Here is a 57,671-nt window from a genome sequence, read left to right as displayed (position 1 = left end):
CCGGCGCTCGTGATCACTCCGCCTGTCACCGACAGTCCTCGCAGCGTGCCCTGCCCGGTGCCGTGTTCCAGGGACTCCTCACGCACCCGGGTCATGAGGAAGATGGTGTAGTCGATGCCGAGCGCGACGAGGAAGACGAACGCGTAGAGCGGTACCGAGGGATCCGACTGCGGCTGCCCGATGAACTGGAAGATCACCGCGCTCAGCCCCAACGCCGTGCCGAAGCTGAGCACCGTGGTGGCCAGCAGCACGACCGGAGCGACGAGCGAGCGCAGCAGGAGTGCGAGCATGATCGTGATGACGACAAGGACGATCGGGATGATCACCGCCCGGTCGCGCACCGAGGTGTCGTTGGTGTCGAGGTCGACCGCGGTGCTGCCGCCGACGAGCGCATCTGAGGACTCGAGGCCCTCGCGCATATCGCGGATCGTCTGTTCGGCCTCGAGCGAGTCAGCGGGGTCGGACAGGGTGACGGAGAACATCAGCTGCCCGTCGATCTCGGTCGGCTCGGCGGCATCTGAACCGCGAGGGCCTTCGGCGGAGACCTCACCGGTCTCGTCGACGGGGATCGTCCCGGCCGGCGAGTCCTGGGCGACGAGGGCGAGACTGTCGACGCCCTCGGTGCCGGCGATGGCGGCGGCCACTTCGGCGCGCTCATCCGCCTCGGCGAGGACGTAGGCCGGGGTGCCCGACCCGCCGGAGAAGTGACGGTCGATGACCTCCTGGCCGTCGCGGGCCTGGGAGGATCCGAGGACGAACTCGTTCTGCGGAACCCCTTGTGCGTCGAGGAGGAGCAGACCCCCGCAGCCGAGGATGAGCACGACGGTGACCCCGGCGGCCATCCGTTTCGGAGCGCCCGCAACGGTGCGGCCCATGCGCGCCCAGATCCCGGTCGCCTCGGCGCCGGTGAGGATCGGATGAGCCGACCCGAACTTCGGGGCCCTGGGCCAGAACGCCACCCGGCCGGCGGCGATGAGGAGGGCGGGCAGGAACGTCAGCGAGGTCAGGACCGCGCAGACGATGCCGACGGCGGCGACGGGCCCGAGCGCCGAGTTCGATCCCAGGTCGGAGAGCAGCAGGCAGAGCAGGCCGACGATGACGGTGCCCCCGGAGGCCGCGATCGGCTCACACACTCCGCGCACGGCGCGGACGGCGGCGTGGAACGGCAGCCGATTGTCACTCAGCTCTTCGCGGTAGCGGGCGATGCAGAGCAGCGAGTAGTCCGTGGCGGCGCCGATGACGAGGATGAAGAGAATGCCCTGCACCTGCCCGTTGAGAGTGACGAGGTCGGCACGGGCGAGGGCGACGTTGATGAGCACCGCGGCGCACAGCGCCGTCATCGAACTGAGGAGCACGAGGATCGGCAGCAGGGGAGAGCGGTAGACGATGATGAGGATGACGAAGACGACGGCGAGAGCGACGAGGAGGAGGATCCCGTCGATCCCACCGAACGCCTCCTGCAGGTCGGCGGTGAACCCCGCCGGTCCGGACACCCACACGCCGAGGTCGTCGGGCAGGATGTCGGCGGACTCGGCTTCCAGTGCGGTCACGGCATCACCGATCTCCGCATCTGCGGGCACCGCGACGACGAGCTGGGCGGCGTCCCCGTCGTCGGCGGGAATGACGGGGGAGGTGGAGGCGCCGTCAATGACGTTCTCGGCACGCTCGCCGAGGCGCTCGAGGGCTGTCAGGTCATCGTCGGTGAGGCCGCCGGTGCGTTCGGCGATGACGATCGCGGGGATGGCGTCGGACCCGGTGAAGGTGGTGATTTCGGCCTGCACCCGGGTCGATTCGGCGCTGTCGGGGAGGAAGCTCGAACGTTCGTCGGAAGCGACGTCGCTGATGTCGCCGAAGCTCATGCCGCCGACACCGAAGACGGCGAGCCAGATGAGAATGAGGACGGTGGGGATGAGGATCCGGAGGGCCCGTGGCGGTCGCGCGGCAGGTTCGAACATGCCGCCAGTATTTCACTAAGTTAACTAAATTGCCAAGCGTTTGTCGTGTCCGATCCGCCGCCGGTGCGAGCTGACGCCCGCGCGAACCGCGCCCATGCTGAACCGGGGACGGGCGAAGCGCCCGGCCACCCGCTGCCCCTGTGTGGGGAGAGGGCGACCGGACGCTTGTCGTCGAGGCGTGGGCGACGCGGGTCGTCAGCGTGAGACCAGGACGCGGTCAGGTCTCACTGACCGCGGTACTTGGCCTCGATGGCCTGGCCGACCTCGTCGTCGATGTTCTTCCAGTAGGCGAACACGTTGGAGAGCACCGGCTCTTCGACGTCGGCTCGCAGCATGTCGACGACCGTGTCGACGAGGTCGGCACGCTCCTGCTCGGTGTAGACCTCGCGGACAAGGGTATGAGCCTGTCCGAAGTCATCGTCGTCGCGGTGGAGCGTGTAAGCGCTGCGGACGAGTTCGCCATCGGCCTCCCAGCCGTTGTCGACGACGCCCTGCGTGTCCTGATACGCGCGACCATACGAGTTGGGGGCGTACACGGGGGCAGCGCCGGTGTGGTGATACTGCATGTGCCCTTCCTTGTCGTAGTTGTTCGTCTTCACGACGGGTGCGTTGACCGGCAGCTGGTTGAAGTTCGTGCCGATCCGGTTGCGCTGGGCATCCGGATAGGAGAAGACGCGACTGAGCAGCATCTTGTCCGGTGAGACACCAGTGCCCGGCACCGAGTTCGACGGGCTGAAGGCCGCCTGCTCGATCTGCGCGAAGTGGTTGATCGGGTTCTGGTTGAGGGTGAAGCGACCGACCTCGTGGAGCGGGTAGTCCTTCTTCGACCAGATCTTCGTGAGATCGAACGGGTTGAAGCGGTAGTCCTTCGCCTCGGCGTAGGGCATGATCTGGACGGAGAGCGTCCACGACGGGAAGTCCCCGCGCTCGATGGATTCGAAGAGGTCGCGGCGGTGGATGTCGGCATCCTCGCCCGCGAGCTTCGCGGCTTCCTCGTTGCTCATGTTCTCCACGCCCTGGTCGGTGTGGAAGTGGTACTGGACCCAGAAGCGCTCGCCGGCCTCGTTGACCCACATGTACGTATGCGAGGAGTAGCCGTTCATGTTCCGCCAGGTCTTGGGCAGACCGCGCGGTCCCATGAGGTAGGCAACCTGGTGGGCCGACTCCGGGGAGAGCGACCAGAAGTCCCACTGCATGTTCGGGCTGCGCAGACCTGAATCGGGCAGGCGCTTCTGAGAGTGGATGAAGTCGGGGAACTTCATCGGGTCGCGGACGAAGAAGACCGGCGTGTTGTTGCCGACCATGTCGAAATTGCCGTCCTCGGTGTAGAACTTCAGGGAGAAGCCCCGGACGTCGCGCCACGAGTCGGGGGAACCGAGCTCACCGGCGACGGTGGAGAAGCGGGCGAGCATCGGAGTCGTCGTACCCGGCTGGAGGAACGCCGCCTTCGTGTACTGCGAGACATCCTGGGTGACGACGAACTCGCCGAAGGCACCGGAACCCTTCGCGTGCGGGCTGCGCTCGGGGACGCGTTCGCGGTCGAAGCGGGCGAGTTTCTCGACCAACGCCACGTCATGGAGCAGCAGGGGCCCGTCGGGCCCCACGCTCAGCGAGTGGGCATCCGACTGCCGCTCGGCACCCTCCTCCGTGGTGGACGGCTTCTTCGGATCGAACCAGGCATCGACTTGTTCTTCAGGCGTGGGCATATCTGCTCTCCATTCACATCGCTGTTGACGAGGACCGATCGACGCGTGAAGAGACTTCACGCAGCCATCTCTGACTCCACTCTAGGACCGGGTCGGCTCACCGGCCAACACGGATCGAGGGGACTCTCAGTCTGGGCAGCGAACCGGCACTGGCCGCGTGATACCTGGTCGACTGCGAGGATTTAGGCAACACGTGTCTTGTCGAAATGCGACGGTTTCGGCAGTGAGCGGGTTCGCCGCGTCGCAGACCCGGCCTCCGGCGTCAGGCGAGCCCGCCCAGCCACAGCCCCAATCCTGCCGCGGCGGTCGCGACCACGAGCGTGCCGAGGGCGCTGACGGCGCTGATCACCCACGTGCGCTCCTGGAGGAGGCGCACCGTTTCGAAGCTCGCCGTCGAGAAGGTCGTATACCCGCCGAGGAAGCCGGTGCCGATGACGAGGAACCATGCAGTGGGCAGGAGCTGCCCGGCCGCGAGCCCGGTGAGGTACCCGAGGACGAGTGACCCGGAGACATTGATCGCGATCGTCCCCCACGGCGTCGACCCGCGCAGACGCGCCTTGATCAGCCCGTCGAGAACCATCCGCGCCACCGCGCCGAGCCCACCGGCCACGGCGATCGTCGCGAACACGAGCGCCGTCATCGTGATCCTCCCTCGTCCCAGTTCGCCGAGGCGGTGCCGGGTCGTCCGGCGGAATCGTCGGCCGTCGTCTCCACCGCAGCAGGGTTGGGCCGGTGCGTGAGCGAGCCGATCGCGATGCCCGCCCACGTCGCAAGCCCGCCGAGGACCACCGTGCCCAGTCCGTAGGCGAGCCCGGTCCTCACCCCGCCGTCGCCGAGGAGGCCCGCGGTGTCCGCGGCCAGCGCGCTGTACGTCGTGAACCCGCCCATGAAGCCGGTGCCGAGAAGGATCCGCAGCATCCGGCGCCGCCCCTCATCCGGACCGCGGCGGGCGAGGGCATCGAGGAGCAGCCCGAGGAGGAACGCGCCGACGAGGTTGATTGCGACGATCGCGATCGGCATCCCGCCTGCTGCGGGGAGGAGCCGGCTGAGCCCCTCGCGGGCGGCGGTGCCGAGCGTACCGCCGATGAACGCAAGACCGAGGTGGGAGGCGCGGAGGTGCACGGGCCGGCTCATGCGCGCCCCGCGGTCCGCAGCGGCACGACGACGAGCGGGCGCTGCTGATGCTGGGCGAGCTGGATGGCGACCGAGTCTTCGAAGAACTCTTGGAGCGACCCTCGCAGCCCCGCCGACGACGATGCGCGCCCGCGGGGTACGGGAGTCGGGGGCTGGATGCGGGGTGGTGTCGGGTGCGGGACTCACGGATGTCCTACCTTTCGGGCATGCTGGTGCCGGTCAAGGTAGGGACTGTTGTCGGGCACCCCGGGTGAGGGTGCGGGTCCGAGGTTGGGTACGGCGAGCCCCACCGCCGTGACGCGCATGCGCCACTGCCATTGTGGCACACGCGCATGGGGCGGTGGGGCTCGGTTCGTGCGGCGGCTCGGACGGAAATGCCGTGGCCCGGGTTCCTGCGGTCAGCCCTCGCGGATCGTCATCGAGGTGATGAGGTGGCCATCGGTGATGAACGTGAAGGCGGAGCGACCGTTGGCGTGGTTCGAGCGCCAGTCGCCGATGACGGTGACGGCATTGCCGTCGACGCTGACCTCTTCGGGGGTGAGGGTGGGTTCGGAGCCGATGAACTCGGTGTCACTCCACGCTTTGATCTCGTCGCGGCCGGTGAAGGTCCGGCCCCAGTCGTCGACGGTGGCATCAGGGGCGAGAGCGTCGAGGAAGCCCTGGCCGTCGTGGGCATTGACGATCTCGATGAAGTCGGAGACGGGGTGGGGGATGGGCTGGTCGGTCATCATCTCTCCTCGGTTGTGTCGGTGCCGCGGTGTCGGTGTGCGGTCGGGATGCCTGTGATGGGTCGGTTCTCAGCGTAGGGGTGCGCAGGGTCGGTGGGAAAGGAACGCGCCCTTCTCTGTTCGCGCCGGTCTGCCGACTCAGCGGGTCGTGTAGCCGCCGTTGGCGAAGATCGTCTGCCCGGTGATCCACCAACCGTCGGTGGCGAGGAAGCGGACGATGGGGGCGATGTCCTCGATCTGCGTGAGCTGGCCGCCCATCGCCTGGGACTTGTGGAACTCGACGCGCTCGGGGGTCTCCTGCCCGTAGAAGAACGGGGTGTCCATCGGGCCGGGGGCGACCGCCGTGACCGAGATGCCGCGATCGGCAAACTCCTTCGCCGCGGCTCGAGTGAAGTGCTCGACAGGGCTCTTGCCGCCGGCGTAGGTCGAGTAGCCGTCGGTGAAGGCACCGAGCAACGCGGTGACAATCGTGATGATCGCACCGTCATCGACAAGGTGCCTGCCCGCCTCTTTGATGAAGAAGTATGCGGCCTTCGCGTTGATGTCGAACATGGAATCGTACTCGGCCTCGGTCGTCTCCACGATCGGCTTGCGCAGCACCTTCCCGACCGTGTTGACCGCGACGGCGATGGGACCCAGCGCCGAGGCGGCATCGGCGAACAGGGCCGCGACCGCCTCCGGGTGGGTGAGGTCACCGGTGAGGAGGACGCCCTTGGTGCCGGTGGCTTCGACGGCTGCGAGAGTCTCCTCGGCCTCGGGTCGGGAGGACTCGGAGTTGAAGTGGATGGCGACGTTGGCGCCCGCCTCGGCGGCCTGGCGGGCGATGAGTCCACCAAGATTCTTGCCGCCCCCGGCGATGAGGACGTTCCTGCCATTGAGGGTGCGTGCGGTCATGACTGCTCCTTGCATTTCGGTGATCGGTGTGGTGCTGCTCTTCGGTTGTGCAGTGCCGATTATGTACCAGCGATACATAAAGCTATTGCAACAGTACACGATAAGATCGCGATGTGACAGAGGAGACTTCATCCGATACGCGGACCCGGCTGCTCAACGCCGCCGCGGACCTCATCGCGGCGGCGCCCGGCGAGGATTTCTCGCTGCGCGCGGTCTGTGACGCCGTCGGAGTGAAGATGCCGACGCTCTACCATTTCTTCGGCAGCAAACAGGGACTCATCGAGGCCGTCATCGACCGCGGCTTCGAGATGTATCTTGCGACGAAGTCCGCTTCCGAGCCCGCTGCCGCTGATCCCATTCAGGCGCTGCGGCAGGGCTGGGACGCCCATGTCGCCTTCGGTCTGGACAATCCCGGGTTCTACACCCTCATGTACGGCAAGGTCCGGCCCGGCTATTCACCCGAGGCACAGTCGAAGCCGAGTGAAATGCTCCGCGCGCTGGCGAAGCGGGCCGAGGACGAGGGTCGCCTCGTCGTCGGGTACGAGCAGGCCGCAGCACATGTCCTTGCGACGAACATCGGCGTGACCCTGCGTCTGATCATCCTCGGCCGCGACGACCCGAAGCTCTCCGCCGACGTGCGCGAAGGCGTGCTCGCGGCGATCACCGGTACGGGACCAGGTCCGCGCGACGACGAGACGGCTGATTGCCGACTCGGGCACACGGTCATCGAACGGGCGGCTGCACACCCCGAGATCCTCGGCGAGACCGAGACTCAGCTGCTCATCCAATGGATCGGCCGCCTCGGCGCGGGATGAGCACCGGGAATGCGGGATGATTCCCGGGGATCCGAAACGATTCCCGGGGTCCGAAAGTCAGGGCACCCTGTGCTCAGCGTCCTCGCGGCGAGTGTAATGTGGGTCACCAGGGCTGTTGCACGATCTCGCGGCGATGGCAGCACACCCTGCCGTGAGAGCAGGCCGCGGTGACGGTGACCGTCACGTCGAATCGATTGTGGGGGCCGTATGAACGACGCAGACGAGTCGGTCGAGACGATTCCGGTCGCCGAAGTGCCGCGCACCGTTCTCGTGCTCGGTGCCACCGGGTACATCGGCGGCCGCCTCGTCCCCCGCCTCCTCCAGGCCGGGCATTCGGTGCGCGTCGGGGTTCGTTCACCTCAGAAGCTCAAGGCCGTCCCATGGACCGATGACGTGGAGATCGTCACCGTCGATCTCGACGACGGAACCGGCCTCTCCGAGGCGGTCGCCGGGATCGATGTCATCGAATACCTCGTCCATTCGATGGGGTCCGGCCGGGACTTCGAGACGAAGGAAGCCGAAGCCGCCCGCCGCCTCGCCGATGCGGCTGCTGCGGCCCACGTCGACCGCATCGTCTACCTCGGCGGGCTTCATCCGGACTCCGACCACCTGTCCGTGCACATGCGCTCCCGGGCCAAGGTCGGTGAGATCTTCCTCGACTCCCCGACCGCCGCCATCGTCTTCCAGGCCGGGATCATCATCGGCTCCGGCTCGGCGTCGTTCGAGATGATCCGCCACCTCGCAGAGACGCTGCGGTGGATGCCTGCCCCGGACTGGGTGGCCAACAAGGTCGAACCGATCTCCGTGCGCGACGCCCTGTACTACCTCGTCGCCGCCGCCTCGGTGCCGGGGAACATCAACCGCACTCTCGACATCGGGTCCCGAGATGTCCTCACCTATGCCGAGGTGATGAAGGAGTTCGCCCGGATCGCAGGCCTGCCATCCCGCCACGTCATCGCCCTGCCGCTGCCGGCGGCGAAGCTCTCCGGGATCTGGGTGGGCCTGGTCACCCCGCTCCCCTTCAGCCTCACTCTCCCGCTCGTCCAATCCCTGCAGGAGGATGCGGTGACGGACGATCACGACATCGACGAGGTCATTCCACCCCCGACCTCGGGTCTGAAGACCTACGAAGAGGCGGTGCGCCTGGCCCTGCGTCGCGAGACCGAGGGCGCGGTCGATACCAACTGGGACGCGGATTCCGGGGTGCTCGAACAGGCCGCGAAACCTCTGCCCAACGATGCGCAGTGGGCGGGGCGGCGCCGGTTCGAAGACGACCGCACTCGACTCATGCCGGGCCTCGACGTCGCCGACGTGTGGGCGGTCATCGTCGGCATCGGCGGGGCCAATGGCTGGTACTCGTGGCCACTGGCGTGGAGGATCCGCGGAGTGTGGGACAAGGTGGTCGGCGGTGCCGGACTCAACCGGGGACGCCGGCTGCCCGACTCCCTGCGTCTGGGTGATCCGCTCGACTGGTGGCGGGTCGCGCTCATCGAACCCGAATCACGACTCGTCCTCTCCGCGGAGATGAAGGTGTCGGGCAACGCGTGGCTCGAATTCGCCGTCCGCCAGGAGGGAACGGCCACGCGCTACCGGCAGCGGGCGATCTTCATCCCCTCGGGTCTGCGCGGGCGCCTCTACTGGGTATTCGTCTCCCCCTTCCACCGGTTCATCTTCCCCGCCATGGCCAAGAACATCGAGAAGGCCGCCCGGGCCCGGCCGAAGTCGCACTGACTCCCGTCCCATCTCCCCTTTGCGAAAGGCCGCCTGTATGGACACGACGTCGGCAACGGCTGACACCCGGGCGCGGGACCGGATCAGTGCGGCACTGAGCGAGTTCTTCACCGCCCGCACCGAGCGCGCCCGCCTCTACGGCGACGATTTCGCCTCTCTCTGGGAGGTCGCCCGCGACCGAGTGACCGGCGGCAAACTGGTCCGGCCCCTGCTCTTCCTCGACATGCTGGGCGCGTTCGCCCCGATGACCTGTGACCACCCGCAGATCGTCGAGGACCCCTTCACCCGTGTGGCCCTGGCAGAGACGGACGACCCCGTCACCGCCGAGGCGGCAACCGCGGTGGCGCTGGCCTGTGAGCTCCTCCACTACGCCCTGCTCCTCCACGACGACGTCATCGACGGCGACCGGCAGCGACGCGGCCGACCCAACCTCATCGGCGCTCTGCAGGCCGGCCGCGACGCCCCCGGCGCCGGGCACTGGGCGAGCACCGGGGCGATCCTCATGGGCGATATGCTTCTGGCCGCCGTCCACCACATCATCGGCACCCTCGAGGTGACCGGGGACAAGCGCTCAGCCCTGTTCTCCCTGCTCGACCATGCGCTCATCGAATCCTCGGCCGGGGAGTTCCTCGACGTCGGCCTCGCCGACGGGGTCATCCCCGCCGCCCCGGACACGGTGCTCGCGATGAGCTCGTTCAAGACCTCCGCCTACTCCTTCACCTTCCCCATCGTCGCCGCCGCCATCCTCACCGACCGTCCCCCGCTCCTCCAGACCCAGCTGCGCCCGATCGGCGCCCACCTGGGCTTGGGGTTCCAACTCCACGACGACCTGCTCTCGGCCTTCGGCACGCCTGAGTCCCACGGCAAGGACGCCTACTCCGACTTTCGGGAGGGCAAGATCACCGCGCTCGTCGCCCACGCCCAGGGCACCGAGGCGTGGGGGAGGGTTGCTGGGATCTTCGGGGACCCGCAGCTCACCCATGCCGGGGCCCGCGACATCCAACAGGCGCTCGCCGACTCCGGGGCCCTGGCCGAGGTCGAATCCCTCATCGCCGCCCAACGCCGCAGCTTCGCCGAGGCCATCGACTGCAGCGACCTGCCGGGCCACGCCACCGCCGTGCTCACTGACATCGCCGCCCGCCTGGACGGACGCACCGTATGACGGCGCTCGACACGTACACCCGTGCCTCCCAGCGGGCGGCGAAGGCCGTCATCGCCGGCTACTCGACGTCGTTCGGCACCGCGACGACCCTGCTCGGGCCCAGCCACCGCGCCCACATCCGCAACGTCTATGCGCTCGTTCGCATCGCCGATGAGATCGTCGACGGCCTGCCCGCCGAAGCGGGGCTGAGCCCCGAGGACGAGTCCGCGATGCTCGAGGGCTTCATCGCCGAGACCCACCGCGCCCTGGCCCGGGGGCTGAGCTCTGACCTCGTCATCCACGCCTTCGCCCACACCGCGCGGATCACCGGCATCGACCGCGACCTGGTCGACCCGTTCTTCGCCTCGATGCGCACGGATCTGCAGGCCAACGCGGACCGCTCGGTGCGGCGGTTCACCTGCCAGGAACATGCGGAGTACGTCTACGGATCCGCCGAGGTGGTCGGCCTGATGTGCCTGCGCGTCTTCCTCCACGACAACCCCCGCACCCCGGATCAGACGGTGCTGCTCGAACGCGGGGCCCGCAGCCTCGGTGCAGCGTTTCAGAACATCAACTTCCTCCGGGACCTCGCCGACGATCACGCCCGCTTGGGCCGCAGCTACCTGGCGTCCGACGGTGCACTCGACGCGGTCGGGCGCGATGAGTGGGTGGACACGATCCGCCGCCAACTCGCCGAGGCCAGGGAAGCGATCCCGCTCCTGCCGCTCGACGCCCGGGTGGCCGTCGACGCCGCCACCGCCCTGTTCACCGCGCTCAACGACGAGATCGCCGTGTCCCCGGTCGACCGACTCTACCGCGAGCGCGTGCGCATCTCCGACCCGGCCAAGGCCCGGCTGCTCGTCCGCTCGGCCCTGACAACCGTGGGCAAGGGGCGGCGACGATGAGGGTGAGCGCAGTGGCGCGCGGATCGCGTGTGCCCGCGGTGGGGCGTGTGCCCTCGCCGAGGTGGCTGCGGTGAGTCGGGTCAGCGTGATCGGGGCGGGCGTGGCCGGGTTGGCCACCGCGTGCCTGCTCGCCCGTGACGGTCACCAGGTCACGGTGTTGGAGAAGAACGCCGAAGTGGGCGGCCGGGTGGGTCGCATCGAACGCAGCGGGTTCCGCTTCGACACCGGACCGTCCTGGTATCTCATGCCCGAGGTCTTCGACCACTTCTTCGCCCTCATGGGCACGAGTGCCTCCGCCGAGCTCGACCTCACGCTTCTCGACCCGGCCTACACGGTCTTCACCGACCCGAGCGCTACCTCGGGCAGCGATCCGGTGACGATCCCGGCCGGACGGGAGCGGGTTCTCGACGTCCTCGAGTCGTTGGAGACTGGGGCGAGGCAGCGCCTGGAGGCCTATCTCGCCTCGGCCGCCGACGCGAAGACGATGGCGGAGCGGTTCTTCCTCTACAACCCGTTCACCGCGCCGAGCTCGGTCCTCGAACGGTCGGTCCTCATCGCGCTGCCGCGGCTCGTCCGCCTGCTCACCGAGAGCCTCGCCCACCGCGCCGAGGCGACTGTGGTCCATCCGCGGATCCGACAGATCCTGCAGTACCCGGCGATCTTCCTCGGCACCGATCCGCGGGCCGCACCGGCGATCTATCACCTCATGAGCACGCTCGACCTCGATGAAGGCGTGCAGTATCCGAAGGGCGGGTTCCGCACGATCATCGACGCGCTCGAGCGGTTGGCGCGGGCATCTGGGGTCGACATCCGCACCTCGGCGACGGTCGAATCGATCGATACGGATGCGGCCGGCGATGATTCGACCCGTCGCCGGGCTCGCCCCACGGTGACCGGCCTGACCTGGACAGACGCCGCCGGCAAGCGGCGCTCGGACGATGCGGACATCGTCGTCTCCGCCGCCGATCTCCACCACACGGAGACCGCCCTCCTCGCCGCGGACGAGCGCACTTACCCGGAACCGTGGTGGGACACGGTGACGAGCGGGCCGGGGGCGGTGCTCGTCCTCCTCGGCGTCGACGGGCAGCTGCCCGAGCTCGCTCACCATTCGCTGTTCTTCACCCCCGACTGGGAAGTCAACTTCGACGACATCTTCGGGTCCCGGCCGCGCCTGCCGCACCCGGCCTCGCTCTACGTGTGCCGGCCGTCCGCGACCGATGTCACCGTCGCACCCGACGGCCAGGAGAACCTCTTCGTCCTCGTTCCCGTTCCGGCCGATCCCGGGCTCGGCGAGGGTGGGCCTGAGGGCACCGGCGACCCGCTCATCGAGCGCACCGCCGATCGCGCGATCGACCAGATCGCTCGGTGGGCGGGCATCCCCGACCTGCGCGAGCGCATCGTGGTCCGCCACACGATCGGCCCGACGGATTTCGCCGCCGACTACAATTCGTGGCTCGGCGGCATGCTCGGACCCGCGCACACACTGCGGCAGAGCGCGATGTTCCGCCCCCAGAACCGGTCTCGCACCGTCGACGGACTCTACTACGCCGGCGGCACCACCGCGCCGGGTGTGGGGGTGCCGATGTGCTTGATCAGCGCCGAGGTGGTGCTCAAGCACATCCGCGGCGACCAGACCCCCGGGCCGCTGCCCGAGGAGTGAGCGCGCGAGCCATCGCCGCGTGCGGATCCGTCCCGCTGCCGAAGGAGTGAGTCAGCGCGCAGGTACTCCTCGACGGCCGCAGGTCAGCCCTCCCGGCAGCTGGGGAACTCCAATTGCCCGAGAACGTCGGCGAAGCGTGTCCCGTCGAGGCGGTTGCCGCCTGGCTCCTCCCCGGTCTCCGGCGATCCGCTCATCGAGTCGTCTCGTTCTTCATCCTGTCGTAGGCGGCCAATGCTGCCTCCCGGGATTCCTTGAGGTCGACGATCGGCGAGAGATCCGCCCCCGCCTCGGCGCTGGGATCATCCTTCCGCGGGTCCCCGCCGGGCCCGCGGCCGAGCCACTGGGCGACGTACTCACCGTGGGGGTCGAAGCGCTCGGCCTGGCGTTCGGGATTGAAGATGCGGAAGTACGGGGCGGCGTCGGCCCCGCACCCGGCGACCCACTGCCAGGACACCGGATTGTTCGCCTCATCCGCGTCGACGAGCGTGTCCCAGAACCACTGCTCCCCGTCCCACCAGGGCTGGAGCAGGTTCTTCGTGAGCAGGCTGGCGGTGACCATGCGCACCCGGTTGTGCATCCAGCCCATCTGCCACAGCTGCGCCACCCCCGCATCGACGAGGTCGATCCCCGTCGTCCCCGCCTGCCAATGGTCCAGCGCCTCCGGATCGTCCTCGTAGGGGAAGCGCGCGAACTCCTCGCGGATCGGCTCGGTCGCGATGTTCCGGTGATGGTAGGCCAGATGCCAGGAGAACTCGCGCCAGTAGAGCTGCCGGATCCAGGCCTGCTTGTCCGCCTCGGCGACCGAGGCCGATTCCGCGGCGTGGAGCAGCTGTCGCGGCGAGAGCTCCCCGTGCCGCAGCCGTGGCGACATGCGCGACGTGCTGTCGGGATCGCCCGGGACGTCGTGGGCGGAGGTGTAGCCGTCGATGCCTCGACTCAGCTCGCCGAGGTGGTCCTCCGCCGCCCGACATCCCGGGGCGTGCGGCCCGGTCCAGTGCTCGGCGATCGTGCCCTGCCACCACTGCGGCGTCCGGGCGGCGGCGAACTCCCCGGTCCCGGTGTCCGTGCCGTCGAGGAGGCCGAGGCCGTCGAGGTCGGTGACCGCCTGGCGTTTCCTCGCGGGGTCGAGGCGGGCGGCGGAGAATCCCTGCTGCTTCTCCGGGGCGGGGAGGACGTCGTCGATGTGGCGGTCGCGCACGGCCTTCCAGTACGGGGTGAAGACCTTGTAGTGGTCGCTGCTCTCCGGGGCGATGGTCCACGGTTCGACGAGGAGGGCCCCGGGATGGGAGTGGACGCTCAGACCGTGGTCGTCGAGGTCGGCCTTGATCCGGGCGTCGAGGTCGCGGGAGGCCGGGGCATAGCGGCGTGACCAGCGCACGGCGTCGACCTCGAGGTCGGCGGCCATCCGCGGCAGGATGGTCGCGGCCTCACCGGCGGCGAAGAGCAGCGGGATGCCGAGGGCCTCGAGCTCTGCTTCCAGGACGGCCAGTGATTCGTGGGCCCACCAGCGCGCGGCCCCGCCGAGCGGCCGAGGTCCGAGCCCGTCGGCGTCCCGCTTCTCCCGGATCCAGACCCCGATCACCCGGCCGTCCGAGCGGGCGGCGGACAGCGCCTCGTGGTCGCCGACCCGCAGGTCGTCGCGGAACCACACGAGCGTGACATGGTCGGAGGCTGCTGTCATCGGCCGGTCCCTTCAGTGGGGGTGGGGGTGTGCGCGGCGAGGCCCGTGACAGGCGCGGTCGCTCGCCGCGGCGGCGCGCCGTCGCGGTGGTCGGTGCGGTGCGGTTGTGGTGGGTTTGCCTGCGGGGTCGCGGGCCGAGGTGCTGGCGGGGTGGCGCGCAGTTTCCCGAGCAGACCACGGCGCAGCAGGCCTTTCGTCGGTGGCGACCAGATGTCGGTCCCGGCTGTCCGCCAGCCGGCGAGCAGATGGTTCGCAGCGAGATAGCCGGTTGTTGTCGCGCGTTCCATGAGCGCGACCGGCGTCTCACAGCGCACCCAGTCGCCGGCGAGCACGAGACCGGGCAGCGGTGTGACGACGCCGGGGCGCTCACCCCACGGCCGGATGTCGACGAGCCCGCAGTCGTCGTCGATGAGCAGCTCCTGGGCGAGGATCGGCAGGTGCGCGGTCTCCGGGTAGATCTCGTGGAGGTCGGCGAGGAGTCGCTCGCCGAGGCGGTGTTCGTCCTCGGTGTCGTCGGCGGAGAGGGCGTAGGCGTGGAGTTCGACGACGGATCCGCCGTGCTCCCTCGCCCAGTCGGCGGCCCCGGCTTCGAAGCGGTCGAGCACGGAGACGTTGTCAAGGAGGGCGAACCCGCTGGTGCCGAGGAAGGCCGGACGCGTCGGATCGACCGCCTTGGCGAACCAGAGCCGGAGCACCGCGAATGCCGGAGCGTTGCGTTCGGCCGCGACCCGGGAGAACCAGGCGGAGCGAGACGCAGCGGAGGCCGACTCGGCGTCGGCGCTGATGCCAGCCGCCGCCTCGGCGGTGGCGATGAGCGCCCGTGCGCTCGCCGGATCCGCGGCGAGGACGACGGCATCGGAGACCAGTTCGTCGCCGTCCTCGGCCCTCACCGTCCACCCGTTGCCGTCCGGTCGCAGCGCCGTCGCTCTGCACCCGGTCACGATGCGCACGCCCAGTCCGCGCAGGTACTGACCGAGCGGCGCCCACAGGGCGGTGTCGTAGTCGTCGTCGGGCACATCGAAGAGCAGGCCCTCGGCCGAGCCGGCGAAGTACGTGTGGAACATCGCGACCAGCTCGCCGGCGGAGAAGTCCTCAGGGTCGGCGAAGAACGAGCGGGCGAAGACCTCGAGGGCCAGGTGCCTGGCCTCGGTGGGGAAGCGCAGTCGGTCGAGGAACGCCGCCGCCGACTCGCCGTCGTAGCGGTGGAAGGAGGCGGGGAAGTCGACGTCGATGAGCTCGCATGCGCTCGTGACGTCGATCTCACCCAGCGCAGTCAGCGGGAAGGTCGGGCTGGTGAGGACGAACCCGGCGAGGTTGAACGGCGGGGTGCGGGGGATGCCGGCGAAGGAGTCGGTGGCACCGCTTCGGCGGGTGAGCGGATAGTCCGCGATCGGGCGCAGTCGGGACAGCTCCGGGGCGGTGCGGCTGAGCAGGTCGCGCAGGTTGTAGTACTGGCGGAAGAACGCGTGGAATCCGCGGCTCATCGTCCGCCCGTCCTCGAGCGGCCAGGCGCTGACTCGACCACCGAGGCGCTGGCAGGCCTCGAGGAGCGTCACCGTGACACCGCGTTCGGCAAGGATCGTCGCGGCCGCGAGCCCCGCGATGCCCCCGCCGATGACGGTGACCGACTTCGGGCGCAGCACCCGAGCCCGACCGGGTGGGGCGGGCACGAACTCGGCACGGGGATCGCTCGGGATCACGGGGTCGCCTCGGCGTCGTCATTCGACGGTCTGCGGTCGAGCCTGCGCTGCCAGAGCATGAGGACTGCGGTGATCATCGCGAACCCGAACCCGAAGTCCTCGATCGGGATGTCGAAGGGAAAGCGGATGCCTGAGAACATCTCCGGGTTGTAGATGACGATCGGGTTCGACAGCTTCGTCAGCCACCCGTCGACGAGGCACTGGAAGGCCAGGCAGATCGCGAGTGCCCCCCAATACCGTCCGCGACGGAAGATGCCTGAGCGGACGATGAAGAGTTCGAGGACGATGACGACGATCATGCCGAGACCGGTCATCACCGTGTATTCGGGGATCACGACTCGTCCCCTTTCGGTCGGCGGTCTGCGCGGTTCGCTCGGCGCTGCACGGCGGTGGTCCCCGCTGCGGCGTCGGTTGTGCCCGCGACCGCGTCCGCCGAGGTGGTGCCCGGGTCGCGCGTGGGAGTGCCCGCGCCACCCCGCCGCCGTGCGACGACGTCGATGACGGTGCCCACGGCTTCGTAGCTGAGCAGCGCGCAGAACGGGATGACGACGAAGAAGACGAGCTCCTCCAGCGGCAGGGTGCCGAACTCGATGCCGGTGACGAACCGCGGGTTGTACGTCCAGTGGTCGCGGGCGATAGCGACGACGTCCCAGATCGCGAAGACGATGACGACCGGGATGAGCGCAGCGAGAAGCACCCGCCACCGGCGGTAGACGCGGGCGGCGAAGACGAATTCGAGCGGCAGGGTGATGAGAACACATGCGCCCATGAGCGCGAGGTACTCCCAGGGGCCGGCCATCAGTGCCTCCGCGGACGGGCGGGGACGGAGAAGCCGAGCTCGAGTCCGCGGAGATGACAGCCGGCGATGACGGAGTCGTGGCCGACGGTGGGTGCGGTGAGCAGTCTCGGCTCGCAGGCCAGGAGCCGGTGGAGGAGGGCATCGGTCTCGATGAGCGCGAGCGGCTGCCCCGGGCAGCGGTGTGCTCCGTCGCTGAAGCTCAGGCCTGCCGACAGCGGGACGCTGGGGGCGCGCTCGTCAGCGGTGCCCGGCCGGGAGACGTGCCGGCGCTGGGTGCGGAAAGGACAGACCGTCTCGGCGTCGGGACCGAACGTCGAGGAATCGACATTGGCCTGTGTCACGTCGATGTCGATGAGATCGCCGGCCGGAATCGTCGTCGCGTGGCCGTCGACGTCAAGGGTGAGGTCGTCGGTAACGCGCCGGAAGAGATGACCGACGATGGGGTCGAGTCGGATGAGCTCTGCGAGCAGGGCGAGCCGGGTCGCACGGTCAGCGGGGAGATAGCGCTGTCGCAGGTCGTCGTCGGTGAGCAGCCGCCACGCGGCGACAGTGATGAACTCCCTGGTCGTCACCATCCCTGCGGTGCCGTAGGTGACGCATTCGACGAGGATGTCGGCCGTGCTGCTGCCGGAGTCGAGGAGGTGGGAGATGATGTCGTCGCGGTGGTCGCGGCGATGCGCACGGATGGCGGGAAGGACATCGGCGGCGAAGAACTTCGTCAACGGAAGGAGTCCGTTGATCGCGGCCTGGAGCCACTGGCGGTTGGTTCGGCCCCAGTTCGGCGCGGACAGGTCGACCGGCGGCTGGCGGAAGAAGGCGACGAGGCGGCCTGCCAGCGCCTCCACCGGTGCCTCGGTGAGTCCGACGATCCGGGCGGTGACGTCGACCGTGTAATGCAGTGCGGCGCGATCGAGCCGGCAGCGTCCGGTGACGACTGCGTCATCGACGATGGCTTGGGCGCAGGCGTCGATGTCAGCCGCATACCGATCGTCGATGACGGCGGGGGCGAAGAAGCGAGCAAGCTCGCGACGCTGGGCGTCATGAGCAGGACCGTCGGCGATGAGGATCGGGCGGTGGGTGAACCAGCCCTGCGGGATCCGCTCGGCGGTGAACCCCGCTTGGGTCGTGGCGTGGCGAGCGCGCAGGATCGCTCTGGCCGCGTCGTAGGACCGGATGCGCCAGTAGCCTGGGGTGCCTGGATGATGGTCGATCGCGGCAGCGCTCATACTCGCAGCTTCCCCGCGATCTCGCCGCTCAGCTGCTCGACCATCCACGGGCTGAAGGCGAATGGAGTCGCAGCAACGGCGGCACGCAGGTCGGCCAGCGATGTCCAGTGGCAGTCGGCCACCTCGGCGGGGGAGGGGCGCAGCGGTGCGGCGATCCGGGCGACGTAGACGGGGCACGCCTCGTTTTCGACGACGCCGCCGGCATCGACGGCGCGGTAGCGGAAGTCGCGGTCGACGAGGCGAAGGGCGGTGACGGCCGTGCCGAGTTCCTGGTCCGCCCGGCGGGCGATCGCGTCCTCGATGCTCTCGTCCGGGCCGGGATGCCCGCAGAAGCTGTTCGTCCATACCCCCGGCCATGTGGCTTTCGACAGTGCTCGACGGGTGAGGAGGATGCGGTCGTCATCGTCGATCAGATAGCACGAGAACGCGAGGTGAAGCGGCGTCTCCGTCGTATGAACCTCGGACTTGAGCATCGTCCCGGCAGGGTGCCCTGCCTCATCGAGGAGGACGACCCGTTCGGCAGCGGTGGTGGGATGAGCCATCTGTCATCTGCTCCTTCGAACACAGGCCGGTTTGCTCCAATGCTACCGGTGCGGCGGTCGTGTCGGTGCCTGCCAGTAGACTGTGGTGGTAACGACTCCCCTTCTTTCACTTGAGGTGACATCAACTCATGCCAGCAATCGTTGTCGTCGGCGCTCAGTGGGGCGACGAAGGTAAGGGCAAGACCACCGACATCCTCGGCACCAGCGTCGACTACGTCGTCAAGCCCAACGGTGGGAACAACGCAGGTCACACGGTTGTCGTCGGCGGTGAGAAGTACGAGCTCAAGCTGCTGCCGGCGGGAATCCTCTCGCCGAACGTCACCCCGGTCATCGGCAACGGCGTCGTCGTCAACCTCGAGGCCCTCTTCGAGGAGATCGACGCCCTCGAGTCCCGTGGAGCCGACACCTCGAAGCTGCGGATCTCGGCGAACGCGCACGTCGTCGCGCCCTACCATCAGACGCTTGACAAGGTGACCGAGCGGTTCCTCGGCAAGCGGGCGATCGGGACGACCGGGCGCGGCATCGGACCGGCGTACATGGACAAGATCGGGCGGCTCGGCATCCGCATCCAGGACATCTTCGACGAGTCGATCCTGCGGCAGAAGATCGAGGGGTCGCTGCACCAGAAGAACGAGCTCCTCGTCAAGGTCTACAACCGTCGCGCCGTGAGCGTCGACGAGGTCGTCGACTACTTCCTGCCGTTCGTCGAGCGGCTGCGCCCCTACGTCGCCGAGACCGAGCTCATGCTCAACGACGCCCTCGACCGCGACGAGGTCATCGTCATGGAGGGCGGACAGGCGACGATGCTCGACGTCGACCACGGCACGTACCCGTTCGTCACCTCGTCGAACCCGACCGCGGGAGGATCGTGCGTGGGCTCGGGCATCGGGCCGACCCGCATCAACCGCGTCGTCGGCATCGTCAAGGCCTACACGACGCGGGTGGGCGCCGGACCGTTCCCCACCGAGCTCTTCGATGAGATGGGGGAGTACCTGCAGAAGGCCGGCGGCGAGTTCGGCGTCAACACCGGACGCCCCCGCCGCTGCGGCTGGTACGACGCGGTCATCGCGCGCTACTCCGCGCGGGTCAACGGCTTCACCGACTACGTGCTGACTAAGCTCGACGTCCTCACCGGCATCGAGCAGATCCCCGTCGCCGTCGCCTACGACGTCGACGGTGAGCGCTTCGACGAGATGCCGATGACGCAGACCGACTTCCACCACGCCACCCCGATCTACGAGTACTTCGACGGCTGGACCGAGGACATCTCGACGGCACGGACCTTCGAGGACCTGCCGATCAACGCGCAGAAGTACGTCCTCGCGCTCGAGGAGATGTCCGGATCGCGGATCTCCGTCATCGGCGTCGGCCCCGACCGCGAACAGTCGATCGTCCGCCACGACCTGCTCGACTGACGGTCGTGTTCGGGGATATGCCCTCCCCGGCCGACGCTGATGTGCAGAGCAGAGACCTGCCCGACTGACCTTCACGTGCAGAGCGGTCAGCTGCACGCGAGCCGTCTGCAGAGTGCGCAGCGGTCTGTTCGTTCAGCGTGGTCTGCTCGCTCAACACTGAGCGTGATTGTCACCGCCTCGGCGGCTGCGCGGCCCTTCGCTCAACAGTTGGCGGGAAAAAGTCGTCTTCGGTGTCGACATTTTCACGCCAACTGTTGATTGAGCCGAGCCGCGGGCCCCTTCCAGCGACCAGCGCCACCGGGAATCATTCGGTTTTTAACAACAAGTGCCATCGCGGCTCTCATCAGGCATACTTGAGGCCAAAGTTGTTGAAGGTGATACGTTTGCCTCCCGCGCGAACGCCGCCGACCTCATCCCCCTAGGAGGACGCAATGGCCAAGACCCAACCGGAGCCGGTTCGCGATCCGGACATCGATCACCTGCTCACCCCGAGCAACTGCGCCATCGCGCTCATCGACTACCAGCCCGGCCAGTTCGCGACCGTGAGCTCGACGTCGAAGGACGAGATCATCCTCGGCGTCGTCACCCTCGCCAAGCTCGCCCGGGCCTACGAGATCCCCACCGTGCTCTCGACCGTCGGCGTCGACCTCGGCGTCAACACCGGCACGATCACTGAGATCACCGACGAGCTGCCCGGAGTCGAGGAGATCGACCGCACGGGCGTCAACTCGTGGGAGGACGCGGACTTCCGCGCCGCGATCGAAGCGACGGGCCGCCGGAAGATCGTCATCGCCGGGCTGTGGACCGAGGTCTGCCTCGCGTTCCCCACCCTCGACCTCCTCGAGGAGGGCTACGACGTCTACCCCGTCATCGACGCAGTCGGCGGTGTCTCGACGGTCACTCACGACCAGGCGATCAACCGCATGGTCTCGGCCGGGGCCCACCCGATCACGTCCCTGGCCTTCGGCGCCGAGCTCATGCGCAACTGGGCGCGCCCGGACTCCGACCTCTACCGCACGATCATCAACGACTACTTCGCCCGCAAACGGGCGATCGGCGACGCGACCGGGGACGTCTTCAGCAGCTGAGGCACCACCTCGGCGCCGGACCGACCACCCGGTCACGGTCGGTGCCACCGCACCACCGCACCACCGCACCACCGCACCACCGCACCACCGCACCACCGCACCACCCACAACTGAACACTCCGGAGCTCGCGCAGCAGTTCCGGGGACGAGCACGAGGAGACACCACCTCATGACCGAGGACGCGCAGCCGGCGCCCGACGCGCAGGCCGAATCCCCGCAGCAGACCGCGTCTGGGGCGCGGGTGGCCCTCGTCACCGGCGCGACCGGAGCGATCGGCGCCGCCGTCAGCCGCACCCTCGCCGAGCAGGGCATCCGGGTGGCCATGCTCGCCCGCAACCGCCGCCGCCTCGAGCGCCTCGCACAGCAGATCGACCGACCCGACCAGACGCTCGTCGTCCGCGCCGACGTCACCGAGCCCTTCGACCTCGTCGAGGCCAGGGACGCGATCCGTGACCGCTTCGGCACCGACCCCGACCTCGTCATGGTCAGCGCCGGGGTGATGCGGGCGGCGAACTTCGAACAGTCCGTGCCCTCGGAGTGGAAGGCGATGATCTCGACGAACGTCGAAGGCGCCCTCTACACCGCGCAGACCTTCGCCGAGGGCCTGCTGAAGATCGGTGAGACGAGTCGCCCGGCCGACCTCATCTTCGTCGGCTCCGCCCCCGCCCAGCAGCGGACGAAGTCGTACGCGGTGTTCTCGGCGATGGCCGCCTCGGTCGAACAGCTCGCCAAGCACCTGCGCGCCGAATACGGCGATCGCGGAGTCCGCGTCCACCACATCGCCCCGTTCTACGTCACCTCCGAACTCGGAGCCGACATGAGCGACACCGAGCACTACCGGCGGTTCCAGGAACGCGCCGACGAATTCGAATCCATCGACCCCGACCGTGTCGCGAGGCTCGTCTGCTTCATGACGCAGATGCCGGCGCGCGCCAACCTCGCCGCCGCGACGGTCCGACCGGTGAGGAGCTGACATGGCCAATCGCCTGACCGCGGGGCTCACCGCGTTCTTCCGCACGGAGAGCGCCGGCGCCGTCGTTCTGCTCGCCGCCACCGCCATCGCCCTCCTGTGGGCCAACCTGTCCCCGGACAGCTACAACGCCGTCATCCACACGGAGTTCGGGCTCGTCGCCGGCACCGCCGAACTCGAGATGTCCCTTCAGCACTGGATCAACGACGCAGTGATGATGCTGTTCTTCTTCCTCGTCACCCTCGAGGTGAAGAAGGACGTCGTCCTCGGCGAACTGCGCTCGTGGAAGCGCGCGGCACTGCCGATCGTCGGTGCCGTCGCCGGACTCGTCGTTCCCGCGCTCATCTTCGTCGCCATCACCCGGGGCACCCCCGAGGTGGGGGCCTGGGGTGTCGTCATCTCCACCGACACCGCGTTCGTCGTCGGCATCCTCGCCGCGTTCGGCTCCCGCATCCCCGCGCAGCTGCGCGTCTTCATCCTCGCCCTCGCCGTCGTCGATGACATCGGGGCACTCGCCGTCATCGCCTTCTTCTACACCGAGGACATCAACCTCCTCTGGCTCGGGATCGCCGCGGCCCTGGCCGCCGTCACCTGGTTCGTCCAGAAGATGCAGGCGTGGCGCGGCCTCGTCTACGCCATCCTCGGCGTCTTCCTCTGGTTCGCCGTCCTCCAGTCCGGAGTCCACGCGACGATCGCCGGTGTCATCCTCGGCCTGCTCCTGCCGGTGTTCCCGCCGAAGCATCAGCTCGTCGACGAGGCGGAGGATCTCACGGCGAGCTTCCGCCGCAGCCCGAACGCCGAACGCGGCATGTCCGCGGCTGAGGGCATCCTTCGCTCGGTGTCGATCAACGACCGCTTCCAGCTCTCCCTGCGCCGCGTCGTCAGCCTCGTCATCGTCCCCGTCTTCGCGCTCGTCAACGCCGGTGTCCTCATCACGAGCGAGTCCCTGTCCCACGCCTTCGGTTCGGCCCTGACGTGCGGTGTCATCGCCGGCCTCGTCGTCGGCAAGTTCGTCGGCATCTTCGGGGCGACGATGCTCGGACGCCGTCTGCACATCGGCGAGCTCTCCGAGGCCCTGCGAGCCCGACACATCGCGTCGGGTGCCATGCTCACCGGCATCGGCTTCACGATCTCTCTCTTCATCGTCGACCTCGCGATCACCGACCCGGTCGCCCAGTCCGATGCGCGCATCGGCATCCTTACCGGGTCCGGTCTGGCCGCGCTCATCGGCGTCGTCAGCCTCCAGCTCACCGCCCGCTACGACCGCCAGCACGCCCCCGCGAGAGTGCAGCTCAACCGGCCGATCGACCTGTCCCGCGACCACATCTTCGGTCCCCCCGATGCGAAGAACTCGCTCACCGTCTACGGGTCGTTCGGCGGACTCGACGATGCCAACACCGAGGAGATCCTCGACCAGGTCATCGACCACTACGAAGGCGACCTCGCGTTCGTCTTCCGCCACATCCGCCCGACCGCCGACGGCGCACCCGAGCAGACGGGCGAAGCGCTCGAAGCTGTGGCATCCCAGCAGAAGGAGCTGTTCTGGCCGATGCGCCACGAACTCAACGAGATCAGTGAGGACCGCAGCTTGGACAACCGCGAACTCCTGCGCGCCAGCGTCAACGTCGGCGCCAACCTCAACCGCGTCGAGGACGACCTGCGTCGCGACGTCCATGTCTCCCGCGTCGACGAGGACTTCCTCGATGCGGAGAACATGGGCCTCCACTCCGGTCCCGTCCTCTTCGTCAACGGCCTCCTCTACGACGGGGACATGGAGCCGAATGCGATCATCGCCGACATCGACGCGACGAGTGCCGCCGAACCCGACGTCAGCGCCCGCCCCGATCACACGCTGACCTCCGACTGCGCCGTCCAGATCGGCCAGGCGCCGCGCGCGACCGCGGGAGGTCAGCGATGAGTGGGCCCCACGTCATCTCCGGCGGGGCCAACGGCATCGGGCTGCTCACCGCGCAGCGCCTGCTTGCCGCCGGTGAGTCCGTCGTCATCATCGACCGCGATGAGCTCCCCGCCGAGCTGGTCGACCAGCCGAATGTCACGTTCTTCCAGCAGGATGTCTGTGATCTCGTCGCGATGGCCGAGCTCGGCGTTGAGATCCGCGACCGCTGGCCGCAGTGCACCTCGGTGATCGCGAGCGCGGGCATCAACTACGTCGGGCCGTTCGCGGAGCTGCCGTTCTTGCAGTGGAACGAGGTGCTGACAACGAACGTCGTCGGTGCCCTTCACCTCATCCATGAGGTCCTGCCCTCCCTCCTTGGCACAGCCGAGGCGGGGGAGCGGGCCGACGTCATCACCATCGGGTCGATCGCCGACCAGAGCTACTTCCACGACGCCGCCGTCTACGGCGTGGCCTCGGCGGCACTGAAGACCTTCGCCGCTCAGCTGCGCATCGAACTGCGCGAGCGGGGAGTACGGGTGTCGAACATCGCGCCCGGTTATATCAGGTCGACGTTCGCCGAACGCCTCGAGGGCCTCGCCCACGAATACGACTGGCTCGGCGAGGGTCTGCTCACCTCCGACGACGTCGCTGACGTCATCGGGTTCGTCCTCAATCAGCCCGTCGGGGTCGCCCTCGGAGACCTCGACGTCGTCGCGACGAAGCAGGGGTGGGCATGAAACCCCATCCTCTGGAGGAGTGGTCGTCATGACCCTCGAGGACCTCTCGCGGCTGCAGTTCGCGCTCACCGCGATGTTCCACATCATGTTCCCTGCGATGACGGTGGGGCTGTCGGTGTTCCTCACCGTCGTCTACGGCATGTACTGGAAGACGAAGAAACCCGTCTTCCTCCAGATGTTCCGGTTCTGGCGGCGCATCTTCGGGGTCGGATTCGCCCTCGGCGTCGTCGCCGGTGCCGTCCTCACCTTCGAGTTCGGACTCAACTGGGGCGTCTTCGCCCGCGAGACCGGACCGATCATCGGCCCGATCATCGCGATGGAGGTCGTCACCGCGTTCTTCGTCGAAGCCGGGTTCATCGGGGTCCTCCTCTACGGCGACGGCCGGGTCAAGGAGCGGACGATGTTCATCGCCTGCCTCCTCGTCGCCATCGGCACCCTGCTCTCGACGACGTGGATCCTCGTCGCGAACTCGTGGATGCAGACGCCGGCCGGGTTCGAGCGCGCCCCCGACGGGACGTTCTTGCCGACGAACTGGTGGGAGATCATCTTCAACCCGTCGTTCCCGCTGCGCTTCACGCACATGTTCTTAGCGGTCCTCATCTCCGCCTCGGTCGTCATCGCCGGCATCGCCGCGTGGTACCTCATCAAGGGCCGGTCGCTCGCGTTCGCGAAGCGCTCGTTCTCGATCTCCCTCGGCGTCCTCGCAGTCCTCCTGCCCATCCAGATCTCCGTCGGCGACGACGTCGCCCTCGAGGTCGTCGTCGAACACCAGCTGCCGAAGTTCGCCGCGATCGAAGGGCACTGGCAGACGAACAGCTCCGGCTACTACCTCTTCATCGTCACCGATCAGCCGAACCAGGAGAACGCCGCGTCCGTCGAGGTGCCGCTGCTCGGGTCGTTCATCGGGCAGGATCTCTCCGGGCAGCTGCAGACCCCGGGGGTCTCCGACGTCGAACCTGACCCGGCCGAGCAGCCGCCGGTGTGGATGGTCTTCTGGGGCTTCCGGATCATGTTCTACGGCTCGATCATCCTCTTCGCCATCGCGATGTCGAGTGTCGTGCTGCGTCTGCGCGGCCGCCTCTACGACTCCCCGCGCTTCCACCGCGTGTGCCTGTGGGCGGCTCCCGTGGGGATCCTCGCGATCCTCGGCGGCTGGGTGACCGCGGAGACCGGCCGCCAGCCGTGGGTTGTCTACGGACACCTGCGCACCGAGGATGCCGTGTCCGATCTGGCGCCGGCCCACCTCGTGTTCTCCGTCATCGGCTTCATCGTCGTCTACGCGATCATGCTCGCCGCCTACATCGGCTACATCGTCTGGGCCGTCAAACGCGGTCCCGAGCACGACCTGCCCGGGGCCGAGACCCACGACGACCTCGACGACGACCTCGAATTCGCAAGCGTCGATGCCGGCCGGGCCCCCGCCGGCAAGGGCGGCGACGCCTCTCACGCGGGTGAGAGCCCGCCGGGGGACGAGCGCGGGGACCGCCTCGGCGAGGAGGGGAGGCCATCATGATGCAGGAGATCTGGCTCATCGTCCCCGTCCTCTGCCTCGTCATGTACATCATCCTCGACGGGTACGACCTCGGGGTGGGGATCCTCCTCCTCGGCGAACGGGATCGCCGCCGGCGCCGCGAGGGCGTCGAGGTCGTCGCGCAGACGTGGGACATCAACGAGTCGTGGCTCATCCTCCTCGGCGTCTCACTGTGGGCGGGCTTCCCCGCGGTCTACGGGGCAGCGCTGCCGCACGTCTACATCCCCGTCATCGTCATGCTGCTGTGCCTCATCGTCCGCGGCTTCGCGACCGAGCTCATCTCCCATCGCCACGACACCCGTGAGGCGTGGGTGCGGGCCTTCAGCCTCGGGTCGCTCGGGGCCGCGATCGCCCAGGGATTCGCCTTGGCGGGTCTGACCAGGCAGATCACGGTCGATTCGAACGGGGACTTCGTCGGTGAGCCGGGAATCTGGGATGCCGCCTCGGTGGGGATGACCCTGCTCATCGTCATCGGCACCGTCGTCGTCTACATGACGCTCGGGGCCGCGTTCCTCCGCCGCAAGGTCGACTCCCCGCTCGCCGTGGCCGCGGGACGAACGCTGCTCATCGGCGCCGTCGTCGTCCTCGCACTCATCGTCGGGTTCCTCGGCACGACCGATGTGCCGCTGACCTGGAGCGGCGCTCAGGGAATCCTCGTCGGCGTCCTGCTCCTCGTCGCCCTCGTCAGCGCGGTGCTCGCGTGGCGCACGCTCGCCCCCGATGCTCCGCCTCACAGCGCGTACCGGTGGACGGCGCTGCTCGTCGTCGCGTGCCTGCTCGCGGTCGTCGTCGGACGCTATCCCGTCATCCTCGCCTCCGACCTCACCGTCGCCGAGGCGGGCGCCCCCGACATCACGATGATCGTCCTGCTCATCGGGGTGGGGATCAACATCTTCCTCATCTCCTTCTACACGATCTTCGCCCACCGCGTGTTCTCCGGTCCGCTCGACGCGGGAGCGGGCAACGATGGGGGATTCACTCACAACGGTGGACTCCGCCCCGACGGAGGTTCGGACTCCGACGTGGGACCGGATTCCGACGGAGGTTCGGATTCCGACGGGGGATCGGCAGCGGATCGAAAGGCGGCCCAGTCATGAGCGAGAAGCGCAACGACGTCCCGGGCCGCGTCCCGCACGACAGCCAGCCGCACGACAGTGCTGCGGGCGGTGCCCCCCGCGACGGTCGGCCGGGCGGTCGCGAGTCGGGCGGTCGTGCCCGCGTCGTCCTCCGGCGCATCGGGCTCTTCCTGCTCGGCATCATCCTCTACACGATCAGCATGAACATGTACTCGGGCTATCCGTCGATCGGATCGCAGTGGATCAACCGCGCGGCGATCCTCGCGATCGTCGTCTTCGCCGCGGTCGTCTTCATCCGCGACGAACGCCGCCGCGCCCGCGAGGACGAGGACGACCTGCACGCCGATGTCGGCTGACACGGCCGCCGCCTCGGCGAGTGCCGACTCCTCAGGGTCGGGCGACCTGATCTCGAGCGGCTCGCTGACGGGCACTTCCGCGTCGACGGGGCCGACCTCGGCGGCCGGGGGTCCCGCTCCGGGGCAGGCCGCGTCCGCGGTCGGCACCGACACCGCCGTCGCCTGGATCAATGCGCACGCCGGTCCCGGACGTGTCCTCTTCCGCGTATCGGCCCTCGCCGAGGTGGCCGCGACGTGTGCGCTCATCGCCGGATGGGCGCTGCTCGGGGCCGGCATCTCCGCGTGGATGGCATCGGGTTCGGGTGCCGCGGGGACGGAAGTTTTCGGGAGCGGGCCGGGTGCGGCGCTGTGGTTCTTCGTCGGCGCCGCGATCGCGGCGCCGGTGCGGCTCGTCCTCCGGGTTCTCGCTGCCCGCTTCGCCGCGGCCGGCCGGGACCGGGTGAGCGCGGCGATCCGCACGCAGCTCGTACCCGACCTTCTCGCAGTGTCCGGGACGACGAGCGCGAGTGATGCCGCCGACGCCCTCATCGATGATGCGCCCGTGGTCGCGAGATACCTCGCCGGATCGCGGCCGCTGCGGATCGCGGCGGCTCCGTCGACCCTGCTCATCCTCGCCGCGGTGGCCGTCGTCCACTGGCCGGTTGCGGTGCTCCTCGCGCTGTGCACCGCCCTGCTGCCCCTCAATCTGCGACTGGCGGGACAGGCCACGCTCACGGCGGGGGAACGGCAGCTCGCCGCGTCGCGCCGGCTCTCTGCGGTCGTCACCGAGAGCGTGCGGGGCCTGCCGACGCTGGTGAGTCTGCGCGCGCGCGAGCGGCGGCGCGACGTGCTCGGCCGGGCGTCGACGAGGCTGGAGAAGTCGACGCTGCGAGTGCTCACCTTTGCGTTCCTCTCCGGTGCGGTGATGGACGTCGCGGTGACGTTCGCGATCGCCGTGTCCGCGACGTACACGGGGCTCGTGCTCCTCGGGTTCCTCACCCTGCCGGGGGCACCGGCACTCGGACTCGGTGGGGCGCTCTTCGTGCTCCTCCTCTGCCCCGCCTACTTCGCTCCCGCACAGCGCGCGGCCCGCGGCTTCCACGACCGCGACGACGCCCTCGTCGCCACCCGCGCCATCCTCACGGCCAGCGCGGGGCCAGAGCGCGAGGCGGGTCTCGGCCCGGGGCGAACGGCATCTCGTGGCCGGGGCCCCACCGCCGAACAGGGCGCGGGCCGCACTGCGGGAGGAGAACCGGAGCGCGAGACGGGTCGCGAACCGGGCTCGACCGGTGGCGGTGCCGAGACGGCGCCAGAGGGCACGGAAGCAGTCTCCGTGGGCACGGACGTGGTCGACGCCCCGGCAACCGGCACCGCTGCGACCGGCACGAATCCCCTCACTGGGCCTGTGCCAGCAGCCCACCTGCGCGGTCCGCACCTCGAGCTCGACCACCTCGGCGTCGGAGTCGGATCCTCTCCCATCCTCACCGACATCACGATGACCCTCCCCGCGGGGGAGTGGACGGCGATCAGCGGGCCGTCGGGGTCGGGGAAGACGACGCTGCTCCAGGTCATCGCCGGTCGTCGGGTGCCGACGACGGGCACGATCCGCCGCAGCGGCGGACCCGGCGGACCCGGCGCGTCCGGGGAGTCGATCGCGCACGGGTGGCTCGGCTCGGACACCGTCATCCTCGGCACGACGTTCGCGGAGAACATCAGCCTCGGCGATGAGTCGATCACCGCCGCCGACGTCCGCGCCGCCGCCCACACCGCGGGCCTCGACGAGGTGCTCGCGAGCCTGCCCGACGGCATCGACACCGCGCTGGGCACCCTGGGTCGACAGCTGTCGGCGGGGGAGCGGCGCCGCGTCGCGATCGCCCGCCTCGTCGCCGCCGACCGGAGCCTCTGGATCCTCGACGAACCCACGGCCCACCTCGATCGGGCCACCGAAGCCGCGATCCTCCGCACCCTGCGCGCGGCGAGCACCGGTCGCACCGTCGTCATCGCGACGCACTCACCGGCCGTCATCGCCGTCGCCGACCACACCCACGAGCTGCGTGCCGGCTCGCTCACCAGCGGCGCCGCCGCCGACCTCACCGGGGGCGACGCATGAGCGCGCGCCGCCGTCTCCACCTCCTCCCGCTCGTCGTCGCGGTCATCGCGGAACTGTGCTCGCTCGCGCTGCTCGCGGTCTCTGGCTGGTACCTGGCCTCGTGCGCGCTGGCCGGCCTCGGACTCCTCGCGACCTTCTCCTACCCGACCCCGAGCGGCATCGTGAGGATGCTCGCCCTCGGCCGGATCGGGGCGGGGTACGGGCAGAACGTCCTCCTCCATCGGTCGGCGCTCGCCGACACGACCCGGGCCCGACTCGCGGTCTTCGACGACCTCGCCGCCACCGGCTCGGCCCCGGCCGACGACCGCGCAGTCGACCGACTGCTCACGGACGCCGCCGTCGAGGGCGAGCGGGTGCTGCGGGTGACCGCGCCGCTCGTCGTGACGATCTCCGCCGTCGTCACCGCGATCATCGTCGCCGCCGCAACGTTCCCCCTTGTCACCGCGCCGCTGCTGGTCGGAGCAGCGATCATGTTCGTCCTCGCGCTCGCACCGGCTCCCACGGATGACGGGCACGGTCGCCTCCGTGCCGAGGTGCTCGCGAGCATGGACGCCGCCCCCGAACTCGAGTCCCTCGGCGGAACTCCGCTGCTGCGGGCGCGCGTGCTCACGCAGCTCGACACCCTCACCGCCGCCGACCGCCGCCTCGAGGAGAAGCAGTCGCGGCGCCAGATCGTCGCCGCGCTCGCCGCCGGCCTCGCGTTCGGTGCGGTCCTCCTCGTGTGCGCCCTCGCGGCCGGGATGGTCGAGTCCGCTCTCCTGCCGATACCGCTCTTCGTCATGGTCGTCCTGCTCGCGTTCGGGGTCCTCGAACGCACTTTCGCCCTCGGTGAGATCGTGCCCCACCTGCAGAGACTGCGGAGCATCCGGGCACGCCGAGGCAGCGGCGGGTCTCCCGGGCACGTGTCCTCGATGGCGGTCGGCCTCGCCGAATCGGGCGCGCTCACTCTCGGTGGCGCTGTCGGCGGCGCGTCGCCGACAGGTGGTGACATCGTCATGCCCGCGGGAGCGACGGCAGCGATCATCGGCCCCTCGGGGACCGGGAAGTCGACCCTCCTCGCGCAGATCGCCGAGGCTGTCCGCGGCACTGCTGCTCCTACGGCCGACCCGCGTGGGACGTCAGCCGAGACTCGCACGGTCGCGGTCGTCACCGACGACGAGTTCCTCTTCACCGGCACTGTCGCCGGCAACCTCCGCCTCGGCGAGCCGGACCAGGCGCCGCTGAGTGCCGAGGACATCCGCGCGGTTCTCGAGGAGCTCGATCTCAGCGCCGATATCGGTGCTGAGACCCGCACGGGGATCGGTGGGCGGGCACTCTCACGCGGTGAGACCCGGCGCCTCGTCATCGCCCGGGCCGTGCTCTCCGCGCCCGACGTCCTCCTTGTCGACGAACCGGACCTCGGCCTCGATCCGCATACCTTCGCGACGGTGCTCGCGTTCGTCCGGACGCGCCTGCCGGAGGCGACGATCGTCTATGCCGCCCACAGCGCGCCACCCGGTATGGAGGTCACCGTCGACCTCGGTGCCGTGACGGATGAGGTGCGGCGCCGCTGACGCTCGTCGGTCGAGCTGCACCGCTGGTGACTTCGTGACGCCGCGTCCCGCTCCTAGAGGCCGAGGCGGGCGAGGACGTTCTTCACGTGGAGGAGCGCCTCCTCCTCGGAGAGGCCGAAGTTCTGGTTGAGGTACATCCCGTCGCCGATGAGCTGGATCGTCATCGCCAGGTGCGGATCGCCGAGGTGGTCGTTGAGCACCGCGAACCACTGCTCCCGGGTGTCCTTGAGGGCGATGCGGGCCTCCTCGTACTCCTGCGCGAGGCGACTGGCGGCGATGAGGCTGCGGTCGAGGGGAGTCCCGACCTCGGCGGAGGTCTCGAGGTAGTAGATGTGGGGTCCCTGGTCCGATGACCGCATCGTCTCGATGTCGGCATCGACATTGGCTCGCAATCGCTCGAGGCTGCCCTCGACGAGTTTCGCCTTCGACCCGAAGTGATAGAGCAGGCCGCCCTTGGACACTCCCGCCTCGGCGGCGACGGCGTCGAGCGTCGCACCCGCCGTGCCGTGCGCATCGAGCAGGGAGTCGAAGGCGTCGAGGAGCCTCTCTCGGGTGTCGGAGGAATTGCGTGCCATGCGCACGAGCCTAGCGGACGGGAGGAGGCGCCTGCGACGAACATCACCGCCGTCGGGCCAGGGCGATCTCTTGATTACTGTACCGTCTGGCCGGTACAGTAAAGGCATGACTTCACCACAGACACTCCACGTGCGCGCCGGCCGGCGTGAATGGCTCGGCCTGGCTGTGCTGATGATCCCTGTCCTCCTCATCTCCATCGACAACACGGTCCTCGGCTTCGCCCTCCCGGCGATCAGCACGGGCCTCCACCCCACGGGCACGCAGCTGCTGTGGATCGTCGACATCTACGCCCTCATGCTCGCGGGTCTCCTCGTGGCGATGGGCAGCATCGGCGACCGCTTCGGCCGGCGGCTGCTCCTCCTCATCGGCGCGACCGGCTTCGGAGCCGCGTCCCTGGTCGCTGCGTTCTCGACGACGCCCGAGATGCTCATCCTCGCCCGCGCCCTCCTCGGCGTCTTCGGGGCCACGCTCATGCCCTCGACGCTCTCCCTCATCCGGAACATCTTCCTCGACCCCCGCGACCGCCGCATCGCGATCGCGACCTGGGCCGCGCTCTTCGGCGGCGGTGCCGCCCTCGGCCCCGTCGTCGGCGGTCTCCTCCTCGAGCACTTCCACTGGAGCTCGATCTTCCTCATCAACCTGCCGCTCATCGCGATCTTCATCCCCGCTGCGCTGCTGCTCCTGCCGGAATCGCGCGACCCCCAACCGGGCCGCATCGACCCGACCTCGATCGTGCTCTCGATGCTCACCCTCACCCCGCTCGTCTTCGCGATCAAGCACGGCATGTCCGACGGGCTCGACTGGATGTTCGCCGCGGCCGTCGTCGTCGCCGTGGTCTCGGGCACCCTCTTCGTCCTGCGGCAGCTGCGGTCGTCGAACCCGATGCTCGACGTCAGGCTCTTCGCCAATGCGGTGTTCACCTCGGCGGTGGTGGCGAACCTGCTCAGCCTCATGGGCCTCGCCGGCTTCCTCTACTTCGGCACGCAGGTCCTCCAGCTCATCCTCGGCCTCTCCCCGGTGACCGCGGCACTCGCCCTCGTCCCCGGACTCGTCATGTCGATCGCGGCCGGCTACCTCGCCGTCCCCCTCGTCGCCCGCATCCGGCCCCGCGTCGTCGTCCCCGCCGCGCTCGCCCTCAACGCGGTCGGGCTCGCGTTCGTCGCGTTCACCCCGGAGCCGAGCGTGCCCGGCATGATCATCTCCTTCATCGTCCTCGGCGCGGGCATCGGCACCGCCGAGGTGATCACCAACGACCTCATCCTCACTGCGGTGCCCGCGAACAAGGCCGGAGCCGCCTCGGCGATCTCCGAGACCGCCTACGAGTTCGGCTCCGTCATGGGCACGGCCGTCCTCGGCGGGCTGACGACGATGGTCTTCGCCTCGCAGCTGCGCGGTGCGCTGGGGAACGCGGCGTCCGCGCCGGAGTTCGAGACGCTCGGCTCCGCGCTCGAGCACGCCGGCGAGATCGGCGGACGCGTGGGCGACGAGCTCGCGACCACGGTCATCCACGCCTTCGACCTCGGCGTGCAGTGGGCCGCCGGCGGGGCTGCGATCGTCGTCTTCGCCGCCGCCGTGCTCACCGCGTTCGGGCTCAAGGGCGCCGGGAAGACCTCGTCCTCCGAGTCGAGCGACCGGGAGCCCGTGCCCGCGCACTGAGTCACCCGCCGAGGTGGTCCGCCGACGCGTGAGCGCACGGGCCTTTCGCCGAGGCGGCAGTGTCCCCGCCGGTGTACCGTGTCGCCACGTGGGCGCGGGGGAGCGGGGGCGCAGCACCGGTGCGACGGTCGGGAGACGATCGCCAAGGATGAGAAGCGCCGAGGTGGGTGCGGGCAATGAGCCCGCACCCACCTCGGCGCTTCGTGCGTTCGCGGCGCATCCGGCTGCCACCGGACCGGGCCGGCGAATCCGGCTGCCACCGGACCGCACGAACGGATCACCCCCGCGTCAGAGGACCCCACTCTCCTCACGGGACGTCCGTCCCTCCAGCACCTGCCGCTGCTTCCGCCTCGCGAGCACACGACCGGTGCCCGTGTAGATGAGGGCGGCGATGAGGATGATGTAGAGGACGATGCTCATCGGCGACGCGATGAGCACCGAGGCATCGTTGCCCGAGGACAGCAGCGCATCGCGCAGGCTCGTCTCGGCCAGGGGGCCGAGCACCATGCCGATGAGCAGCGGCGCCAGCGGCACCCCGTAGCGCTTGAGCACGAAGCTGATGATCGCGATGCCCAGCAGCACGAACAGCTCGAACGTCGACGCCGAGGTGGCATAGATGCCGAGCCCGCAGAAGACCGCGATGCCGCCGTAGAGGTACGGCTCGGGGATCTTCAGCAGCTTCGCCCACAGCGGCGCGAAGGGCAGGTTGATGAGGAGGAGGACGATCATCGCGATGAAGAAGCTCGCGAGCAGACCCCACACCAGCTCCGGTGCCCGATCGAAGAGCAGCGGTCCCGGCTGCAGACCGTACTGGCGGAAGGCCGCGAGCATGATCGCCGCGGTCGCCGAGATCGGCAGACCGAGCGCGAGCAGCGCTCCCATCGCGATGCCCGTCGTCGCGCTGCCGGCGGCCTCGGGCGCGGCGAGACCGCGGATCGCGCCCTTGCCGAACTGCGGGTCCTTGCGGCGCGAGTCGAGTTTGCGCTCGAGTCCGTACGCCATGAACGTCGGGACGTCGGCGCCGCCGACGGGGATGACGCCGAAGGGCAGGCCGATCGCCGTGCCGCGCAGCCACGCGGGGGCGGCCTCGCGGAACTCGCGGCCGGAGAGGAACGGCCGGCCCGAGGCGTTGATCGTGTTGTCCTTCGGTGCGCGCCGGATCCGGGAGGCGATGAAGAAGACCTCGCCGAGGGCGAGCATCGCGACGGTGACGGTGACGAGCGAGACGCCGTCGAAGAGCTCGGGCTCCCCGAAGGTGAAGCGCTCGGTGCCCGAGACCGAGTCGATGCCGATGACGGAGATCCCGATGCCGAGCACGAGCGCCATGAGGCCCTTGAGCACGGAGTCGGCGACGACCGAGGAGGTGGCGACGAACGCGAAGAGCGCGAGCGCGAAGTACTCCGCGGGTCCGAAGCTCGTCGAGAGGTCGGCGAGCAGCGGGGCGATGAAGACGACGAGGATGCACGAGATGATGCCGCCGATGAACGCGCCGATCGCCGCTGTCGCCAGGGCCTGCGGGGCGCGACCGGATCTCGCCATCTTGTGGCCCTCGAACGTCGAGGCGATCGCCGAGGACTGGCCCGGCGTGTTCATGAGGATCGCCATTGTCGAGTCGCCGAAGAGACCGCCGAAGTAGACGCCGGCGAACATGATGAACGCGCCGGTCGGGTCGAGGGCGAAGGTCATCGGCAGCAGCAGGGCCACGGCCATCGACGACCCGAGGCCCGGCAGCACGCCGACGGCGGTGCCGAGGAAGCAGCCGACGATGACCCAGAGCAGGTTCATCGGCGTGAATGCGTGGGTGAACCCTTCGAAGAGGGACTGGACGGCATCCATATCAGATTCCACCTCCGAGGATTCCCGAGGGCAGGTTGAGCCCGAGCAGGACGTCGAATGCGATGTAGACGAGCGAGGAGACCGTCAGTGCGAGCGTGAGGTCGAACAGCGGTCGGCGCGAGCCCATCGCGCGGGCCACGCACCAGAAGAGGAGCGCGGCGGCGATGATCCAGCCGGCGAACTCGAGGATCGCGGCGAAGGCGGCGAATCCGCCGACGGCCCAGCCGAGCGAGACGAAGTCCGAATGCGTGCGATGCGTCGTGTCCTCAGCGCGCGCCTCGGCGATGGCCCTGAGGTCCGAGGTCGGCTCGTCCTCCTCGTGCGGAGCCAGCCGGGAGGCCGCGACCGCCGAGGTCACCGGGGTCGAGAACGCCTTGTCCTCGACCGCCTCGGCGGGGGCGATCGCGTCAGCGTCGACGGGTTCGGGGTTGCGGATGATCGCGATCGCCAGGAGCACCGTGATGGCGTAGCCGGCGATCATGATGATCATCGGGAAGAACTGCGGCCCGGGCGGGTCGACGTCCTCGGCGACGTCCATCGTGAGGATCCCGATGAGCAGGTACGTCGAGAAGGCGCCGAGGATGAGCGGGACGAGGAGACCCGAGCGGCCGTGCCACCAGGTTCCCTCGCCGAGGTGGCCCGTGCGGGTCCGTGTGCGATTGCCTGATCTGTTCGCCGTCGTGGTCACAGTCCCAGCTCCTTCAGGAGGTCTTCGATGCGACGGGTGTCCTCGGCGATGAAGTCGGCGAACTCCTGGCCGGTCAGCCACACATCGGTCCACTTGTTGCGCTCGAGGGCGCCCTGCCACTCCGCGCTGTTGCGGGTGGCCTCGAGGATGTCGACGAGCTGCGCGGTCTCGTCCTCGGTGATGCCCGGGGCACCGAGCCAGCCGCGCCAGTTCGTCAGCGTGACCTCGAAGCCCTGCTCGCTCATCGTCGGGATGTTCTCGAAGCCGGCGAGGCGCTCGGGAGAGGCGACGCCGAGGGCTTTGACGCGTCCGGCCTCGATCTGGTCGGAGACCTCGTTGAAACCCGTCGAGGCGAAGTCCGTCGTCCCCGACAGCAGGGTCTGGATCGCCTCGCCGCCGCCGGACTTCGGGATGTAGGTGATCGACGACGGCGGGATGTCGCCGAGGAGGGCGAGCTGCGCGATCGTCAGGTGGTCGACCGAACCGGCCGATCCGCCCGTCCACACGAAGCCCTCGGGGTCCTCCTGCCATGCCGACATGACGTCGCCGAGGGTGTTGTACGGCGAGTCGGCGGCGGCGATGAGGACGTCGTAGTCCTCGGCGACGCGGGCGAGCAGGGTGGTGTTGTCGAAGCCGACGGGGGAGTCGTTGAGGGCGATCCCGCCGACCATCGCGGTGCCGGTGGCCAGCAGCGTGTCGGCCTGGCCGTCCATCGTCGAGAACTTGCCGAGCCCGATCGTGCCGCCGGCGCCCGGGATGTTGACGACCTGGGCGTTGTTGGCGATGCGGGTCACGCGCATCGCCTGCTGGGTCTCGCGCGCGAATCCGTCCCAGCCGCCGCCCGCACCGGCGGGGGCGATGAGGGTGAGATTCGAGGAGAGATCCCCGGTCGCCGAGGCGGAGCGGATCGAATAGCCGGTCGCCGTGCCGATCGCCGCGACGGCGATGACGCCGTAGGCGACCTTGCCGAACAGGCGACGGGAGACGCCGCCGGATCTGTGTGGGTCCCCGGAATCGGGGGCGGTGCCGGAGTCGGGGCCGCCGGGCGGCCCTGCGCTGCCGGATGACTGCATCATCATTGAGCAGATGTCCCTTCTTCATCGTCGAAGAACGCCTTCACCTGCGAAGACGTACGTAATCCTCAGTCTAGTGTGGCGTGGGTCACCGTCCGAGGTTGAGTGCAATAAACCCGTTTGCCGCGTTCTGCGCCTTCTGCGCATTCTGCTCACGGCGGGGTGTGCTGGAGTGTGCTGCGGTGTGCCGGGGTCGGCGATCCCTCGCACCCGGGCCCCCTTGCACGGGTGGCTATGGTGGGCACATGACGTCTTCCGATTCCCCGCACCCCGATCCGACCCCCGCCGAGGCGATCGCCCCCGACGCGGGCACCCCGACCGCAGCTGAATCGGGCACCCCGGCCCCCGCCCCCACCTCGGCGCCGGTGGCGAAGAAGGTCCCGCACGAGCGCACCCACCACGGGCACACCTTCGTCGACGACTACGAATGGCTGCGGGACAAGGAATCTCCCGAGGTCATCGCCCACCTCGAAGCGGAGAACGCGTGGACCGAGGCGCAGACGTCCGACATCGCCGGGCTGCGGGAGGCGATCTTCATCGAGATCAGGACCCGCATCAAGGAGACCGACATGTCGGTGCCGACCCGGCGCGGCGGGTACTGGTACTTCACGCGGACCCGGGCCGGACTCGACTACGGCATCCACGTGCGCGTGCCGATCGCGGACGCGCAGGACTGGACGCCGCCGGAGGTCGGGGACGAACCGCTGCCCGGCGAGGAGGTCATCTTCGACTCGAACGAGGCGGCGCAGGGCTCGGACTTCTTCTCGCTCGGGACGTTCTCGCTCACCGACGACGGTGCCCGCCTCCTCTACGGCGTCGACACCGCCGGCGACGAGCGCTACGTCCTGCGCATCCGCGACCTCGCCACGGGCGAAGACCTGCCGGATGTCATCGAGAACACCTTCGCCGGGGCCTCGATCGACCCGACCGGCCGCTTCGTCTTCTACACCACCGTCGACGACGCGTGGCGCCCGGAGAAGGTGTGGCGCCACGCTGTGGGCTCCGACAGCGCCGACGACGTCTGCATCTTCCACGAACCCGACGAGCGCTTCTTCGTCGGCGCCGGCTTCTCCCGCTCCGGCCGCTACCTCTTCATCGTCACCGGGTCGAAGACGACGACCGGCTACTGGACGCTGCGGACGAGCGACCTCGAGGCGGCCCCGGCCGAGGTGTGGCCCCGCGTCGACGGCGTCGAGTACTCCGTCGAACACGCCCTCATCGACCACGAGGACCGCTTCCTCATCACACACAACCGCGACCGCGCCGACTTCGACATCATCGATGTGCCCGCCGCGAACCCGACCGGCGACGCCACGGAGACCGCGGACGCCGTCGACGCCCCCGCCGGCACGAGCCTCGACCCGACGACGACCGGCCGCCGCGTCCTCGTCGACGTCGACGGCCTGCGCATCGAGGAGGTCGACGCCTTCGTCGGCTACATCGTCATCAGCTATCGCCGAGGCGGCTTCGCCCGGGTCGGCATCGTCCCCCTCACCGGGGCGCCGAGCACCCCGTTCGGTCCGCTCGAGGAGCTGCCCTTCGACCGGGAGACCGGCACGCTCGGCCTCGGGCCGAACCCCGAGTTCGAACAGCCGGCGATCCGCCTGACGTTCACGTCGATGTCGACGCCCGCCGTCGTCTTCCAGCACGACATCGCCACCGGAGCCGACACCGTCCTCAAGCGCCAGCCCGTGCTCGGCAGCGTCGACCTCAACCAGTACGGCGAATCCCTCGTCTGGGCGCGGGCCGCGGACGGCACCGAGATCCCCGTCTCCCTCGTCTACCGCACCGACCTCGTCGATGTCGGACCCGACGGCCGCCTCGGCGCCCCGGCCCCGCTCGTCCTCTACGGCTACGGCTCGTACGAGATCAGCGTCGACCCGTACTTCTCCGTCGCCCGGCTCTCCCTCCTCGACCGCGGCGTCGTCTACGCGATCGCGCACGTGCGCGGCGGCGGCGAGATGGGCCGCCACTGGTACGACGAGGGCAAGACCACGGTGAAGACGAACACATTCACCGACTTCATCGCCGTCGCCCGCCACCTCATCGCCGAAGGCTGGACGACCCCGGAGAAGCTCGTCGCCACCGGAGGCTCGGCCGGCGGGCTCCTCATGGGGGCGGTGACGAACATGGCGCCCGAGCTCTTCGCGGGCATCAGCGCCCACGTGCCGTTCGTCGACGCGCTCACCTCTATCCTCATGCCCGAACTCCCGCTCACCGTCATCGAATGGGAGGAATGGGGCGATCCGCTCCACGATCCGGAGGTCTACGAGTACATGCGCTCGTACACCCCCTATGAGAACGTCGCCGAGGCGGCCCACCCGCAGATACTGGCCGTGACCTCCCTCAACGACGCCCGGGTCCTCTACGTCGAACCCGCGAAATGGGTCGCCAGGCTGCGCGAGGTCGGCGCCGATGCGCTGCTGCGCACCGAGATGGCCGCCGGTCACGGCGGTGCCTCGGGACGCTACGACGCGTGGAAGGAGACGGCGTTCGACTTCGCGTGGATGCTCCGCGTCCTGGGACGATCGGACGTGCAGATCACCCCCTGAGCGGACGCGTGGCCGTGCAGATAACGATCTGCAGACGAAACGTCTCCCGATGTGTGATTTCGACTACTGGTGTCAGAGGCGCCGAATAGAGTTGATAGCATCACAGTCGTCCAGCACCGACCCGTCCTCGACGCCGAGGACACCCGGGGTCGGTCAACGGTTGGACTGATGCTCGACCGCCCCGAAGCGACGGGGCGGTCATCGGTTCGCCCCGGAGCCTTCAAGCCCCGGGCCGATATTTTTCAAAGGGGAGAAGTATGCGTCTCAAGCAACTGGCCGTGGCCCTCGTCGCCATCGGTTCGATGGCCGCGGTCTCGGCGTGTTCCGGCGGCGACAGCGGCGGAGGTGAGGGCGGCGGGGACTCCTACAGCATCGGCATCTCCCAGCTCGTCCAGCACCCGGCCCTCGACGCGGCGACCGCCGGGTTCAAGAAGTCCTTCGAGGACGCCGGAGTCGAGGTCGACTGGGACGAGCAGAACGCCAACGGCGAACAGGCCAACGCCACGTCGATCGCGCAGAACTTCGCGAGCTCCGACCTCGACCTCGTCCTCGCCGTCGCCACCCCGGCAGCGCAGGCCGCGGCCCAGGCGATCACCGACAAGCCCGTCCTCTTCACCGCCGTCACCGACGCGGTCGAGGCCGGCCTCGTCCAGTCGAACGAGGCGCCCGGCGGCAACGTCACCGGCACCTCCGACCTCAACCCGGTCGCCGATCAGCTGCAGCTCGTCAAGGACGTCAAGCCCGACGCGAAGACCGTCGGCATCGTCTACAGCTCCGGTGAGGTCAACTCGCAGGTCCAGGTCGACCTCGCGAAGGAGGCCGCCCAGGGCATGGGGCTCGAGATCAAGGAGGCGACGATCGCGAACTCGAGCGAGCTCGGCCAGGCCGTCGACTCCCTCGGCAAGGTCGACGCCTACTACGTGCCCACCGACAACAACGTCGTCTCCGCTGTGACGACGATGGTCCAGGCCGCTGAGAAGAACCAGGCGCTGCTCGTCGGCTCCGAGGCCGGACAGGTCGAACAGGGCGCGGCGATCACCCGCGGCATCGACTACACGAAGCTCGGCGAGCAGACCGGCGCGATGGCGCTGCAGATCCTCCAGGACGGGGCGAAGCCGGCGGACATGCCGGTCGAGACGAGCGAGACCCTCGAGCTCGTCGTCAACCCCGAAGCGGCGAAGAAGCAGGGCGTCGAGATCCCGCAGACCCTCATCGACGAAGCCGACAAAGTCATCGAATGACGCCGAGGCGGGTCTGCGGTGAGTGCTCACCGCAGACCCGCGTCGTGTTCCCTCCCACCAACCCTCTCACCAACCGCAGGCGGCGTGAGCCGCCTGCGCAGCGCCCGGGACGAGTCCCCGGGCGGCACGGCAACCAGGGCGATGCCCTGACGATCTGATCGGACAGCAATGTACGGAGCGCTGGAGCTCGGGCTCATCTACGCAGCCATGGCCTTGGGTGTCTACCTCACCTTCAAGGTCCTCAACTTCCCCGACCTCACCGTCGACGGAAGCTTCACCACGGGAGGCGCCACCGCGGCCTCCCTCATCATCGCCGGGGTCAACCCGTTCCTCGCGACGCTCGCCGCCGTCGGCGCCGGCCTCATCGCCGGGTTCATCACCGGCCTCCTCCACACGAAGGGCGGCATCGACGGACTGCTCGCCGGCATCCTCACGATGATCGGCCTGTGGTCGATCAACCTGCGGATCATGGGACAGGCCAACCTCTCCCTGCTGCGCGAGGACACCGTCTTCACCCCGCTGCGGGCGAACATGTGGCTGGGGACATGGGTGTCGATCGCGATCCTCATCGCCTTCGTCCTCGTGCTCAAGTTCCTCGTCGACTGGTTCCTCACCACCGACCTCGGACTCGCCATCCAGGCCACCGGCAACAACCGCGAGATGATCCGCAGCCTCGGCGTCAACACTGACAACACGACGATGCTCACGCTCGCGCTGTCGAACGGACTCGTCGCCCTCTGCGGCGCGCTCATCGCGCAGTACCAGGGGTTCGCCGACATCAGCATGGGCATCGGCCTCATCCTCGTCGGTCTCGCCTCGGTCATCCTCGGCCAGGCGATCTTCGGCAACCGGAACATCGTCATGGCCAGCCTCGGCGCGATCCTCGGGTCGGTCATCTACCGCATCATCATCTTCCTCGCGCTGCGCGCGGGCCTCAACACCGATGACATGAAGCTCACGACCGCACTGCTCGTCATCGTCGCGCTCCTGCTGCCGCGGTGGGGCTTCCTCAAGCGGATCCCGTCCCTGCGCTCGCGCGGCAACCGGGCTCCGGCGAAGCTGCCCGAGGGCACGACCGACGATCCGGCCGTCGTCCATGCCGCACAGGGCGGCGTCTCCGCGGGGACTGCCGGTCCGCGCTCCTCGACCGTGAAGGAAGGCTGAGCCATGCTGACGATCGACGCGATCTCGAAGACCTTCTTCCCCGGCACCGTCAATGAGCGCAAAGCGCTGCAGAACCTCTCGCTCACCCTCGCCGAATCCGATTTCGTCACCGTCATCGGGTCGAACGGGGCGGGCAAATCGACCCTGCTCAACACGATCTCCGGTCGACTGCCCATCGATTCCGGATCGATCACGATCGACAGCGCCGAGGTGGCGAAGAAGCCCGAATATCGCCGGGCCGCCTACCTCGGGCGCGTGTTCCAGGATCCGATGGCCGGGACCGCACCCGACCTGACGATCGAGCAGAACCTCTCGCTCGCGCTCAAGCGCGGACGGTCCCGTGGGTTGGGGCGGGGGACCACCTCGGCGCGGCGGGAGCGCTTCCGGACCGAACTCGCGACCCTCGAACTCGGGTTGGAGAACCGCCTGAAGACGAAGGTCGGGCTGCTCTCCGGTGGGCAGCGGCAGGCGCTCAGCCTCCTCATGGCTGGGTTCACGCAACCGCGGATCCTCCTCCTCGACGAGCACACCGCTGCCCTCGACCCGCAGCGGGCGGCGCTCGTGACGGAGCTGACGGAGAAGATCGTCGCCGCCGACGGGCTGACGACGCTCATGGTCACCCACAACATGGAGCAGGCGATCTCGCTCGGCAACCGGCTCATCATGATGCACGAGGGCCGCATCATCTACGAAGCCGACGCCGAGAAGAAGAAGACGCTGACGGTCGAGGCCCTGCTCGGGGAGTTCTCGAAGCTCAAGGGCGCCTCGCTCGGCGACCGCGCACTCCTCAACTGAGGTCCGGCGCGCTCCTCGACTGACGCTCCGCTGACCAGCACGGTTTCCATCACCGACCGTGCCGGTCAGCGGAGCGCGTTGCATTCAGGCAGGAGCGCGCGCTGCGTTCGAACAGGTGCGGGCGCTGCATTCCGGCAGGAGTGATTGCCGTTTCGCTGGATGACGATGTCCCTTTGAGATGGTTCGCAGAAGCTGTTAATCTCCCACACCATGGGCAGTTCCAGGAGCTCGAGATCACACCGCCGTGGTCGAACGACCCCGGAAACGCCATCCCGGCAGCGGCAATCCCGGCAGCGGCATCGGCCGCATCGGCAGCCCCCGCAACGGCATTCCCCGCGGCGGCGGGAGCCGGCAGGCATCTGCTCGAGCGGTGGAGACCCCTGACCGCCCGACAACCGCCCCACGCAGACGAAGTGCGCCGGAGCGCCGTATTCCTCCCCGCCGGCCACGACTCCGGCGACCAGCGTTCCCGCGCCCCCCGAACGCCGCTGACCCGCCGAGCTGAGCTGCCGAACGCGCTGCCGCAGAGCAGACCCACCACCGGATCACAGCCCACCACCGGACCACATCTACCTCCCGTCCCCGAGACCGACCACTGAGAAAGGCCCATCGTCTTGTCCCGCGACTCGACCGACGACCGTCACACCACGCCCGACACCGCACCTGACACTGAGGCCGTGCCCGCGACCACGCCAGCCGACGCGCCGCCCGAGCACTCCCTGTCGCTGCGCACCCCGGCCCGCCGCGCCTCCCGCGAACGGATCAGAGCCGACGCCAAACGGGTCGGCCGCGACGCCAAACGGGTGAGCCGGGATGCCGGCAAGGGCCTCGGCGCCCTCGACTACGCACGCCCCAAACCGGCAGGCGGCACCACCTCGGCGCCGGCAGACGGTATGGACGAGGAGACGTCGACCCAGTACCCGCACGACATCCACCCGATCCTCGTGCCGGGCATCGCGATCGACGAACAGCGGCGCCGGTACTCGATCGACAAGGTGATCTTCGCGATCGCCGGCGGCCTCACCGTCGCGTTCGTCATCTGGGGCATCGCCGACCCCGGCAGCGTCTCCACCGTCGCGAAGGCCGCCTTCGACTGGTCGACGCTCAACGTCGGCTGGTTCTTCAACCTCGTCGCGATCGTCGTCCTCGTCGCCCTCCTCATCATCGCGTTCTCGCCGTACGGGCGGATCCCGTTGGGCAAGGACGGGGAGAAGGCGGAGTTCAGCACGTTCGCGTGGGTCGCGATGCTCTTCGCCGCCGGCATCGGCATCGGCGTCCTCTTCTTCGGCCCCTCCGAGCCGCTCACCTACTTCATCACCCCACCGCCGCTGACGAACGACCCGGAGACCATCGAAGCCCTCCACGGCTCGATGGCCCAGACCTACTACCACTGGGGCTTCCACGCGTGGGCGATGTACGCCCTCGTCGGCGGGGCGATCGCCTACGCCGCCTACCGCCGCGGCCGCTCTCTCCTCCTCTCCTCGATCTTCCGCAGCCTCTTCGGCAAGCGCCAGACCGAGGGCTTCGCCGGCCGCCTCGTCGACATCTTCGCGATCGTCGCCACCCTCTTCGGGACCGCGGCCGCACTCGGCATCGCCGCGATGCAGATCGGCACCGGTGTGACGATCGTGTCCGGCGCCGGCCCGATGACGAACACGATGCTCGTCATCATCATCTGCATCCTCACCGTTGGCTTCATCATCTCCGCGGTCTCCGGCGTCTCCCGCGGCATCCGCTACCTCTCGTCGATCAACATCGTCCTCACGGTCGGCATCGTCGCGCTCGTCCTCTTCCTCGGCCCCACCCTCTTCCTCCTCAACCTGCTGCCCTCGGCGCTCATGGAGTACCTCGGCTCGTTCTTCGACCTCATGGGCCGGTCCCTGTCGTGGGGATCGGAGACGCAGGAGTTCCAGTCGGTGTGGACCGTCTACTACTGGGCGTGGTGGATCTCGTGGTCGCCGTTCGTCGGCACGTTCATCGCCCGGATCTCCCGCGGCCGCAGCATCCGCCAGTTCATCCTCGGCACGATCTTCATCCCCTCGACCCTCCTCTTCGTCGCGTACGGCATCATGGGCGGCACGTCGATCTGGATGTACCGGGAAGGCGCGGCCGGGTTCACCGAGACGATGGCGGCCCCCGAGGTGTTCTTCACCCTCATCGGCAACCTGCCGGGCATCGGCTGGCTGCCGGCCGTCGCGATCGTCGTCCTCGCGATCTTCTTCATCACCTCCGCCGACTCCGCGTCGGTGGTCATGGGCATGCTCACGAGCCGCGGCGACCAGACGCCGAAGAAGTGGGTCGTCGTGTTCTGGGGCCTCGTCATGTCGGGCATCGCCGTCGTCATGCTCCTCCTCGGCAACGCGAGCGCCCTCGAAGGCCTCCAGCAGCTCGTCATCGTCACCGCCGTGCCGTTCGCCCTCGTCATGATCCTCATCATCGTCGCGTGGGTGAAGGAGCTGCGCACCGACCCGATCGCCCTGCGCCGCAAATACGCGCAGAACGCGGTCGACAATGCCGTCGTCGCCGGCGCGGAGACCTACGGAGACAACTTCGCCCTCCACGTCGTGCCGACCGAACCCGGGGACGGGGCCAACGGCGACATCGACTCCGAGCACGAGGACTACACCGACTGGTACCAGCGCACCGACGAGGACGGGGCACCCGTCGGCTACGACTACGAGACCGGTCAGTGGGCCGACGGGTGGACCCCGGAGACCGCGGACTCATCGGAGAGTGAGACGGACACCCCCGCCGAGGCGGCCGCAGGGTCCGACTCCGACCCCACCGAGGCGGCTGCCCAGTCCCGCCTCAGCGGTGCCGTGGAGACCGGGGGTGAGCCGGAGGCCCGTCCGCGTGACTGAGGTCTCGGCGACGCCACGGTGGTCAACGAGGGCGCCCTGACCGCTGCGATCTCCTCCGCAGCGTCAGAGCCCGAGGCGGTCCGCCGCGGCGACGATCTCGCCGAGGTCGGCGATGAAGCCTGCCCGGCGGTCATCGGGCCACTGAGCGGTGAGACGAGCGAGGATCTCATCCTGCCAGGCGAGCGCCTCGGCGAGCCTCGACTCCCCAGCGGGCGTGAGGACCGAGGTGCGCCGTCGCCCGTCGGCGGAGGAGACTGCGGTGCGCACGACACCTGCCTCGGTCGCCGTTCTCAGCAGGCGCGAAGCTCCGGACTGATCGATTCCGAGGTGCGATGCCACCGCGTTGACCGTGGCATCGGCACCGCGCGACGTCAGGGCATCGACCGCCTCGGCGACGAGGGCGAGTCGGCCCTGCGCCGCCGTGGCGGTCTCATGGCCGGGCAGCTGGCCGAAGCGACGGACGAACGCGAACAGCGCCCGACCGGGATGGTCGGCGCTCATGCGAGCGGGTCGGCGGTGTGGTCGGTGGCCGCCATCTCCCGGCAGATGAAGGCAAGGTCGAGGGCAGACCGGAGACTCGGCTGACGGAGCGCCGCGGTGACGACGGTGCCCCGTGCGGCATCGCTGATGCGGAAGACGGTGGCCACCCGGGTCGGAGTCGGGTTCTGCGGCCACGTCGCCTCCTGCTCGACGACCATGAGGCGTTCGCTGATCGGGTGCCATGATCGCGGGGTCATCCGGATGCCGGAGCGGTCCACCCAATCGGCGAACTCCGCCGGAGTGATCGGGCCAGCGCCCTTGGGGCCGAGGACGACGATGGGGTCTCCGACGGCTCGGACGCAGCGGGCGCGGTCACCCGAGTTCACCGCCGCGTGCCATTCGCTGATCGCGGCCTCGATGGCCGGCGTGTGCTGTGAGGTCATGCGGGCAATTATATGCACGGCGCATAGGAATTGTCGTCAGCGTCAAAGCCGCAGACGTCGACCACCGGCGCCGAGCCGGGGGTCGCCGGGTCCCTCCGCCCGCACCGGGCAGATCGTTCAGAGAGTGAGGGCGAGTCGGAACCCCGTGTGCGCGAGTGACGTGTCGGGGGTGACCGCGGTGCGCGCCGAGGTGCGGTACCGGCGGCAGTAGGAGGCGTGGCACAGGTGGGAGCCGCCGCGCAGGACGGCGCGGTCGTCGTGGGGTGCGAAGACTCCGCTCGTCCACTCCCAGACATTGCCGGTCATGTTGTGCAGCCCGAAGCCGTTGGGTGCGAAGGCATCGGCGGCGACGGTGCCGACCGGTTCGGTGGGACCGTCGGGGAAGGTGCCGACGAAGGTCTTCATCTGCGGGACGCCGCCCGGTTCGCGGACCGACCCCCACGGGTAGGGCTGCTGGTCGAGTCCGCCGCGGGCGGCGTACTCCCATTCGGCCTCGGTCGGCAGGCGGGCGCCGACCCAGGCGGCGTAGGCCTCGGCGTCACGTCTCGTCACATGCGTGACGGGATGGTCGGGGAGTGCGACGATGGGCCCATGACCCTCCACTCGTCCGACCGCGGCTGCTCCGCCGGTGCGCCCAGCGACACCGGACTGAGCGACACTGGACTGAGGGGCACCGGGACCTGCCGGGTGCAGCCATGTGGCGCCCGCGACCTGACGCCACCACGGGGTCGCGGCCACGGCCGGGGACTGCGCAGGGACCGCCTCGGCGAGATGACCGGTGAAGACGAGCGAATCGCCGTGGACCTCCGCCTCCGTGCGGTGCCCGGTGGCGAGGACGAACGCGGCGAAGGAGGCGACGGTGACCGTGGTCGCCGCGATCGCGAACGGGTCGACGGCGACCGCACGCACGGGACCCTCACCGTCGGCGGGGTAGGCGAGGGCGTCCTCGCTGCCCATGCGGAACGTGCCGCCGGGCAGTCCGATGAGGCGCAGGTCCTTCGGTGCGGAGGCGGCGAGACCCGCGATGAGCCCCGCGTCGTCGATGAGCCCCGCGCGTTCGGTCGCATTCCGGCCCGGCACAGCCACCTCGGCGGGGGTTTCTTCTGCGCGAACGCCCACCTCGGGTGGGGTCTGCCGCGGCGCACCGGCAGCGGACGGCGATGTTCGCGACGGACCGCAGCATGAGCTCATCACGCACCCCTTTCACTCAGGCTTCACCGCCACCTTAGATCCGGCGCGCCCGCGGACGGTCGCGCCCTGACACACAAGGACGTGACCCCAGTATGCAACCGCCCAACATCGTCGTCATCCAGGCCGACCAGATGGCGGCCGACGCCCTCGGCGCCTACGGCAGCGATGCCGCCCGCACCCCCAACATCGACGCGCTCGCCGCCGCCGGCGCCGTCTTCGACCGCGCCTACTGCGCGACCCCGCTCTGCGCGCCGTCCCGGGCGGCGATGATGACCGGGCGCCTGCCCTCGGAGATCGACTGCCTCGACAACGGCGACGACTTCGCCGCCTCGGTGCCGACGTTCGCCCACTGGCTCCGCAAGCTCGGCTACCACACCGCGCTCATCGGCCGGATGCACTTCATCGGCCCCGACCAGCACCACGGCTTCGAGGAGCGGCTGACGACCGACGTCTACCCGGCCGACCTCGACATGGTCCCCGACTGGACCCGGCCGCTGGCGGAGCGGCTCCAGTGGTACCACTCCGCCGATCCCGTGTTCACCGCCGGTGCGGCCACGGCGAACGTCCAGCAGGACTTCGACGACGAGGTGCTCTTCCGCACCCTGCGCCACCTCAGCGATCGGAAGCGGGCGAACCAGGCGGCGGGGGAGGACCGCCCGTTCCTCATGGTCACCTCGTTCATCCACCCGCACGACCCGTACGAGCCGCCCCGGGAGCACTGGGACCGCTTCGCCGAGGCGGCCATCCCCGACCCGGCCCACCCCGCCGTCCCCGACGCGGCCGCCGATCCGCACACCCACCGGCTGCGGACGATGTGCGGATTCGACGATAGGGAGCCGACGCTCGAGGAGGTCCGACGGGCCCGGCGCGCGTACTTCGCCGCGGTGAGCTATGTCGACGACCACATCGGACGGATCACGACTCGGTTGGCGGAGCTGGGCCTGGCCGAGAACACCGTGGTCATCGTCGTCAGCGATCACGGGGACATGCTCGGGGAGAAGGGGCTGTGGTACAAGATGTCCCCATACGAGCAGTCCGCCCGCGTCCCGCTCATCATCTCCGGACCCGCCGAAGTGGTCGCCCCCGGACGGTACACGACGCCGGTCTCGCTCATCGACCTCGCCCCGACGCTGCTCGAGATCGCACGCACCGGGGCGCTCGCCGGCGACCCGGCGGGGCGGGACCCCGGCGGCGAAGGGGCCGCGCAGTCCGCGGACGCCGACGACGTCGCGGCCGTGCCGCGGGTGCGGGTGAGCGACGTCGACGAGGGGCTGAGCGGGGTCTCCCTCCTCGAGACGGCGCGCCGGGAGACGGCGGGGGAGTCAGGGCCTGCGGAACGCGACATCGTCATCGAGTACTTCGCCGAAGGCACCCGCCGACCGCAGGTGACGATCGTCCGCGGACCGCTCAAGCTCACCGTGTGCCCCGGCGACCCCGACCTGCTCTTCGACCTCGATGCCGACCCCGACGAACTCGACAGCCGTGCCGCCGATCCCGCCTACGCGGGCGTCCACGCGCAGCTGCGGGCGGAGATCGCCGCGCGCTATGACCTCAGCCAGGTCGAAGATCGCGTGCTCGGTTCCCAGCGGAGCCGGCAGCTCGTGGCCGATGCGCTGCGGATCGGTCGGGTCCGGCACTGGGACTTCGACCCGGTGGTCGAGACCGGGTACGTGCGCGGTGACTTCTGGTCGGCGTTCCGCTACGGGAAGATCCCCGCCGAATGAGGCAGGGATGCGGCCGGTGACGGCACTGCCGCGGCGGTGAGGTCGCCGGCCGCTTCCCATTCACTCACCATTCCGCGCGTTGTGGATCGCACTTTGAGCTTGGGGTGGCATCATCGGAAGGAACAGGAGGGAAGCCATGACCAAGTTCGAGTGGACCTCGGAAGTCCCGCTCGCCGCCGAGACCACATACGACTGGCACGCACGACCCGGAGCGCTGACCCGCGTCTCACCGCACTGGGCGCAGGAGATCGTCGAGGAGGGCTATCCGCCGCTCGCGCCCGGGTCGGTCGCCCAGATCAAGGCGAGCCTGCCCGGCAGCTATGGACTCGTGCGGCGCCCGTTCACCGCGGTGCACTCCGAGGGGCCCTCGCGCTTCTCCTTCGTCGACGAGCTCATGAAGGGTCCGCTGAGCCAGTGGAAGCACACCCACGAGTTCACCTCGGAGGCCGGCGGTTCGCAGATCTCCGACACCATCGAGTTCTCGATGACGCCTCAGGGGTTCGAGACCATCGACCGCGCGATGAGCCACTATCTGCAGGCGACGTTCGAGGCCCGCCAGCGCAGGCTCCTCATGGACTTCGCGTTCCTCGAGCGGATGAACGCGCCGCTGCTGCGGTCGAGCACGCCCAAGCACATCCTCATCGGCGGCGGCAGCGGGCTCGTCGGTCGGCAGGTCGCCGCGCTGTTCTCGACCGCCGGCCACTTCGTCCGCCTCCTCGTCCGGCGGACCCCGAAGTTCGAGTACGAAGTGCACTGGGATCCCGAGCTCGGGATCATCAACCCCCGCGACCTCGCGTGGGCCGATGCCGTCGTCCACCTCGGCGGGAAGTCGATCGCGACCCGGTTCACGAAGAAGGCCAAGGAGGAGATCCGCTCCTCCCGCCTCGATTCGACGATGCTGCTCGCGGAGACGATGAAGGCGCTGCCGGAGGCGAAGCGGCCGGAGGTGTTCGTCTGTGCCTCGGCCGTCGGGGCCTACGGCGCCGAGGCGCAGCGCCCGGTCGATGAGTCCGCGCCCTTCGGTGAGGGGTTCCTCGCCGAGCTGTGCGGGGACTGGGAGGCTGCGGCGGCGAGCGTCGAGGAGGCGGGCATCCGCTGGGTCTCGATCCGGTCGGGCATCGCGCTGACCACCCTCGGCGGGTTCCTCAGGGTGCAGGCGCCGCTCTATCTCGCCGGTGCCGGGGGGCGGCTGGGCAGCGGTGATCAGGGGCTGGCATGGGTCTCGCTCGATGACCTTGCCCGGTCCTACGTCCATGCGGCGCTGACCGACTATGTGCGGGGCCCGGTCAACGCAGTGGCCCCGCACCTGGTCACGCAGAAGGAGTTCGCCGAGGCGCTCGCCGCCCACCTGCACCGCCCCGCGGTGATCCCGACGCCGGGATTCGTCACCGAACTCGTCCTCGGACGCGACGGCGCCAGGGAGCTTGCGCTCGCCGACCAGAAGGTCATGCCGACGAAGCTCGAGGAGACCGGGTATCAGTTCGCGCAGCCCACGCTCACCGACTGCCTCGACGAGGAGCTCGGCACCGGGGCCTAGAGTTTTCCGGTGATCTGCCGCCCCGGAACCCCATGTGCGCATAGAGTGGCGGCATGAGTGAGCAGTGGCCCGGCCCGATGCCGCCCGAGAACCGCGGTCAGCCGTATGTGCGCAATGTCGGAGTTCCCGGTCACGTGCCGGAGCATCAACCCGGAACAGGTCCCGGTGACCAATGGTCTCAGGGAGGGCAGCGCCCGGCAGCGGCGTCGGCCGCCGTCGACCCCGGATGGCGCGCGCGGATCGTGTTCTGGGTGTCGATCCTCATCGACGGACTGCCGGCGATCATCATGCTGCCGTTCCTCTATTCGACGTCGATCGCCGACGGGCTCCCGGATCTCGCCGCGCTCTATTCTGTGGTGGTGCTCATCGCCGGCATCATCGCCTGCCTCGTCGGGGTTCTCGCTTTCCTCCTCGTGCGCAACACGAGTTGGGTGCGACGGATGATCGGCGGCGGCATCTATCTCGTCGCCGTCATCCTCGGCATGACGGTGCCGCCGGTGCTGTCGCGGCTGATCACGGAGTACGTCTATCGGATGAACATGGACTACTCGCTGTTCTCGTTCGTCTTCGCCGCCTTCTCGATGGTCGTGACCGCCGCTCTGCTCATCGCCTGGAACATCGTCCGCAACCGAGCATGGTGGGTCCACCTCGTCGCTGTGGGTCTCGCTGTCGTCTCCGCCGTCGTCGTCGCGGTCGTCCAGTACGTCATCACTCTCCAGGCACCGGCCTTCGGTGTCATTGCAGTCGTCCCGCAGGTGCTCGCGCTTCTCCTGCTCTTCGCCGCGCTCGGTCTGCTCCACGTCTGCGGTCGCCTGCGCGGCGGGTCGGTGCCCGTCGTCGCTCAGCCGGCCCTCGGAGAGCGTCGACGGCAGCAGCCGGGACCGGCGGCGGGCGGTCAGTATTCGGGAGCGCAGTTCGCGGGAACGCAGTATCCGGGAGCGCAGAGCTGGGGTGACCAGTTCTCGGGCGGACAGCACCCAGGAGCCCCGAACTACGGCGGACAGCATTCGAGTGGCCCGTACCCGGGCGCCCCCAACCAAGGCGCCCAGTATCCGTATGCCCCCGACCAGAACGCTCAGTATTCGGGCGCACCGAATCACGGCGGGCAACACTCGGGAGCAGCCTATCCGGACGCGCAGCGCCCCTGTGCCCAGAATCCATTCGCCCAGCACCCAGGTACAGGGCAGTCGAGCGAGCAGGCGGCGGGTGCGCACGATGCCCACGGCTCCCCGCAGACGTCCGACCCGAACTCAGTAGGTCAGCCGTACGGTTACGGCCAGCGCGATTCCAACCAGCGCTACGACGGCCAGCACGGAGCCGGCGACCCGCCGCGTCGCCCGCGGCACTGAACAGCAGTCGCCGCCGAGCCAGGAAAGGTCCCAGACAGACACGAAGGAGCCGCGTGGATGACCACGCGGCTCCTTCGCTGCTCAGCGCAGAGGCCGAACCCTGCTCAGCGCATTGGGCTGGCCGCTGCTTAGCCCAGCGGGCCGAACCCTGCCGATCTCACCTCAGCCGAAGTGCTCCGGCAGGGTCTTCTCGTGAGCGTCGCGGAGTTCGTTGAGGCCGATCGAGAAGTGATCGACGAGCTCGAGCTGCGGCTCACCGTCGCCCGTGTCGGTCATGCCGATGCGGATGAACGGGAAGCCGCGGGCGGTGCACATGTCCTTGAACCGGACCTCCTCCGACCGCGGCACGGCGACGATCGCCCGTGCCGTCGACTCGGAGAACAGGGCGGTGAAGACGTCGATGCCGTCGCGTTCGCAGAGTTCGTCGAGCCAGATGCGCGCCCCGGTGTCGAACCGCAGGCTCGCCTCGACGAGCGCCTGGGACAGGCCGCCCTCTGAGAGGTCGTGGGCGGCATCGACCATGCCGTCGCGCGAGGAGTTGATGAGGATCTCACCGAGTTCGCGTTCGGCCTCCGGCTTGTACTGCGGGGGAACGCCGCCGAGGTGGCCGGCCGTGACATCGGCCCACGCCGAACCGTCGAGTTCGGCCTCCGTGGTGCCGAGCAGGTAGATCGTCTGGCCCGGCTCACTCCAGCCGCTCGGGGTGCGACGGGCGACGTCGTCGAAGACGCCGAGCACACCGACGACCGGGGTCGGGTGGATGGCCACGCCGCCGGTCTGGTTGTACAGCGACACGTTGCCGCCGGTCACGGGGATGCCCAGGTCCTGGCACGCCTCGGCGAGGCCTTCGACTGCGGCGGCGAACTGCCACATGATCTCCGGGTCCTCGGGCGAACCGAAGTTGAGGCAGTCGGTGACCGCGCGGGGGATGGCCCCTGCGGTGGCGACGTTGCGGTAGGCCTCGGCCAGCGCCAGCTGGGCGCCGCGGGCCGGGTCGAGGTAGCCGTAGCGGCCGTTGGCGTCCGTCGCGATGGCGACACCGAGGCCGGACTCCTCGTCGACGCGGATGACGCCGGCGTCGTCGGGGAAGGCCTGGGCGGTGTTGCCCTGGACGTAGCGGTCGTACTGGGTGGTGATCCACTCCTTCGACGCGAGGTTCGGCGCGGCCGCGAGCTCGAGCACGGTCGTCCGCAGCTCGTCATCGGTGGTGGGCGTGACCAGGCCGGCGGTCTCGACGGAGTTCGCGGCCACCTCGGCGGTCCAGGAGGGCTCGGTCATCGGACGGTTGTAGACGGGTCCGTCGTGGGCGACCGAGCGCGGGGGCACATCGACGATGACGTCGCCGTGCCATTCGATGATGAGGCGACCGGTGTCGGTGACCTCGCCGAGGACGGAGGTCTCGACATCCCACTTCTCGACGATCTTCATGAAGTCGTCGAGGCGGTCGGGCCGGACGACGGCCATCATCCGCTCCTGCGACTCGGACATGAGGATCTCTTCGGGGGTGAGGGTGTCATCGCGCAGGAGCACGTCGTCGAGGGCGATGTGCATGCCGCCGTCACCGTTCGAGGCGAGCTCGGAGGTCGCGCAGCTGATGCCCGCGGCGCCGAGGTCCTGGATGCCCTCGACGACGCCGGCGCGGAAGAGCTCGAGGCAGCATTCGATGAGGACCTTCTCCGCGAAGGGGTCGCCCACCTGGACGGCGGGCCGCTTCGAGGGCTTCGTGTCGTCGAACGATTCGGAGGCGAGGATCGAGGCTCCGCCGATGCCGTCGCCGCCGGTGCGGGCGCCGAAGAGGACGACCTTGTTGCCCTTGCCGGAGGCGTTGGCCAGGCGGATGTCCTCATGCCGGAGAACGCCGACGGCCAGGGCATTGACCAGGGGATTGCCCTGGTAGACGGAGTCGAAGACGGTCTCGCCGCCGATGTTGGGCAGGCCGAGGGAGTTGCCGTACTGGCTGATGCCGGCGACGACGCCGTGGACGACGCGGGAGGTGTCGGGGTGGTCGATCGCACCGAAGCGCAGCTGATCCATCACGGCCACGGGGCGGGCGCCCATCGAGATGATGTCGCGGACGATGCCGCCGACGCCGGTGGCCGCGCCCTGGTGGGGTTCGACGTAGCTCGGGTGGTTGTGCGACTCGACCTTGAAGGTCACCGCCCAGCCGTCGCCGATGTCGACGACGCCGGCGTTCTCGCCGATGCCCACGAGCAGGTGCTTCTTCATGTCGTCGGTGACGTAGTCACCGAACTTCGACAGGTGGACCTTCGAGGACTTGTACGAGCAGTGCTCGGACCACATGACGGAGTACATCGCCAATTCCGCCGAGGTGGGGCGACGGCCGAGGATCTCCCTGATCCGGGCGTATTCGTCGGCTTTGAGGCCGAGTTCGGCGAACGGCTGGTCGACGTCGGGGTTCGCGGTGGCGAACTCGACCGTCTCCTTGACCTTCTTCGAGGTCTGATCGACCTCCTGGGCATCGTCCGCGCGAGCAGACTCGGAATTCGCGGAGATGAGGTTTTCAGACATGTCCTCTGGGTGGCCCTTTCGTACGACACGGAGCTCAGCGTCCATCTTATCCGGGCCGAGTTCGTCCCGCGCGCCCGCCCGGGGGAGGGGCCGCCTCGGCGAGGGCGTCGACGCATGCTTCCGTGACGCTGTCACGGTGCGCCACCTCGGCGAAGACGGTCGCGGTGAGCTTCGCCAGCAGGGTGACGACCTCCGCTGTGGCAGGGAAACCGGGCCGCGAAATAGAATGGGGGTCATGGCCACTCCCAAAATCGTGCTCTTCTATGTCTTCACGCCGCTGCCCGACCCCGAGGCCGTCCGGCTCTGGCAGCACACCCTCGCCGAGAGCCTCGGTCTCAAGGGACGCGTGATCATCTCGGAGCACGGGATCAACGCGACGCTCGGCGGTGACATCGGCGAGGTCAAGGCCTATGTGCGGGCGACGAAGTCGTACGAGCCGTTCCGGGGAGCCGACATCAAATGGTCGAACGGGCAGGGCGATGACTTCCCGCGGCTGAGCGTCAAGGTCCGCCCCGAACTCGTGACGTTCGGCACCGACGACGAGATCACGGTGACCGCCGACGGCGTCCAGGGCGGGGGAACCCACCTCAAACCCGGCGCTCTGCACAAGCTCATGGACGAGCGCGGCGACGAGGTCGTCTTCTTCGACGGACGCAACGCGATGGAGGCGCAGATCGGGAAGTTCCGGGACGCGATCGTGCCCGACACGGAGACGACGCGCGACTTCATCGCCGAGATCGAATCCGGCAAGTACGACGACCTCAAGGACAAGCCCGTCGTCACCTACTGCACCGGCGGCATCCGCTGCGAGGTGCTGTCCGTGCTCATGAGGAACCGCGGGTTCAACGAGGTCTACCAGCTCGATGGCGGCATCGTCCGCTACGGCGAGACGTTCGGCAACTCGGGGTACTGGGACGGTTCGCTCTACGTCTTCGACAAGCGCATGCACGTCGAGTTCGGTGCCGGCGCCGAATCGATCGGCCGCTGCGTCGCATGTGGGGAGTCGACTCCGGAGTTCGTCAACTGCGCCGATCTCGCCTGCCGCAAGCTGTATCTGCGATGTGCGGAGTGCACCGCGGCCGGTCGTCAGCCCCGCTGCACCGAGTGCGTGGCAGCGCCCTACCCCGCCGAGGCGGCCGCCGGCTGACCGCGGGCGTGCCCCACGGGCCGAGACGAGCGCTTTGAGTCGATAGCCGCAGGCCCGCGAGATGGGTCGTGGTGACCAGCGGTCCTCCTCAGCGAACCGTCGGAATGGGAAGCGCGTCCCTGAGCCGAGCGCTATCGCCTCACCCCGTCATCAGCGCAGCAGACTCTTCACTGCGGCCCCGACGTCGGTCCAGCGGAAGTCGAAGCCGGCGGCTTCGAGCTTCTCGGGCAGCACCCACCGGCTCTTGAGGACGAGTTCGGACTCCTGCTGGAGGACGAGCATTCCGGATTCGAGCAGCCACCGCGGCGCGGGAATCCCGATCGGCATCCGCACGGCTCGCCGCAGCGCTGCCATGAGTGCCGTGTTGTCCGAGACGCCGGGGCTCGCGAGGTTGATCGGACCCGAGAGCTCCGGGTGCGCATCGATGAACCGGATGGCGGCGATGAGGTCCTCGATGTGAATCCAACTGAAGCGCTGATGACCATGGGTCGGCTCGTGTCCCCGCCAAACCGTCGGTCCCGACGGGGTCGGGCCGATTCCCCGGTAGCGCCGATGCCCGAACCAGCGGCCCTCGAGCTGAGGTCCGCCAGCACCGAAGCGGGCGGCCGTCGCGAGCATGGTCAGCGCCGCGCCGTCACCGAGGACGATCGCCATCCGCGCGGCCACGCGCCGAGTGCGCGGCAGATCGCCGCGGAAGAGCTCAGCCTCCCAGCCGGTCGCGACGTCGACGGAGAAGCCCGCCCCGATCTCGCCGGTCGATTCGGTCTGCGGGCGATCGGTGGCGTGCCGGTAGATCGTCGCCGTGCTCGCGTTGATCCACAGTCGCGGCGGCGCCGAGGCGGCGGTGACTGCGTTGTGGAGTGCTCGGGTCGTGAGGATGCGGGAGTTCCAGATCTCGTTCCGGTTGTGGTCGTTGTACCGACATCCGACGCTGCGGCCGGCGAGGTTGATGAGCAGATCGGCTCCATCGACCGCTGCGGCGATGCCAGCAGGGTCCTCCCATGTGGTGTCCGCTGACGCACCGCGCCTGATCGTGCGCACCCGGTAACCCCATTCCTCAAGCGGACCGAGGAGCGAGCGGCCGACGAACCCAGATGCGCCGGCGATGACCGCGATGGGAGGGTGGGCCAGTGGTTCCGCAGGATCGATCATTAGGCCACCGTATCCCGCGTGTTTACAGCGGTGACGGTTGTCACAGGCCGAATCCGGGCCAACGAGTTGCGGGCAGCCTCTGCAGTGGTCTAGAGTTATATCTCGTTCGCCTCACCGGGAACACCACGATCAAAGGGTGTCCCCACCGGGTGTGACCAGCACAAACAGTGGTTTGATGCGGTGGATCACAACACGGTTGAGAGTGTGAGTGCGGGCAGCCTGTGGATGCCCCCGGTTGATCACGCGGAAAACATTTCGTGTGATGGTTGGGTGTGTGTTTGTGGTTTGAGAATCCAATAGCGTGTTTGTTTGAACAATGTGATGCCAGAAAATTTTTTCTGGTAAGAC

At 69.0% G+C, this 57,671-nt stretch carries 47 protein-coding genes (1 of these 47 running past the window's edge); 25 read left to right on the top strand and 22 right to left on the bottom strand.

Translation table 11 applies throughout. From position 1 onward, the window contains the following. From ACFQ91_RS13365 to ACFQ91_RS13340, 6 genes are all read right to left on the bottom strand, one after another. A protein-coding gene (locus ACFQ91_RS13365) for an efflux RND transporter permease subunit (protein ID WP_344258442.1) crosses the window boundary here: on the bottom strand, window positions 1–1,955 show its 5' portion. Its footprint begins 280 nt before the window's first position; 1,955 of the gene's 2,235 nt are visible here — the first part of the coding sequence; it begins with the start codon at window positions 1,953–1,955; its stop codon lies off the left edge, out of view. Window positions 1,956–2,179: 224 nt separating this feature from the next. Continuing rightward, window positions 2,180–3,661 (bottom strand): catalase, encoded by a 1,482-nt coding sequence (locus tag ACFQ91_RS13360; protein ID WP_198500458.1) that lies wholly within the window; start codon window positions 3,659–3,661, stop codon window positions 2,180–2,182. Between the two features lie 262 nt (window positions 3,662–3,923). Then, window positions 3,924–4,301, bottom strand: a complete 378-nt coding sequence (crcB, locus tag ACFQ91_RS13355) for a fluoride efflux transporter CrcB (RefSeq protein WP_198500459.1) — start codon at window positions 4,299–4,301, stop codon at window positions 3,924–3,926. Further along, complete coding sequence (locus tag ACFQ91_RS13350) at window positions 4,298–4,795, bottom strand: CrcB family protein (protein WP_198500460.1); 498 nt, start codon at window positions 4,793–4,795, stop codon at window positions 4,298–4,300. Before ACFQ91_RS13350 ends, crcB begins: the two co-directional genes overlap by 4 nt. 398 nt (window positions 4,796–5,193) lie before the next feature. Then, window positions 5,194–5,523, bottom strand: a complete 330-nt coding sequence (locus ACFQ91_RS13345; RefSeq protein WP_198500878.1) for a nuclear transport factor 2 family protein — start codon at window positions 5,521–5,523, stop codon at window positions 5,194–5,196. Window positions 5,524–5,661: 138 nt separating this feature from the next. Continuing rightward, window positions 5,662–6,417 (bottom strand): SDR family oxidoreductase, encoded by a 756-nt coding sequence (locus ACFQ91_RS13340; protein WP_198500461.1) that lies wholly within the window; start codon window positions 6,415–6,417, stop codon window positions 5,662–5,664. Between the two features lie 113 nt (window positions 6,418–6,530). On the opposite strand from ACFQ91_RS13340, the gene ACFQ91_RS13335 reads away from it, so the two are divergent. From ACFQ91_RS13335 to crtI, 5 genes are all read left to right on the top strand, one after another. Then, the gene (locus ACFQ91_RS13335) at window positions 6,531–7,232 is read left to right on the top strand and encodes a TetR/AcrR family transcriptional regulator (protein ID WP_198500462.1); all 702 of its coding nucleotides are present in this window, start codon (window positions 6,531–6,533) and stop codon (window positions 7,230–7,232) included. Window positions 7,233–7,439: 207 nt separating this feature from the next. Further along, on the top strand, window positions 7,440–8,963 hold the full coding sequence (locus ACFQ91_RS13330; protein WP_198500463.1) for an SDR family oxidoreductase: 1,524 nt from the start codon (window positions 7,440–7,442) through the stop codon (window positions 8,961–8,963). A 37-nt stretch (window positions 8,964–9,000) separates the two neighbouring features. Further along, window positions 9,001–10,125 carry a polyprenyl synthetase family protein gene (locus ACFQ91_RS13325; RefSeq protein WP_376870165.1) on the top strand — a complete coding sequence of 375 codons (1,125 nt, stop codon included), beginning with the start codon at window positions 9,001–9,003 and terminating at the stop codon, window positions 10,123–10,125. Next, window positions 10,122–11,009, top strand: coding sequence for a squalene/phytoene synthase family protein (locus ACFQ91_RS13320; protein ID WP_198500465.1), 888 nt, complete (start codon window positions 10,122–10,124; stop codon window positions 11,007–11,009). Before ACFQ91_RS13325 ends, ACFQ91_RS13320 begins: the two co-directional genes overlap by 4 nt. 70 nt (window positions 11,010–11,079) lie before the next feature. Beyond that, on the top strand, window positions 11,080–12,669 hold the full coding sequence (crtI, locus tag ACFQ91_RS13315; protein WP_198500466.1) for a phytoene desaturase family protein: 1,590 nt from the start codon (window positions 11,080–11,082) through the stop codon (window positions 12,667–12,669). 190 nt (window positions 12,670–12,859) lie between these two features. On the opposite strand, the gene ACFQ91_RS13310 is transcribed toward crtI, so the two are convergent. From ACFQ91_RS13310 to idi, 6 genes are read right to left on the bottom strand one after another with little or no spacing between them, the layout of a single operon-like run. Beyond that, on the bottom strand, window positions 12,860–14,350 hold the full coding sequence (locus ACFQ91_RS13310; protein WP_198500467.1) for a deoxyribodipyrimidine photo-lyase: 1,491 nt from the start codon (window positions 14,348–14,350) through the stop codon (window positions 12,860–12,862). After that, window positions 14,347–16,050 (bottom strand): FAD-dependent oxidoreductase, encoded by a 1,704-nt coding sequence (locus ACFQ91_RS13305; RefSeq protein ID WP_344258437.1) that lies wholly within the window; start codon window positions 16,048–16,050, stop codon window positions 14,347–14,349. Before ACFQ91_RS13305 ends, ACFQ91_RS13310 begins: the two co-directional genes overlap by 4 nt. Next, window positions 16,047–16,385 (bottom strand): lycopene cyclase domain-containing protein, encoded by a 339-nt coding sequence (locus tag ACFQ91_RS13300; RefSeq protein WP_198500469.1) that lies wholly within the window; start codon window positions 16,383–16,385, stop codon window positions 16,047–16,049. The genes ACFQ91_RS13305 and ACFQ91_RS13300 overlap by 4 nt, the downstream gene beginning before the upstream one ends. Then, complete coding sequence (locus ACFQ91_RS13295; RefSeq protein ID WP_198500470.1) at window positions 16,382–16,849, bottom strand: lycopene cyclase domain-containing protein; 468 nt, start codon at window positions 16,847–16,849, stop codon at window positions 16,382–16,384. Before ACFQ91_RS13295 ends, ACFQ91_RS13300 begins: the two co-directional genes overlap by 4 nt. Beyond that, the gene (locus ACFQ91_RS13290; protein ID WP_344258435.1) at window positions 16,849–18,075 is read right to left on the bottom strand and encodes a cytochrome P450; all 1,227 of its coding nucleotides are present in this window, start codon (window positions 18,073–18,075) and stop codon (window positions 16,849–16,851) included. Before ACFQ91_RS13290 ends, ACFQ91_RS13295 begins: the two co-directional genes overlap by 1 nt. Further along, a complete protein-coding gene (gene idi, locus ACFQ91_RS13285; protein ID WP_198500472.1) occupies window positions 18,072–18,617 on the bottom strand; it encodes an isopentenyl-diphosphate Delta-isomerase in 546 nt (181 codons plus the stop codon). Before idi ends, ACFQ91_RS13290 begins: the two co-directional genes overlap by 4 nt. 128 nt (window positions 18,618–18,745) lie before the next feature. Here idi and ACFQ91_RS13280 point away from each other — a divergent pair, with 128 nt between their 5' ends. From ACFQ91_RS13280 to ACFQ91_RS13235, 10 genes are all read left to right on the top strand, one after another. Then, window positions 18,746–20,032 carry an adenylosuccinate synthase gene (locus ACFQ91_RS13280; RefSeq protein ID WP_137824795.1) on the top strand — a complete coding sequence of 429 codons (1,287 nt, stop codon included), beginning with the start codon at window positions 18,746–18,748 and terminating at the stop codon, window positions 20,030–20,032. A gap of 431 nt (window positions 20,033–20,463) precedes the next feature. Then, a complete protein-coding gene (locus ACFQ91_RS13275; RefSeq protein WP_198500473.1) occupies window positions 20,464–21,120 on the top strand; it encodes a hydrolase in 657 nt (218 codons plus the stop codon). Between the two features lie 169 nt (window positions 21,121–21,289). Continuing rightward, window positions 21,290–22,093, top strand: coding sequence for an SDR family oxidoreductase (locus ACFQ91_RS13270; protein ID WP_137824797.1), 804 nt, complete (start codon window positions 21,290–21,292; stop codon window positions 22,091–22,093). Window position 22,094: 1 nt separating this feature from the next. Further along, window positions 22,095–24,008, top strand: coding sequence for a Na+/H+ antiporter NhaA (gene nhaA / locus ACFQ91_RS13265; protein ID WP_376904159.1), 1,914 nt, complete (start codon window positions 22,095–22,097; stop codon window positions 24,006–24,008). Then, entirely contained in the window at window positions 24,005–24,724 is a 720-nt protein-coding gene (locus ACFQ91_RS13260; protein WP_198500474.1) for an SDR family oxidoreductase, read from the top strand. Before nhaA ends, ACFQ91_RS13260 begins: the two co-directional genes overlap by 4 nt. A gap of 28 nt (window positions 24,725–24,752) precedes the next feature. Further along, on the top strand, window positions 24,753–26,237 hold the full coding sequence (locus ACFQ91_RS13255) for a cytochrome ubiquinol oxidase subunit I (RefSeq protein WP_198500475.1): 1,485 nt from the start codon (window positions 24,753–24,755) through the stop codon (window positions 26,235–26,237). Continuing rightward, on the top strand, window positions 26,234–27,352 hold the full coding sequence (locus ACFQ91_RS13250; protein WP_198500476.1) for a cytochrome d ubiquinol oxidase subunit II: 1,119 nt from the start codon (window positions 26,234–26,236) through the stop codon (window positions 27,350–27,352). Before ACFQ91_RS13255 ends, ACFQ91_RS13250 begins: the two co-directional genes overlap by 4 nt. Next, complete coding sequence (locus ACFQ91_RS13245; RefSeq protein ID WP_344258432.1) at window positions 27,349–27,687, top strand: hypothetical protein; 339 nt, start codon at window positions 27,349–27,351, stop codon at window positions 27,685–27,687. The genes ACFQ91_RS13250 and ACFQ91_RS13245 overlap by 4 nt, the downstream gene beginning before the upstream one ends. Then, window positions 27,677–29,776: an ATP-binding cassette domain-containing protein gene (locus tag ACFQ91_RS13240; RefSeq protein ID WP_198500478.1), complete on the top strand. Its 2,100-nt coding sequence runs from the start codon at window positions 27,677–27,679 to the stop codon at window positions 29,774–29,776. Before ACFQ91_RS13245 ends, ACFQ91_RS13240 begins: the two co-directional genes overlap by 11 nt. Beyond that, window positions 29,773–31,329: an ATP-binding cassette domain-containing protein gene (locus tag ACFQ91_RS13235; RefSeq protein WP_198500479.1), complete on the top strand. Its 1,557-nt coding sequence runs from the start codon at window positions 29,773–29,775 to the stop codon at window positions 31,327–31,329. The genes ACFQ91_RS13240 and ACFQ91_RS13235 overlap by 4 nt, the downstream gene beginning before the upstream one ends. Before the next feature lie 53 nt (window positions 31,330–31,382). On the opposite strand, the gene ACFQ91_RS13230 is transcribed toward ACFQ91_RS13235, so the two are convergent. Then, on the bottom strand, window positions 31,383–31,904 hold the full coding sequence (locus ACFQ91_RS13230; RefSeq protein WP_198500480.1) for a TetR/AcrR family transcriptional regulator: 522 nt from the start codon (window positions 31,902–31,904) through the stop codon (window positions 31,383–31,385). A 106-nt stretch (window positions 31,905–32,010) separates the two neighbouring features. On the opposite strand from ACFQ91_RS13230, the gene ACFQ91_RS13225 reads away from it, so the two are divergent. Further along, the gene (locus ACFQ91_RS13225; RefSeq protein WP_198500481.1) at window positions 32,011–33,561 is read left to right on the top strand and encodes an MFS transporter; all 1,551 of its coding nucleotides are present in this window, start codon (window positions 32,011–32,013) and stop codon (window positions 33,559–33,561) included. Window positions 33,562–33,849: 288 nt separating this feature from the next. Here ACFQ91_RS13225 and ACFQ91_RS13220 read toward each other — a convergent pair whose 3' ends face one another. From ACFQ91_RS13220 to ACFQ91_RS13210, 3 genes are read right to left on the bottom strand one after another with little or no spacing between them, the layout of a single operon-like run. Further along, window positions 33,850–35,397 (bottom strand): tripartite tricarboxylate transporter permease, encoded by a 1,548-nt coding sequence (locus tag ACFQ91_RS13220; protein ID WP_198500482.1) that lies wholly within the window; start codon window positions 35,395–35,397, stop codon window positions 33,850–33,852. A 1-nt stretch (window position 35,398) separates the two neighbouring features. Next, window positions 35,399–36,085, bottom strand: coding sequence for a tripartite tricarboxylate transporter TctB family protein (locus ACFQ91_RS13215; protein WP_198500483.1), 687 nt, complete (start codon window positions 36,083–36,085; stop codon window positions 35,399–35,401). Further along, window positions 36,082–37,164, bottom strand: a complete 1,083-nt coding sequence (locus ACFQ91_RS13210; protein ID WP_232623828.1) for a tripartite tricarboxylate transporter substrate binding protein — start codon at window positions 37,162–37,164, stop codon at window positions 36,082–36,084. Before ACFQ91_RS13210 ends, ACFQ91_RS13215 begins: the two co-directional genes overlap by 4 nt. A 239-nt stretch (window positions 37,165–37,403) precedes the next feature. On the opposite strand from ACFQ91_RS13210, the gene ACFQ91_RS13205 reads away from it, so the two are divergent. From ACFQ91_RS13205 to ACFQ91_RS13185, 5 genes are all read left to right on the top strand, one after another. After that, entirely contained in the window at window positions 37,404–39,710 is a 2,307-nt protein-coding gene (locus tag ACFQ91_RS13205) for a S9 family peptidase (protein ID WP_344258428.1), read from the top strand. 257 nt (window positions 39,711–39,967) lie between these two features. Further along, the gene (locus ACFQ91_RS13200; RefSeq protein WP_198500485.1) at window positions 39,968–40,951 is read left to right on the top strand and encodes an ABC transporter substrate-binding protein; all 984 of its coding nucleotides are present in this window, start codon (window positions 39,968–39,970) and stop codon (window positions 40,949–40,951) included. A 168-nt stretch (window positions 40,952–41,119) separates the two neighbouring features. Continuing rightward, window positions 41,120–42,115, top strand: a complete 996-nt coding sequence (locus tag ACFQ91_RS13195; protein ID WP_198500486.1) for an ABC transporter permease — start codon at window positions 41,120–41,122, stop codon at window positions 42,113–42,115. Window positions 42,116–42,118: 3 nt separating this feature from the next. After that, window positions 42,119–42,910 carry an ABC transporter ATP-binding protein gene (locus tag ACFQ91_RS13190; RefSeq protein ID WP_198500487.1) on the top strand — a complete coding sequence of 264 codons (792 nt, stop codon included), beginning with the start codon at window positions 42,119–42,121 and terminating at the stop codon, window positions 42,908–42,910. A gap of 893 nt (window positions 42,911–43,803) precedes the next feature. Continuing rightward, window positions 43,804–45,771, top strand: coding sequence for a BCCT family transporter (locus tag ACFQ91_RS13185; RefSeq protein ID WP_232623892.1), 1,968 nt, complete (start codon window positions 43,804–43,806; stop codon window positions 45,769–45,771). Between the two features lie 63 nt (window positions 45,772–45,834). On the opposite strand, the gene ACFQ91_RS13180 is transcribed toward ACFQ91_RS13185, so the two are convergent. The 3 genes from ACFQ91_RS13180 to ACFQ91_RS13170 form a co-directional block, all read right to left on the bottom strand. Next, entirely contained in the window at window positions 45,835–46,272 is a 438-nt protein-coding gene (locus ACFQ91_RS13180) for a MarR family winged helix-turn-helix transcriptional regulator (protein ID WP_198500489.1), read from the bottom strand. Next, entirely contained in the window at window positions 46,269–46,694 is a 426-nt protein-coding gene (locus ACFQ91_RS13175; RefSeq protein ID WP_198500490.1) for a hypothetical protein, read from the bottom strand. Before ACFQ91_RS13175 ends, ACFQ91_RS13180 begins: the two co-directional genes overlap by 4 nt. Before the next feature lie 117 nt (window positions 46,695–46,811). Continuing rightward, window positions 46,812–47,813 (bottom strand): formylglycine-generating enzyme family protein, encoded by a 1,002-nt coding sequence (locus ACFQ91_RS13170; protein ID WP_376872449.1) that lies wholly within the window; start codon window positions 47,811–47,813, stop codon window positions 46,812–46,814. A gap of 164 nt (window positions 47,814–47,977) precedes the next feature. On the opposite strand from ACFQ91_RS13170, the gene betC reads away from it, so the two are divergent. From betC to ACFQ91_RS13155, 3 genes are all read left to right on the top strand, one after another. Beyond that, window positions 47,978–49,609 carry a choline-sulfatase gene (gene betC / locus ACFQ91_RS13165; RefSeq protein ID WP_198500492.1) on the top strand — a complete coding sequence of 544 codons (1,632 nt, stop codon included), beginning with the start codon at window positions 47,978–47,980 and terminating at the stop codon, window positions 49,607–49,609. Between the two features lie 136 nt (window positions 49,610–49,745). Further along, entirely contained in the window at window positions 49,746–51,146 is a 1,401-nt protein-coding gene (locus ACFQ91_RS13160) for a TIGR01777 family oxidoreductase (RefSeq protein WP_198500493.1), read from the top strand. Window positions 51,147–51,199: 53 nt separating this feature from the next. Continuing rightward, window positions 51,200–52,495 carry a hypothetical protein gene (locus ACFQ91_RS13155; protein WP_198500494.1) on the top strand — a complete coding sequence of 432 codons (1,296 nt, stop codon included), beginning with the start codon at window positions 51,200–51,202 and terminating at the stop codon, window positions 52,493–52,495. Between the two features lie 162 nt (window positions 52,496–52,657). On the opposite strand, the gene purL is transcribed toward ACFQ91_RS13155, so the two are convergent. Beyond that, window positions 52,658–55,024, bottom strand: coding sequence for a phosphoribosylformylglycinamidine synthase subunit PurL (gene purL / locus ACFQ91_RS13150; RefSeq protein ID WP_376872454.1), 2,367 nt, complete (start codon window positions 55,022–55,024; stop codon window positions 52,658–52,660). Window positions 55,025–55,259: 235 nt separating this feature from the next. On the opposite strand from purL, the gene ACFQ91_RS13145 reads away from it, so the two are divergent. Next, window positions 55,260–56,171 carry a rhodanese-related sulfurtransferase gene (locus tag ACFQ91_RS13145; protein WP_198500496.1) on the top strand — a complete coding sequence of 304 codons (912 nt, stop codon included), beginning with the start codon at window positions 55,260–55,262 and terminating at the stop codon, window positions 56,169–56,171. 150 nt (window positions 56,172–56,321) lie between these two features. On the opposite strand, the gene ACFQ91_RS13140 is transcribed toward ACFQ91_RS13145, so the two are convergent. Continuing rightward, the gene (locus tag ACFQ91_RS13140; protein ID WP_198500497.1) at window positions 56,322–57,323 is read right to left on the bottom strand and encodes an epimerase; all 1,002 of its coding nucleotides are present in this window, start codon (window positions 57,321–57,323) and stop codon (window positions 56,322–56,324) included. A gap of 129 nt (window positions 57,324–57,452) precedes the next feature. Continuing rightward, window positions 57,453–57,671: hypothetical protein (locus ACFQ91_RS13135; RefSeq protein WP_376904157.1), on the bottom strand; the 219-nt coding region annotated here is incomplete at its 5' end.

The sequence above is a fragment of the Brevibacterium sp. NPDC056726 genome (genome assembly GCF_042790515.1).
GTDB classification, from domain to species: Bacteria; Actinomycetota; Actinomycetes; order Actinomycetales; family Brevibacteriaceae; genus Brevibacterium; species Brevibacterium sanguinis.
This window is presented reverse-complemented; position numbering and strand designations above follow the sequence as displayed.

Coding starts and splice junctions, on each gene's coding strand:
- ACFQ91_RS13230 (WP_198500480.1), bottom strand. CDS start 31,904: ATGGCACGCAATTCCTCCGACACCCGAGAGAGGCTCCTCGACGCCTTC.
- ACFQ91_RS13240 (WP_198500478.1), top strand. CDS start 27,677: ATGTCGGCTGACACGGCCGCCGCCTCGGCGAGTGCCGACTCCTCAGGG.
- ACFQ91_RS13275 (WP_198500473.1), top strand. CDS start 20,464: ATGGCCAAGACCCAACCGGAGCCGGTTCGCGATCCGGACATCGATCAC.
- nhaA (WP_376904159.1), top strand. CDS start 22,095: ATGGCCAATCGCCTGACCGCGGGGCTCACCGCGTTCTTCCGCACGGAG.
- purL (WP_376872454.1), bottom strand. CDS start 55,024: ATGTCTGAAAACCTCATCTCCGCGAATTCCGAGTCTGCTCGCGCGGAC.
- ACFQ91_RS13200 (WP_198500485.1), top strand. CDS start 39,968: ATGCGTCTCAAGCAACTGGCCGTGGCCCTCGTCGCCATCGGTTCGATG.
- ACFQ91_RS13205 (WP_344258428.1), top strand. CDS start 37,404: ATGACGTCTTCCGATTCCCCGCACCCCGATCCGACCCCCGCCGAGGCG.
- ACFQ91_RS13145 (WP_198500496.1), top strand. CDS start 55,260: ATGGCCACTCCCAAAATCGTGCTCTTCTATGTCTTCACGCCGCTGCCC.
- idi (WP_198500472.1), bottom strand. CDS start 18,617: ATGGCTCATCCCACCACCGCTGCCGAACGGGTCGTCCTCCTCGATGAG.
- ACFQ91_RS13225 (WP_198500481.1), top strand. CDS start 32,011: ATGACTTCACCACAGACACTCCACGTGCGCGCCGGCCGGCGTGAATGG.
- ACFQ91_RS13290 (WP_344258435.1), bottom strand. CDS start 18,075: ATGAGCGCTGCCGCGATCGACCATCATCCAGGCACCCCAGGCTACTGG.
- ACFQ91_RS13345 (WP_198500878.1), bottom strand. CDS start 5,523: ATGACCGACCAGCCCATCCCCCACCCCGTCTCCGACTTCATCGAGATC.
- ACFQ91_RS13340 (WP_198500461.1), bottom strand. CDS start 6,417: ATGACCGCACGCACCCTCAATGGCAGGAACGTCCTCATCGCCGGGGGC.
- ACFQ91_RS13175 (WP_198500490.1), bottom strand. CDS start 46,694: ATGACCTCACAGCACACGCCGGCCATCGAGGCCGCGATCAGCGAATGG.
- ACFQ91_RS13350 (WP_198500460.1), bottom strand. CDS start 4,795: ATGAGCCGGCCCGTGCACCTCCGCGCCTCCCACCTCGGTCTTGCGTTC.
- ACFQ91_RS13260 (WP_198500474.1), top strand. CDS start 24,005: ATGAGTGGGCCCCACGTCATCTCCGGCGGGGCCAACGGCATCGGGCTG.
- ACFQ91_RS13310 (WP_198500467.1), bottom strand. CDS start 14,350: ATGACAGCAGCCTCCGACCATGTCACGCTCGTGTGGTTCCGCGACGAC.
- betC (WP_198500492.1), top strand. CDS start 47,978: ATGCAACCGCCCAACATCGTCGTCATCCAGGCCGACCAGATGGCGGCC.
- ACFQ91_RS13195 (WP_198500486.1), top strand. CDS start 41,120: ATGTACGGAGCGCTGGAGCTCGGGCTCATCTACGCAGCCATGGCCTTG.
- ACFQ91_RS13360 (WP_198500458.1), bottom strand. CDS start 3,661: ATGCCCACGCCTGAAGAACAAGTCGATGCCTGGTTCGATCCGAAGAAG.
- ACFQ91_RS13190 (WP_198500487.1), top strand. CDS start 42,119: ATGCTGACGATCGACGCGATCTCGAAGACCTTCTTCCCCGGCACCGTC.
- ACFQ91_RS13235 (WP_198500479.1), top strand. CDS start 29,773: ATGAGCGCGCGCCGCCGTCTCCACCTCCTCCCGCTCGTCGTCGCGGTC.
- ACFQ91_RS13320 (WP_198500465.1), top strand. CDS start 10,122: ATGACGGCGCTCGACACGTACACCCGTGCCTCCCAGCGGGCGGCGAAG.
- ACFQ91_RS13245 (WP_344258432.1), top strand. CDS start 27,349: ATGAGCGAGAAGCGCAACGACGTCCCGGGCCGCGTCCCGCACGACAGC.
- ACFQ91_RS13180 (WP_198500489.1), bottom strand. CDS start 46,272: ATGAGCGCCGACCATCCCGGTCGGGCGCTGTTCGCGTTCGTCCGTCGC.
- ACFQ91_RS13295 (WP_198500470.1), bottom strand. CDS start 16,849: ATGGCCGGCCCCTGGGAGTACCTCGCGCTCATGGGCGCATGTGTTCTC.
- ACFQ91_RS13210 (WP_232623828.1), bottom strand. CDS start 37,164: ATGATGATGCAGTCATCCGGCAGCGCAGGGCCGCCCGGCGGCCCCGAC.
- ACFQ91_RS13250 (WP_198500476.1), top strand. CDS start 26,234: ATGATGCAGGAGATCTGGCTCATCGTCCCCGTCCTCTGCCTCGTCATG.
- ACFQ91_RS13270 (WP_137824797.1), top strand. CDS start 21,290: ATGACCGAGGACGCGCAGCCGGCGCCCGACGCGCAGGCCGAATCCCCG.
- ACFQ91_RS13140 (WP_198500497.1), bottom strand. CDS start 57,323: ATGATCGATCCTGCGGAACCACTGGCCCACCCTCCCATCGCGGTCATC.
- ACFQ91_RS13255 (WP_198500475.1), top strand. CDS start 24,753: ATGACCCTCGAGGACCTCTCGCGGCTGCAGTTCGCGCTCACCGCGATG.
- ACFQ91_RS13280 (WP_137824795.1), top strand. CDS start 18,746: ATGCCAGCAATCGTTGTCGTCGGCGCTCAGTGGGGCGACGAAGGTAAG.
- ACFQ91_RS13220 (WP_198500482.1), bottom strand. CDS start 35,397: ATGGATGCCGTCCAGTCCCTCTTCGAAGGGTTCACCCACGCATTCACG.
- ACFQ91_RS13185 (WP_232623892.1), top strand. CDS start 43,804: ATGGACGAGGAGACGTCGACCCAGTACCCGCACGACATCCACCCGATC.
- crcB (WP_198500459.1), bottom strand. CDS start 4,301: ATGACGGCGCTCGTGTTCGCGACGATCGCCGTGGCCGGTGGGCTCGGC.
- ACFQ91_RS13155 (WP_198500494.1), top strand. CDS start 51,200: ATGAGTGAGCAGTGGCCCGGCCCGATGCCGCCCGAGAACCGCGGTCAG.
- ACFQ91_RS13325 (WP_376870165.1), top strand. CDS start 9,001: ATGGACACGACGTCGGCAACGGCTGACACCCGGGCGCGGGACCGGATC.
- ACFQ91_RS13330 (WP_198500463.1), top strand. CDS start 7,440: ATGAACGACGCAGACGAGTCGGTCGAGACGATTCCGGTCGCCGAAGTG.
- ACFQ91_RS13160 (WP_198500493.1), top strand. CDS start 49,746: ATGACCAAGTTCGAGTGGACCTCGGAAGTCCCGCTCGCCGCCGAGACC.